We start from the raw sequence: 57,671 nt of genomic DNA on the forward strand, positions 1-57,671 counted from the left end.
CTGAAGAGCCGTGCTAGACCAGCACGTCAATAGGTGGCATGTGGAAGCGCGGCAACGCGTGAAGCTAAGCCATACTAATCGCTCGTCCGGCTTGAAACACCGCCTCCCCCGCGCAGCGGCAAACCCATTGCCCAGGCGCATCCAGCAATACAGACAGAAGCACGGGTTACACGAGAGCAGCAAAGCCCAACCGCACATGTGTGCGCCTGATCGATCTGGTGGTCATAGCGGGGGTCAATACACCCGATCCCATCCCGAACTCGGCCGTGAAAACCCCCAGCGCCAATGGTACTGCGTCTTAAGACGTGGGAGAGTAGGTCGCCGCCAGGTCCATCAGTCGCACATATCGCGCCCAAGCCCAGCCACAGCTCAACAGACCCTCATCGCAATGCCCGCCACTCCCAGAACGCATTCCCGCGGGGTGGAGCAGCCCGGTAGCTCGTCAGGCTCATAACCTGAAGGCCGCAGGTTCAAATCCTGCCCCCGCAACCAAACACAAACCCCCGCCCGCGTAAGCCGGCGGGGGGTTTGCTTTTGGGGCCGCGGTCCGGCCGGGAAGCCGGCCGGCGGCGCTCAGGCCGGTTCCAGCCGGGCCTTGTCGCCATCGCCGGCGCCCCCTTCGGCATCCATGGACCCTTCGGCATCCACGGACAGGGTGTGCAGCAGCCACGCGCGGGCTTTGATCCAGTCGCGGCGCACGGTGCGGTCGGTGATGCCCAGAGCCTGGGCGGTTTCCAGTTCGCTATAGCCGGCGAAGAAGCGGCATTCCACCACCCGTGCCAGGCGCAGGTTCAGGACGGCCAGACGGCCCAGGGCGTCGTTCACCTCCAGGATGCGGGCGTCACTCTCGGCAGACCCGTGCGCCAGCAGGTCATCGTCCAGGGGCAGGGCGGCGGCCCCGCCGCCCCGCTTGGCGGCCAGACGGTCACGGGCGCGGTTCACCAGGACATGGCGCATGGCCAGGGCCGAGGCGCGCAGGAAGTGGCTATGGTCGTTAAAGCCGGCGGTCCCGCGCAGCTTCAGATAGGCCTCATGGATCAAGGCTGTGGTCTGCAGGGTGTCGCTGGCCGGCAGGCGCCGCCGTTCCCGTCGCGCCAAGCGGTGCAGGTCCTCATAGAACAGCGGCAGCAGGGCGTCGGCTGTGCGGACGACTTCGGGATCATCGCTGGGGACGATCAAATCCTGGAGGGTGTCGGACATGGAGCGGCCAGGGGTGGCGGGGTATGGAATGCGGCGGATAGACACCGCAGAACTAGCATAGCCACACTCTACCGCGGTGCACCAACATCCGCGCCCCTTCCGATGGCAGACCCCCGTTTGGTCAAGCCGGCCCCATGATCCCCCTGTTCTACCGAAGACCCCGCCGCCACGCCCCCGGCGGCTTGCCGACATGCTGGGTGAAGACACGGGTGAGGTGGGACTGGTCGCTGAAGCCGCACACCATGGCGATCTCCACCAGGGGCATGGCGGATTCCGCCAGCAGGCGCTTGGCATGTTCCAACCGGCAGGCCGTCAACCAGCGATGCGGCGTTTCCCCCACCGACTGGCGGAAAGCCTGCAGGAAATAGCCGGGGGACAGGCCCAGCCCCATCGCGATTTCCCGCAAGGACCGCCCATCCTGAACGGAGGCCAGCAGCATCTCCTTGGCCAACCGTTCCTGGCGCGGACTGAGGCCGCCCCGCGCGCGGACCTGGTGCTCCAGTCCGCCATAACGCTGGGCGATGTGGGTGCAGAGCGCCAGGATGACGTGTTCCACGAAGAATGCCCCGCCGGCGCCCTTCTTGAGGGCGGGCAACAGACAGGCACCCAGGCGCAAGGCATCCTCGTCCACCTTGCCGCCCGGGCAGGCCAGGGTGGAGATCAGCCGGGCGTCATAACGCCGGGACAGCTCATTCAGCGCCGCGCGGGGCACGCAGATTGCCAGCATGTCGAAAGCGGTGGTCATCAGCCAGCGCGGCTGCTGTTCCAGGTGGACGATGGAAACGCCGCCGGTGGCATAGGCGCCGACGGACGCCTCCCGTCCCTCCCGCCAGGCGCGATGGTGGGGCAGGGGGGCCAGTTGCAGCAGGACGAGGAAGGTGTCCTCCGGATCGAAGGGCAGGGTGGGACGGTGATCGTCAGACGGCGAGTGCAGACGCGTGATGCTGAGGCTGGCGTCTGCATGACGGCAATCCACCGACAGACGGGGGCCCGCCGGCAGATGAAAGCGCCGTGCCAGCTGGGCGACCTGGCCGCTGGTCTTACGGCCCCCAAGGCCAGCGCTATCACTGACAGAGGGGACCACGGCATCGTTGGCGCCCCCATCGGCGCTATCGTTGGCGGGAAAAGCGCGAGGCAAGCTCAAGGCGGCCGCTGGATAGTCGGCCTGAAGGGCGGGATACGACATGTCCGGGACTTCCTTCCAGATGGCGCCGAGGTTTCTTTGCTGGGCACTCTGTTCGGCGGGTGAACACACCCGAAGGAAAACCCGGTGGCCGGATCAAACCGGACAGGGGGCATATAAATTTTTTAATGCGCCTGGTTTTTCTCCTCGGCAGCGGCCACCGCATCGCGGGCCTGGCGGATGAGCGGGCTCTCCGGCGCGTCGGTGCGTTGGGCGTCGGCCAGCGCCGTGGCCGCGTCGTGCACGGCGCCCTCCCGGTTGCCTGCAGCCAGGCGCACCGCGCTGCGGGTCAGCAACAAGGTGGTGTGGATGCGGACGTCGTGTGCGGCGCGCAGGCCGTCATAAGCAGCCTGGGCGTGTTCGATGGCAGCCTCCGCTTCCGCCACATTTCCTTGGCTCAGCATCAGTCGCGCCCGTCCGGTCCAGGCCAGGGTCGGCGTGATGGACGTGAGGCGCAGCCGCGCCTCATCACGGATCGCATCGTCGAACACCTGCGCCGCTTCCCCCATGTTCCCGTGGGAGAGCAGGTACCATCCCCACTGGCCGCGCAGGTCCTGCGTGTCCTGGCCATTGGGTTCCTTGGCCATGTTCTCCGCCAGCAGCTGGGACAGCAGGACGCGCGCATCGTCCCGGCCCAGCTGGGCGCTGGCCAACGCCAGCGCCAATCTCAACCGCCGCATGTCGCGCGGATCATCGGGCTGGCTTTCAAAGATGGGCCGTAGCCGTTCCAGGATGGGTAGCGCGTCGGCCGCGCGGCCTTCCGCCGTCAGGCTGTTGGCGTACACCAGCTGGACCTGGGCGGCGGTGGTGCGGATGTGGGGTGAACCCGGCGTGGGGTCGTCGCGGATCTGCGCCAGCAGGGTGTCGTACAGCGCCAATGCCTCAGCGCGCCGGCCCAGCTTGTGCAATAACTTCGCGCGCTGGGCCAAGGCAAACCAGTAAGAGGGACCGACGCCGCCCGCCGCCAAGGCCAGGGGGCCAGCCCGCTCATAATTTCCTAGCGCCTCCCCGGTGCGTCCCAGACGCTCGAAAACGACGGCTTGGTTGACCAGGATGGGGGCGATTCCGACGCCGTCGGCCTCATCGGTCGCCAGCCGATGATCAAGGGCCTTCTGATACAGCGCCGCCGCCATGGCATAATCACCCGTCTGCATGCGCAGGATCGCCGCGTTCTGCAGGGCCCGGATATAGTCCGGGTCGTCTGGGGCATGCCGTTCATAAAGCGCAATCGCCTGGTCCAGCGCCTGCCGCCGGGCCAACTGGCTGTCGGGCCCGCTTTTCAGCAAGGCTGCCTGCGCCATCCACCACTGGGCGCGATAGGCTGTCTCGTCGCGGCCGGAGGTGCGCAGCACGGCGTCCAGGGTCGCCATGACCTGCCGCGCCTTGCCCATGTCGTAAGCGGTGATGGCACCCCAGACCTCGTCAAACAGGGAGTCGATGACGATGGGATGATCGTTGCCGTAGAGCTTGCGGCCCAGGTCGGTTCGTTGGGCGGCAATCCGGGTGGCGCTTTCGGCGTCGTCCAGGGACTGATAAAGCTGACGGGTGATGCCGTACAGCTCCAGGGCCAAGCCGGGGTCTTGCCCGAATTCTTGCTCTATTCGGCGCGCGCCCAGATCCACCAGCTTTTCCGCCGGCACGTCGCGTCGGCGCCGGTCGGTGGGGAAACCCGCGTCGGTGGCGCCGAACAGGCTGACGACGAAGGCCTTGATGGTCTCCGCCCGGGCCACGGCCTTTTGCGCACGCAGATACTGCCAGGTGACGCCGCCCAAGCCGCCCAGCACGGCCAGGGTCAGCAGCCCCGCGGCCATGAGGGGCAGGCGATGGCGCTTCATGAAGCGCCCCAGGACGTAGCGTCGCGAACCCGACCGGGCGGAGACCGGCAGGCCGTCGCGCATGCGCTCCACATCGCGCGCCAGGGCGTCGACGGTCCCGTAGCGCTGGGCCGGCTCCTTGCGCAAGGCCTTGGCGACGATGGCGTCCAGGTCCCCCACCAGCTTCCTCATCGGCACCGGCGGAGGGCCATCGGCTCGCGCTGCGAATTGCGACAAGGGCGGCGGCACCTCCTGCAAGGCGGCGCGGACGGCCAGCGCCAGGGGCATGCCTTCCAGCGTCCAGGGCCGCGCGCCCGCCAGCAACTCATAGAGCAGCATGCCCAGGGCGTAGGCGTCGGTGGCCGTGCTGACCGGGCCGCCCAGAAGCTGCTCCGGCGCGGCATACCCGGGGGTGAGGGGCGCCAGCAGGGTCTCGGGGTCGGCCCCCTGGCCGCTGACGATACGCTTGGCGATACCGAAATCCAGCAGCTTCACCTGTCCCTGGGGCGTCACCAGGACGTTGCCCGGCTTCAGGTCGCGGTGGACGATCAGGTTGCGGTGGGCGTAGGCCACCGCGTTGCAGACAGCCAGGAACAGGGTGAGGCGGCCGTCCAGCCCGATCCCACGATCTCGGCACCAGGCGGTGATGGACTGGCCCTCCACCAGTTCCATGACCATGTAGGGCTGGCCGTCATGCAGCCCGCCATCCAGGATGCGGGTGATGGCCGGGTGCTCCAGGGTGGCGAGGATCTGCCGCTCTGCCTGGAAGCGGTCGACATGGTCGATGGCCTCCCGCCGGATAAGCTTCAGGGCCACCTGTTGCTCGAAGTGTCCGTCGGCGCGTTCCGCGCGATAGACCTCACCCATGCCGCCCCGGCCGATGACGCCGATGATGCGGTAGGCGCCGACCCGCTGGCCCGGCGCCAGGCTGGCGAAGGGGGCAGCCGGGGCATTCCCGGGTGGGTCGAGGGGCCCCGGATCCTGAAGCGCGGGCCGGTCCAGCCAGGTGTCCTCGCGGGCCATCTGGTCCAGCAGTCGCCGCAACTTGGCCAGCAGCCCAGCGTCGCCCCCGGCCAGATGCAGCAGGGCCATTGGTTGCTCGGTGGCGGGGAGGTCCAGCAGATGGTCCAGCGCCGCCTCCATGCGCCCCCAGTCCTGGGTCGCATTCGTTGTCATGGTCATAGGCATTCGCTTTCCCTCACGCCCCGGCCGCGGCCACGGCGTCGCGCGCCTGGCGGATGACGGGGCTGCCCACCGCGTCGGTCCGCTGGGCGTCTGCCAGCGCCAGGGCCGCGTCCTGCCCGGCTCCCGTCCTGTCGCCGGCGGCCAGACGCACCGCGCTGCGGGTCAGCAGCAGGGTGGTGTGGATACGCACGTCGTGCAGGGCGCGGAGTTGCTGGTATACGGCGAACGCCCGGTCTACCGCGACCTTCGCCGCCGCCACGTTTCCCGAGGCCAACGCCAGCCGGGCCTGGCCGGCCCAGGCCAGCGTTGGCGCGATGGAGACCGTGGCCATCGGGCCCGCTTCGGCCACGATCCCGTCGAAAACCCCAGCGGCGCCGGGATCACCCTGGTCCATCAGGAACCAGCCCCACCGGCCGCGCAAATCCTGCGCCTCCGGATTGGCGGGGGTGGCGGCGTAGGCCTCGAGGGCCTTCTGGAACTCGCCCCGTGCCTGGTCGGGCCGGCCTAGTTGATCGTAGGCCTGCCCCAGCAAGGCATGGACCCGCCGCGCCGTGGCGCCCAGGCCGCCGGCCGTCATCAGGCGCGCTTCGAACTCTTCCAGAAAGGGAAGGGCCTCGGCCGCCGCACCTTCGACGATGAAGCGTTCGGCATGGATGAGCCGGGCGATGTTGGAATAGTCCGCCGGCGACGGCGGGTTGCTGGGCAACACCTCCAGCATCTTGGCGAATTGCGCCATGGCCTCGGCCCGCGACCCCCGCAGCTCCAGCATCCGGGCCAGCTGCGCGAGACTCATCCAATAGGGCGCGGAGACGCCCTGGGATTCCAGGGCCAGGGCCGACACCCTTTCCAGGTTCTTGCGCGCGTCATCGAGACGCCCGGTGCGCTGCAACACACTGACTTGGTTATAGAGCAAGGTGATCAGGGTGTCGTTGTCTTGCTCGGCGGCCGGCAGGGCATTGAAATGGTCCAGGGCTTGCTGGAACAGGGCAGCGGACTTTTCGAAATTCCCGACCTGTGCCTGCGCCAGTCCCGCCGCCTGCAACGCCGTCACATGGAACAAATGGTCGGGCGCGTAGCGTTCGAAGGATTTCAGTGTCTCATCCAGGGCGGCCAGGTGCGCGGCGCTGCCGGCTTCCTGCTTGGACAACATCTGCGCCTTGTTCAGCCACCAGCGCGGGCGGATGCCCTCCGCACTCTTGCCTGCGGCGCGGAGCAGGACGTCCGTCTTGTCCAAAAGCCGTTGCGCTGCGGCCAGGTCGCCGGCTCGCCACGCATCCGCGCATTGGGCCAGCATGGCGTCGATGACGATGGGGGTCGCCTCCCCATATGCCTCGCGGGCCGCGGCGACCTTTTTCTCGATGATTTGCGCCGCCCGGTCGCGGTCGTCCAAGGCCTCGTAGAGCTGGGCCGTCAACGTGTACAATTCGATTTCCAGTTCCGGGTTTCCTGAGAACTCGCGACCGATGCGGTCGGCGCCCAGATCCAGCAGCTTTTCCGCCGTCACGTCGCGGCGGTTCTTGTCCTTGGGGAAGCCGGGATCGCGGCCGCTGTACAGGCTCAGCACGAAATTCTTGATGGTTTCGGCGCGATTGGCCTGCTGTTGCGCCCGCAAATATTGCCAAGTGACGCCGCCCAGGCCCCCCAGGATGGCCAGGGTGAGCAGGCCGGCCGCCGCGATGGGCAGCCGGTGGCGCTTGACGAAGCGGCCCATGACATACAACCGGGATCCCGCGCGCGCGGAGACCGGCCGCCCCTGGCGCATGCGCTGGACATCGCGGGTCAGGTCATCGACGGTCTGGTAACGCTGGCTGGGCTCCTTGCGCAGGGCCTTGGCGACGATGGCGTCCAGGTCGCCCGTCAGGTCCTTCACGGGGATCGGCGGGGCGCCATCGGACCGCGCGGCGAACTGGGACAGGGGCGGCGGCACCTCCTGCAAGGCGGCGCGGACGGCCAGCGCCAGGGGCATGCCTTCCAGCGTCCAGGGCCGCGCGCCCGCCAGCAATTCGTAAAGCAGCATGCCCAGGGCGTAGGCGTCGGTGGCCGTGCTGACCGGGCCGCCCAGAAGCTGCTCCGGCGCGGCATAGCCGGGGGTGAGGGGCGCCAGCAGGGTCTCGGGGTCGCCTTCCTCGCCGCTGACGATGCGCTTGGCGATACCGAAATCCAGCAGCTTCACCTGTCCCTGGGGCGTCACCAGGACGTTGCCCGGCTTCAGGTCGCGGTGGACGATCAGGTTGCGGTGGGCGTAGGCCACCGCGTTGCAGACAGCCAGGAACAGGGTGAGGCGGCCGTCCAGCCCGATCCCGCGATCGCGGCACCAGGCGGTGATGGGCTGGCCCTCCACCAATTCCATGACCATGTAGGGCTGGCCGTCATGCAGCCCGCCGTCCAGGATGCGGGTGATGGCCGGGTGGTCCAGGCGCGCGAGGATCTGCCGTTCCGCCTGGAAACGGTCGATGTGCTCAACCGCCTCGCGGCGGATGAGCTTCAGGGCAACCTGCTGCTCGAAGTGACCGTCGGCGCGTTCCGCGCGATAGACCTCACCCATGCCACCCCGGCCGATGGGCGCGATCACCCGATAGGCGCCGACACGCTGGCCCGGCGCCAGCCCGTTGAAGGAGGGCCCGTTGAAGGGGGACGGCGCAGTGCCGTCGACAGGGCCAAGGGCGGCCGGGCTAAGGGAGGCCGGCCGGTCCAGCCACGTTTCGTCCCGCCCCGCCTGCGCCAGCAGGGTGCGCAATTCAGCCAGGACGATGGCGTCATCGCCGGCCAGACGCAACAGGGCGGCCGAGCGGCTGCTTGTGGGCAAATCCAGCAGCTGGTCCAGCGCCGCCTCGATGTGGGGCCAATTGGTCTTGGCGGTCATCGACGTGGATATCCCTTCCCGGTGAACGGCGGCAACTTCCCACCATATCCGGGTAGGAATATTGGAATCCCTAGATTATTCCGGGAATGAGCGTTGCGCCCGGCGAAGCGATTTTTCTCACCCATCGCTTCCCTGGGCACTCATGTCGCGCCCAAGTGGGCTCAGCTGGGAAAGAGATAGCCGCAGTCGGTATCGGCCGGATCGTGGGCCATGATGCGGTCATACAGCGCGCCCTGGTCGGCCAGCAGGCTGTCCGCCTCTTCCGCCAGCACCCAGCCGGCGGCGACCTCGCGGGCGATCGCGGCCTTCGCCTTGTCCAGGAAATCCTGGCGGGTGGGATAGCGGGCGGCCAGCGACGGCCGGGGATCGTGGGCCGCCGCCCGCTCCGCCTCCGTGCGGGCGAAGGGCACGAAGGACCCGTCGAAGCGGCCCTGGTAGGCGCCGAAGCCGGTCTCCGGCGCCCGCAGGTTCCAGCCGGTGTGCGTGCCCAGCGGCACCTCCAACTCCACTTGCCGGATGCCGCCCCGATCGTTGCCGTCGGCGTCAGGCGCGGGCACGCGGGTGGGGAAGGGCTGGCCCCGCACCGGGGGCACGGTGTCGGCGATGCCCTGCGCATAGCGCGGACCGAAATCCAGGCGCGGCGGCATCAGCGGGCTGAGCGGTGGGGTGAGGCCGGGCACCTTGGCGAAGGCGGCCTTGTAGGCATCGGTGCTGATCAGGGTGCCGTCCGCCAGCCTGGGCACGGCGCTGTCCGGCGGCGGCGCCTTGCCCTGCACCCAGTTATCCAGCGCCACCACCAGCGCGCGCTCCACCGGATAATGGTTGGTGGTGTTGACGCAGGCGGTGTAGGGCCAGCGCTCGTGGCTGCGGCCGACATAGTGCTGCGATCCCGCCAGCATGTAGATGCGGGCGGAGGGGTCGATGGCGGCGTCCGCCGCGCCGTCCGGCGTGATGTGCAGCAGGGAGGCGGAGCGGTTCCAGTACTCCGCCGAGGTGTTGGCGAAGATCATCTTGGGCAGTGGCCCCGCCGCCCGCGCGCCATCCAGCAGGGACCCGGTCTGTTTCGTTACCGGGTCGGTGGAGGGTGTGGTGGTGAAGGGGAAGGCGTCGGAGAAGTAGATCTGCTCCACCAGCGGGCTGAAGTGGCGGGTGGCCATGCCGAAGCGCTGGTTGAAGGCGCCCTTGCCGGCGCCGGGCACCTGGGCATAGGCGCCGTCGAAGGCTGGGCGGCCTTCCTCATCCCGGTTCCAGCCATTGTAAAGCATGGTGTCGATGACGCGCCCGGACTGCGAAATGCCGAAGATCAGGGCGCGGTCCAGCGGCTGCTGCCCGGCGAAGGGCTGGGTCTTGAAGAAGGACAGCAGGTCGCGGATGCCGGCCAGGCCCACGCCCACCACGTAGGGATCACGGGAGGGGACGACCACCTCATAGATTTTGCCGGTCTGGAAGCCGCCCTTCATGCGCACCTCCACCGGCAGGCCGCCGTCGGGGTTTTCCACGAAGGTCCAGGCGTTGCGCGCGATGGGACGGCGGGGGGCGTCCGGGGCGTCCCGCTCGGTCAGCACGGCGTCGGGGGCGCCTTCGGTCGCGAAGGGGTAGGGGACGCCCTTCATGCCGACGTAAGCTGCGGTCTCGGCCGGCTTATCGACGATGAACTCATAGGCCGCCTTGCCCAGGATGGGCTTGCCGTCCCTTTCCCGGGCCACCGGCGGCTTCAGGATGAAGGGCTTGTCGCCTGGCCCGCCCCTTTGAACGTCCCAAGTCCAGGCGGACCACAGCAGGGTATAGCCGCGCTTGAAGAAAAAGCCGTTGCCGGTGTCGGCCAGGGTGGTGGGATCGTTGTGCGCCGGACCGTGACCATTGACCTGACCCAGGGCCGCGATGCCGCCCCGGTTGTTGACGTCATAGAACAGGGCGCCGTTGCGGCCGGCCGCGTTGGTGGGACGCAGCATCAGGAAGTCGGTGGCGAAGACGACATGGCCATGACCGTCCTTGGGCGCCAGGCCCAGGTCGGTGATGCGCGCGTTGGCCGGCAGGGCGGGGTCCAGCGCGATCCAGGCCGTGCCCCGGATCTTTTCATAGGGGCCCACGGTGCCGAAGGGGACGCCGTCGGCCAGCACCGTGTGCTCCGTGACCTCCACCCGCTCCACCGCCGCCAGGGCGGGCGTGGCCGTCAGCAGCCCCACCAGGACGATCAAATGCCGCATTGTCACTGCCCCTGTTTATTGCTTGTGCGGCGAGGCTAATGCGGCGCCAGGCCGGGATCAACCGGGATGGCCTGCCGTGCCCAGGGCCCGGTCCAGTTCCTGGATGGCGCAGACGATGTGGTAGAAGCTGCTGGCCGGGGCGGCCTCTTCGACGAAGAGGCCGTCCGGGTTCAGGCGGTCGCGCCACAGGCCCTTCACCGGCGTGTCGAAGTATTTCATCAGGCCGCGTCCGCCGTTGGCGGCCATGGTCCAGTAGGTGTCGCTGCGGTCGGCGTCGTCGCGGGTGGCAAGCGCCGCCAGCACGGCGCACTTGATGCGTTCCGTCTGCGGCCACAGGCGGGCGACGGGGTCGTGGGGGGTCAGGTCGTCCAGCAGGGCGTTCATGGCCACGCCGCGCGCCGGGTCCACGCCTGGTCCTTCGCCCACCGCGATCATGCGCCAGGCGGCGTCGGCGGCCGCCTTGCTGCCGGTCAGGGAGGCCCAGCGCAGCATCAACCATGACCATTCGAACTGGTGTCCCGGCTCGACGATGCGGCCGGGGGTGCCGGCCTGGGGCCGCCAGTCGCCGTCGAAGAATTCCTTCAGCCCGCCCATGTCGTCGTCGATGAAACGGGTGAGCGCCAGGCCCACGATCTCTTCCGCCAGGTCGCGCCAGCCGCCGTCGCCGCCCTGCTCCATCCAGGCCAGCGACGCCTCCAGCATGTGCATGTGCGGGTTGGACAGCAGAGGCAGGGTGCGGGGATGGCTCTCCTCGAACCCGCCCTGGGCGTGGTGCAGGGTGTCCAGCAGCCGCTGGCGCAAGGCCACGGCCATCTCCTCCGCCCTGCGGTTCTCCGGCGTGGCGCTCTGCGCGGCGGCCAGCGCGAACAGGGCGAAGGCCTGGTCGTACAGCACCACGGTGTCGTCCAGGGCGGTGCCGTCCGGCGCCACCTTGGTGCGGAACAGGCCGTCGGGCCGGCGGTAATGGTTCAGGAAGAAGGTCAGGCCGTGCTCCGCCGCCTCGCGGACCGGGCCGTTCCAGCCGGACTTGGCGGCGACGGAATAGGAATAGACCTGGCGGGCCTGCACCCGGGCGCGGCGGGCGTCGTTGGTCGGCTTGCCGTCCAGCCCCAGCTTCTCATGGAAGCCGCCGTTCACCCGGTCCGCCCCCGCCTCCCACCACAGGGGATAGGCTTGCTCCACCAGCCAGGCCTTAAGCTGGCCCCGCACGGCGGCGGCGTCGAGGAGAGCTGCTGATGGCATGCGAACACCCTTTGGTATGCGTCCCTTTTATGTTCTTCCGGCGTTGTCTCGCACGCGGCAATCGATACGGCCGGCCAGTGAGGGGGGACCATAAAACGAGGCGGGAAAAATTAAAATTGAAATATTAATCTTTAGATTGCCGAGAATTGCCCCTCGAGGGCCCATCAGGCGGCGGCCGTTTTCATCAGGGCGGTGCGCGACGGCAGCAGGCGGTCATTGAAGGGCAGGATGGCGGCCCCCACCGCCGGCGCGTCCATGGCGGTGGCGGCCCGGTGGACCGGGGCGATGACGGGAATGGTGCCGGCATGGGCCTGCAGCCGCTCGGTGATCAACTGGGCCAGGCGGTCCAGCTGGGTGGTCGGCAGGCGCCCACCCAGGAAGACGGCTTCCGGGTTCACCAGGCAGCTGACGGCGATGATGGGCACGGTCAGCAGTTCCGCCGCCAGGTCCAGCCACTGTGCGACCAGGGCCTGGCCGGTGGCGTCCAGGCCGGCCAACTCGTCCGGCTGGCACAGCGGGTAGCCGTTGGCCTTGAGGAAGCCGAACAAGGCCGACAGCGACACCGCTTCCTGCAAGGAGGTCGCCGGCGTGCGGGGGGACGAGACGGGTAGGAAGCCGATCTCACCGCTGCGGCCCTGGGCACCGCGGAAATACTGCCCATCGATGACCATGCCGCCACCCAGGCCCCGGCTGATCAGGATGTAGAAGAAGCTGGGATCGTGCAGGCCGTGACCGAACTGCAACTCACCCAGGGCCGCCGCCGCCGCGTCGTTCTCCAGAAACACCGGCAGGGGCAGGATGGCGGAGAACAGCCGTGCGACGTTGACGGTGTTCCAGGCCTCATAGCTGGCGGGGCGGTTGGGCAGGTTCACCCGCCCCAGGTCGTCGGGCATGGCGACCCCGATGCCGACGATGCGGTCCTGCGGGAAGGTGCCACCGGCCTGCAAGGCGTCCACCTGTTTCTTGAAAAAGGCGGCCACGGTGTCGGGCAGGGGAAAGTCCACGTCCAGGGTGGCGCGATGGCGCACCTGACCCAGAAGGTCCAGCACAAGCACGGTGACATGGTCGCGGTCGATATTGACGCCGATGGAGTAGCAGCCGTCCGGATTGATGGCCAGGCGCATGGCCGGCTGGCCGCGCGCGCCGTGCAGGCGCCCCACTTCCATGATCAGGCCGTCGTTCAGCAGGCGCTTGGTGATGTTGGCGATGGCTGGCGCCGTCAGGCCGGTGATGGTGGCCAGCTCCGCCCGGGTGATGGGGCCGCTGACGCGGATGGCCTGCAGCATGACCCGCTGGTTGTGGTCCCCCGCCCGCTCCAGGTTCGTGCCCGACAGGCTGGCGCCCAGCGATGGGTGCAAGTCGGCGGTGCGGGGGGGCACAGACGCGGGCATCCGGGCAATTCCTTATTTAAATTTACAAAGTTTATGGGGCGGGATGGTGGTGCATCGTCCTTCTGGACACAATGCGCATTTTCAAGGATCCCCAAAACCGGGGACGGTCGCCGCGACTCCGCCCAGGGTCCAGAGCCGTGGCGGGAGGGCGCTTCCGCCCACTTTGCCCGTCCAAACCCGCTTTTGGACCCCATGAGGCGGCTTACACGCGCCGAGGGTGGGGGCCTGTGACATGGCAAGCTGGCTGCGCGTCATAACCCTGATGGCGATGAACGCTATGATTGCCGATCCGCCTTGACGCCGCCACAAAGCCGCCGCAACGATCGAGCGGCGCGGCACTTCCGCCGTCCGCATCCTCCCTCATATCCCGGGGTCTCGCATGAGACGCTGTGCCGCGTTCGTCGCCCGCCTGGTCACCGCCGCCCTGGCCCTGGCCACCCCCCTCATGTGCGCGCCGGCACTGGCCGCCGGGCCCTTGGCGCCCTCGGGCAACTTGGCGCAAAGCGACACCGACGCCACCGGCGCCTGCGTCTGGTTCAATGGCGCGCTGGCCGAGAACCATGGCGACCTGTCCGGCTTCGTGGCGGTGGAGCCGGCGGGGGACGTGGCCGTCACCGCCAATGACCGCCAGCTGTGCGTCAGCGGGCTGGAGCCGGGCAAGGCCTACACTGTCACCGTCCGTGCCGGCCTGCCCGCCGCCGACGGCAACACCCTGCCCAGGAACCTCACCTTCCACCTGACGATGCATGACCTGCCGGGCAGCGTGCGTATCGCCGGCACGGGTTACGTCCTGCCGCGCGTGGGCAACGCCGGCGTTGCCGTGGAGACCGTCAACATCGCCCGGGTGACGCTGGGCCTCTATCGCGCGCCGGAGACGGCGCTGGCCAACCTGTCCCTGAACCAGGACCCGACGGGCTGGAGCGTGGAAAGCCTGGTGAACGACAAGGTGCGACCCGTCTGGACCGGCACCATGGAAACCAAGGGCGCGCAGAATAAGCGGACCATCACCAACTTCCCCCTGGACCAGGTGCTGAAGGACCGCCAGCCCGGCGCCTATCTGCTGGTGGTCGAGGATGAAAAGCTGGCGAAGGATCGCGACAGCGCGACCTATGACCAGCGTGAGGCCCGCACCGCCGCCCGCTGGCTGGTTGAGACGGACATGGCGCTGACGGCGTTGACCGGGGGTGACGGCCTGACGGTCGTCGCCCGTTCCCTGGCCAAGGCCACGCCGCTGGCTGGCGTCCGGGTGGTGTTGCTGGCGCACGATTCCGGTACCTTGGGCGAGGCCAAGACCGACGGCGACGGCATCGCCCGCTTCCCCATCGGGCTGCTGCGGGGCAAGGGCGGGGCGCGCCCGGCACTGGTGGAGGCCTTCGCCGGTGGCCCCTCGCTGATCCCCTTCGCCAGCACGCCGGCCGACTTCGCGGCCCTGTCGCTGGAGCGGGCCGCTTTCGACTTCAGCGCCCGGGGGGCCGACGGCCGTCCGGACCCCGGCCCGTTGGACGCCTATGTCTATACCGAGCGCGGCGTTTATCGGCCGGGCGAGACCGTGCACGCCGCCTTCGTGCTGCGCGACGCCCAGATCCGCACCGCCGCCGTGGACATGGTGGCCGCCGTGGTCCGCCGCAGTGACGGGGTGGAGGCCGCCCACCTGACGGCCAAGTTGAGCAGCGGCGCCGGCACGGTCGACATTCCCATCAGCGCCGCCGCCCCGCGCGGCGAATGGACCATCAACCTGTACGTCGCCGGCGGCGACGCGGTGGTGGGCAGCGGGACCTTCGACGTGCAGGATTTCGTGCCGGAGCGGCTGAAGGTCGCCATCGGCAAGCCCGCGACCCCGGCGCTGGCGGCGGGCCAGCCGGCCACGATGCCGGTGGAGGCGCGCTTCCTCTATGGCGCCGCCGCCGGCGATCTGCCGGTGGGGGGCGAGGTGCGGCTGGAACGCGACCCCAAGCCTTTCGCCAAATGGTCCGACTTCGCCTTCGGCCGCGACGATGACAAGTTCGAGCCGCAGACGGCCCCGGCGGTCGACACCCACACCGACGGCGCCGGCAAGGCGGCGGTGGAATTCCCGGTGCCGGAGGCCGGGACCGCCACGGCACCCCTGCACGCCGTCATCACCGCCGCGGTGGTGGAGCCGGGCGGGCGGGTGACGCGCGACCAGACGGCCCTGCCGGTCACCTATCGCGCCGGCTTCGTGGGCATCCGGCCCCTGTTCGCCAACCACCGGGTGCGGGAAGGGGGCAGCGCCGACTTCGAGATCCTGGCGGTGGACGCCGCCGGCGTGCCGCAGGCGGCCAAGGGCGTGCGCTATGTCCTGGCCCAGGCCGACCGCCACTACACCTGGTATCGCAGCGGCTTCCAGTGGTCGTACAAGACCAGCGTGCAGTACCGCACGGTGGCCAACGGCACGCTGGACCTGGACGGCGCCAAGCCCGCGCGCATCAGCCAGCGCCTGGAGTGGGGCGAATATCGCCTGCTGGTGGAGAATCCGGCCACCGGCGCCGTCACCACCCAATCCTTCTACAGCGGCTGGTACATGGCGGGGGCCAGCACCGACGCGCCGGACGTGGTGCCCTCGGCCCTGGACAAGGCGGCCTACGCGGCGGGGGAGACGGCCCACCTGCGCATCGAGCCGCCCTTCGCCGGCCAGATGCAGGTGGCCATCGCCGGACAGGAGGTCCGCATCCTGGCCACGCGCGCCACGGGCGCTGAGCCGGTGACGGTGGACATTCCCGTGAAGGCAGAGTGGGGGGCGGGCGCCTACGCCCTCATCTCCTTCATCCGGCCGGCGGACAAGGATGTGGGCCACCAGCCGGTGCGGGCTGTGGGCCTGGCTTGGATTCCGGTGGATTCCGGGGCCAAGGCGCTGGCGGTCAGCATCGACGCGCCCAAGACCCTGCGTCCCCGGCAGAAGGTCGATGTGCAGGTGACGGCGGCGGGGGCCAAGGCCGGTGCCTACGTAACCGTGGCGGCGGTGGATGAAGGCATCCTGCAACTGACCCGTTTCCGCAGCCCCGACCCGCTGGCCCATTTCTTCGCCAAGCGCAAGCTGGGGGCGGAGATGCGCGATGATTACGGCCGCCTTCTGGAAAGCCAGGCGGGGCAGACCGGCGTGCTGCGCCAGGGTGGTGACGGCGGTTCTCCCGGGGGAGTGGGCCTGCCGGTGGTGCCCACCCGCACCGTGGCCCTGTTCTCGGGCCTGGTGGCGCTGGATGACAAAGGCCACGCCAAGGTCACGCTGGATATCCCCGACTTCAACGGCAGCCTGCGCCTGATGGCGGTGGCCCTGGACAAGGACCGCATGGGCATGGCCGAGGGCGCCATGACGGTGCGCGACCCCGTGGTGGCGGAGGTCATCCTGCCGCGCTTCCTGGCGCCCAACGACACCGCCGCCGGCACGCTGCTGTTGCACAACCTGGAAGGGGCGGCGGGCGACTACCGCGTCACCCTGACGGCGGACGGCGCCCTGAAGCTGGCGGGGGATGCGAAGCGCACCGTCACGCTGGCCTCCGGCCAGCGGGTGGTGCAGCCGGTGGCCCTGGCGGGCGGCCCGGCCGGCATCGGCGGCCTGACCCTGTCGGTTGAGGGGCCGGGCGGGGTGAGGCTGGAACGGTCCTGGCCCATCACCATCCGCCCGGCGGAGGCGCCCATCGTCATGGCCGAGCAGCGCCAGCAGGCCCCGGGCGAGGCCTACACCCTGCCGCCCAACCTGCTGGACCTGTTCCTGCCCGGCACGGGCAGCGTCGCCCTGTCCTATTCCAACCTGCCCGGCATCGACGTGCCCGGCCTGATGAAGGATCTGGACCTCTACCCCTATGGCTGCACCGAGCAGACGACCAGCCGTGCCCTGCCGCTGGTGGCCTTCCGCGACCTGGCGCGTCAGTTGGGCTTGGAAGGCAACGTCAAGGATCCGGACAACCGGGTGAACACGGCCATCGACCGGCTGCTGCAACGCCAGGACAGCACCGGTGAGTTCGGGCTGTGGTCCGCGGGCGACGGCCTGGGCGGACCCTGGCTGCAGATGTATGTGTTCGACTTCCTCACCCGCGCGCGGGCCGCCGGCTATTTCGTGCCGGACGTGGCCATGCAGTCCCTGGCCGACTGGGTGACGCAAGCGACCGACCGGGGCGTGGACGCGCGTGGGGCGGACGGCGAGGCGATGGTCTACGGCCAGTACCTGCTGGCCCGGGGCGGCCACGCCACCCCGGCCAACCTGCGCTATATCCACGATGTGACGGCGGAGCAGCTGTCCAACGGACCGCTGGCCTACGCCCAGTTGGGCGCCGCCCTGCTGGCGGCAGGTGACAAGGCGCGGGCGGAGGTGGCGTTCGAGCGGGCGCGCAAGCGCCTGGGCCAGGGCTCGCACGACTATTACAGCAGCCCGCTGCGCGACGCCGCCGCCACCCTGGCGGTGGCGGCCGAGGCGGGCAACGCCCCCCTTCAGGAGGCGGCGCTGCACCTGGCGCTGACGGGCCTGAAGGAGCCCTGGTATTACAACACCAATCAGAAAAGCTGGCTGCTGCTGGCCTCGCAGGCCATCCTGGCCAAGGGGCAGCCCATTTCCCTGACCACCACCGGCTATGCCAAGGCCGCCACCGGCCGCGCGCTCAGCTACAGCCCCACCCCGGCACAGCTGGCCGCCGGCTTCGGCGTCGTCAACAGCGGCACGGCCGCCGTCTGGCGCACCGTACAGATGCGCGGGGTGCCCAAGGAGAGCCCGGGCCCGGTGTCGGAGGGCATCAGCCTGACCAAGGAGGTCTACACCATGGATGGCAAGCCCGCCGGTACGGACCACGTCGCCCGCAACACGCGGCTGGTGGTGGTGCTGACCGGTGTGCTGCAGCAGCATGTGAAGCGCACCCTGGTGACGGTCGATCCCTTGCCGGCGGGGTGGGAGATCGAAAGCGTGCTGCGCCCGGCCAAGAAGGGCAGGAAGGCGCTGGACTGGCTGAAGAACCTCAGCCGCGCCGCCGTGGCGGAGGCGCGCGACGACCGCTTCGTCGGCGTGTTGGACGCCGGCCAGCCCTCCTGGATCTACCGGGACGAGGATGAGGACGAGGATGACGGCGGCGAGGCGGATGAGGATACCGGGCCCAGCCAGAACTTCCGCTTCGCTTATGTGGTGCGGGCGGTAACCCCGGGGCAGTTCGCCCTGCCGCCGGCCTCCACCCAGGATATGTACGACCCGGCGGCCATCGCCCGCACCGCGGCCGGCCGGACGGTGGTGGACGCCGTGCCGTGACGCCGGAGTGGCGTGCCCGATTGGTCCGCTGGGGCTTGGTCCGTTGGGGAAGGCGCCTGGGCGCCGGGCTGCTGGTGCTTGCCCTGCTGGTCGTGGCGCTGGACCGGCTGTTTCCGCCCGACCTGCGGCGCTGGCAGGAACGGTCCACCCTGGTGACGGACGAGGGCGGGGAGGTGCTGCGCGCCTTCATCACCGCGGACGGCGCTTGGCGGCTGCCCATGAGTGCCGCCGAGGCCAACCCCACCTATTTGGCGATGCTGCTGGCCTATGAGGACCATCGCTTCTATCACCATCCCGGTGTCGATCCGCTGGCCCTGGCGCGGGCGGCGGGCCAGGCCCTGCGCCATGGCCGCATCGTCTCCGGCGGGTCCACCCTCACCATGCAGGTGGCGCGCCTGCTGGAACCGCGCCCCCGAACCGTGGCGTCCAAGCTGGTGGAGATGGCCCGGGCCCTGCAGTTGGAGGCGCGCTATTCCAAGAGCGACATCCTGGGCATGTACCTGACCCTGGCGCCCTTCGGCGGCAATCTGGAAGGCGCGCGGGCGGCATCATTGGCCTATTTCGGCCGACCGCCGGCGGCGCTGACCCCCGGGCAGGCGGCTTTGCTGGTGACCCTGCCGCAATCGCCCACCAAGCGCCGGCCGGATCTGGCGCCGGCGGCGGCCCGGGCCGGGCGCGATGCCCTGCTGCGCCGCATGGCGGCCAAGGGTGTGCTGAGCCGGCAGGCGGCGCGCGAAGGCATGTCGGAGCCGCTGCCGACGGACCGCCGCCCGCTGCCCTTCCTCGCGCCTCACCTGGCCGATCGCCTCCGCCGCGCCGCGCCGCCGGGCAGCGTCATCGCCAGCACGCTGGACGCCGGCCTGCAGCGGCGGGTGGAGGCCACGGTGCGGGGGACCCAGGATACGCTGGAGCCGGCGGCGGAGGTGGCGGTTCTGGTGATGGAGATCAGCAGCCGCAAGGTGCGCGCCTATGTCGGCGGCAGCTTCACCGGCCCCTTCGGCCAGGTGGACATGGCGGCGGCGCCGCGCTCCCCGGGGTCGGCGCTGAAGCCCTTCCTTTACGGCCTGGGGTTCGAGGCGCTGCCCCTGCATCCCGAGACGCGCATCAATGACGTGCCCACCGTGTTCGGCGACTACGCGCCGCGCAATTTCGATGGCGGGTTCCACGGCCTGGTCACGGTGCGCGAAGCCCTGCAGCAGTCGCTGAACGTGCCGGCGGTGAAGGTGCTGGATCGGCTGGGGCCCGCCCGCTTCCTGGGCCGCCTGCGGGAGGTGGGCGCGCAGGTGGTGTTGCCCCGGCCGGACGCGGCCCCCGGCCTGCCCCTGGCGCTGGGTGGCCTGGGGCTCAGCCTGGCCGATCTGACCAATCTCTACGCCGACCTGGGGGATGGCGGCCAGGCCCGGCCGCTGCTGCTGACGCCGTCGGAGGCGCCGGGGACCAAACGGCCGGCCAAGCGGCTGATGGGCGCGGTGGCCGCCTGGTACGTGGCGGACATCCTGTCGGGCACGCCCCGGCCGGACGGGCGGGCGGCGGTGGGCGAGCGCTGGGTCGCCTACAAGACGGGCACGTCCTACGGATTCCGCGATGCTTGGGCGGTCGGCTTCACCCCGACCCATGTGGTGGGGGTGTGGGTGGGGCGGCCGGACGGCACGCCCCGGCCCGGTGCGGCCGGCCGCGACATGGCGGCCCCCCTGCTGTTCCGCCTGGTGGACCTGCTGCCCGACCGGGGCATGCCGCCCGAGCCGCCACCCGGGGTGCTGGAGGCCGGGCCCGGCCACGCCCTGCCGCCGGCCCTGGCCCTGTTCGACCGGGGGACGGCCGGGGGCAGCCTGGCCGCGGCCACCGCCCCGCTGCGCATCGCCTTCCCGCCGGATGGGGCGGAGGTCGAGCGCACGCCCGGCCGCGATGGCGCGCCCGTGCCGGTGCCGCTGGAGGCTCTGGGCGGTCGGCCACCGCTGCGCTGGCTGGTCAATGGCCTGCCGCTTCCGGACAGCGCGAGCGGGGAGGGGGCGGATTGGATTCCCGACGGCATCGGTTTCGCCGACATCGCCGTCATCGACGCCGCCGGCCAACGGGCCAAGGCGACGGTCCGGGTTCGCTGAGCGGCGCGGATGTGCGAGGCTGGTCCCCTTGGCGATGAAGGCCCGTTGATGATGCAGAAGGACCACCGACCCATGACGCGCCCTTCCATCCGCTGGCACCGCCCCTGGCGCGCCATCGGCCTGTTGGCGATGATCTGCCTGCCGGCCCCGGCCCTTGCCCAGGGTGTGTCCCCCACCGCCGCCACGCTGACCCCGGCGCAGATGGACGCCGCCTGGCGCCAGGGCTCCGCCAAGGCGGCGCATAAGCGCGAGGTTCTGCTGCGGAAGGTGGCGGCGGGCGATGCCGCCGGGCCCTTCCGCCCGGACTGGGAATCCCTGCGGACCTGGCGGGTGCCGGAATGGTATGCGGATGCCAAGTTCGGCATCTTCATCCACTGGGGCGTCTATTCCGTGCCCGCCTTCGGCAGCGAATGGTATTCGCGCCGCATGTACATCCAGGGCAGCAAGGAATACCAGCATCACCTGGCCGTTTACGGTACCCCGGACAAGTTCGGCTACAAGGATTTCATCCCTCTGTTCAAGGCGGAGAAGTACGACCCCCGCGCCTGGGCCGCCCTGTTCCGGGCGTCCGGCGCCCGCTACGTGGTGCCGGTGGCGGAGCATCATGACGGCTTCGCCATGTACGCCACGCGCTTGTCCGACTGGTCGGCGCTGCGCATGGGGCCCAAGCGCGACCTGATCGGCGATCTGGTGCGGGCGGTGCGGGCGCAGGGCCTGCACCTGGGCCTGTCGTCACACCGGGCGGAGCATGACTGGTTCTTCGGCGAGGGGCGCAAGATCCCTTCCGACGTGAACGACCCGCGCTACGCCGACCTCTATGGCCCGGCGGAGGCGCGCCTGACGGCGGAAGACACGGGCGACACCCAGCTGACGGGTGACTTCACCTATGTCTCGCAGGCGTGGTTGGACGACTGGACGGCGCGCACGGCGGAGCTGGTGGAGCACTACCACCCCGACCTCATCTATTTCGACTGGTGGATCAGCCACCCGGCCTTCCGCGCCACCCTGCCCAAGTTCCTGGCTTATTATTACAATACCCAAGCGCGTCGCGGCGCCTCGGCGGTGGTGAATTACAAGGAGGGGGCACTGGCGGCGGGCAGCGGCGTCGCCGACGTGGAACGGGGCCTGATGCCGGACATTCAGCCCCGCGTCTGGCAGACCTGCACCTCGCTGGGCGACTACAGCTGGGGCTATATCGAGGGCGAGCAATACAAGTCGCCGGAGCGGATCATCCACCTGCTGGCCGACATCGTGTCCAAAAACGGCAACCTGCTGCTGAACATCGGTCCCCGCGCCGATGGCACCATCCCGCAGGAGGCGCAGGACAGGCTGTTGGCCATAGGTGCCTGGCTGAAGACCAATGGCGAGGCGATCTACGGCACGCGGCCCTGGCGCCAGTTCGGCGAGGGGCCCGCCCGGATGGCCAGCGGCTCGTTCAAGGAAGGGCAGACCGACAGGCCTTTCGGACCCGAGGATTTCCGCTTCACCACCAAGGGCGACACCCTCTACGCCATTGAGCTGGGCTGGCCCGAAGGCGGGGAGGCCACCATCCACGCCCTGCCGGCGGGGGTGGCGGTGAAGGCCGTCACCCTGCTGGATGGCGGGGCCGGGCAGGCCCTCTCCTTCCATCAGGATGAGGATGGCCTGCACTTGGTGGTGCCGAAGCGGGCACCAGGTGATTACGCCTTCGTCTACCGCATCGAGCGTTAAGTCGGGGCCTGGCCAAAGGGCGGCTCGTCGCAATTTTGTCATTATTATGCAATGTGGGCTAGGGCGAAGGGGCGGTGGCCACACCATTCGGGGGCGACCTATAAAATACCTGGAATAATCCAGGCGCGGCGCGGCCGCTTTACGAACAATATGCAAACAATAAAATTTGCTGATGATTGGCAGTGGCGTGGGCAGGCGGCTGGGATAAGACAAGGGGCGGATGCGAACCCGCCTCGCGTTACCATCTGCGCCATCGTCAAGAACGAAGGCGCCTTCCTGTTGGAATGGGTGGCGTACTATCGCCTGATGGGCATCGAGCGTTTCGTCATCTACAACAATGGCAGCACCGACGACACGCGTGCCGTGCTGGACCGCATCGCCGGCAGGGCGGGCATCACCGTGATTGACTGGCCGTCCGCGCCCAGCAGCAGCGCGCTGGCCTTCTTCGAGGCACGGGACCTGGTCCTGTCGCTTCCCGATCTGCGGGACTTCAACTGGTGGGGCGACATGATGGTGGGACCGCAGTTGCGGGCCTACAACCATTTCGTGACCTACTACGCGGCGGATACGGACTGGGCCCTGTTCATCGACGCCGATGAATTCGTCGTCAGCCGGGCGGGGCTACCCTTGCCCACGCTGGCGGCGTCATACGGCCGGGATTCGGCCGTGGGGGCGGTGGCGCTCAACTGGCGGTATTTCGGATCCAGCGGCCATCAGGAACCCGATGGGCGCCTGGTGATCGAGCGCTTCACCCGCTGCGCTCCGGCGACGTACCACGGCCATGTCCATATGAAGAGCCTGGTGCGGACCGCGGCGCTGGATCGCATGATCATCCATTCCGGCCGCCTGCGGGATGGTTTCCATTATGTCGATGATGGAGGGCAGCCGATCACATTGCGCGACGACGGGTTCACCCCCGCCATTTCCCATGATTGGCTGTATATCCACCACTACTCCGTCAAGTCGCGGGCCGAGTTCGAGCGCAAGCGGGCGCGGGGACGCGCGCCGGTGGCCGATGGCCATCCGCACAAGCGGGAACAGTTGGATGACGAGTATTTCCGCCGCCAGGATCTGAACGACGAAGAGGACCGGACGCTGTTGCACCAGGCGCCGGCCGTGAAGGTGGAGATGGCGCGCCTCCTGGCCTGACCCCGCAGGTCCAACATGGCGCCCCTTTCAGACAAAATATCCCTGAGGCGTGCAAGAACGCCCCCCGCCACCTGGGGTAGCTTTCCCTTGCGGCGACGGGATGTCCCCCCACTCCCCATCACCCGTCGCTTTCCTCCCCATGGGCGGTACCTGCGGCCCCCCGCCCGCACCGCCATACTGGATGCCCGCGCCCCGTTCGAGGCGCGGGCATCTCTTTGTTCGCTCACTTCGGCGTGCTGGCGTCGGAGGAGCGCTGCCAGATGTTCAGGCCGGTGTCGACGGCGTGGGCGTCGATTTCCGCCAGTTCCGCGTCCGTGAACGCCAGGTTGTTCAGGGCGTCCAGGCTGTCGTCCAATTGGGCCACGGTCCGGGCACCGATGAGGGCGGAGGTGACGCGGGCGTCGCGCAACACCCAGGCGATCGCCATCTGGGCCAGGGTCTGGCCCCGCCGCTCGGCGATGGCGTTCAGGGCGCGTACATGGTCCAGCGCCTCGGGCGTCAGCAAGTCTTCCTTGAACGACCCGCCCTTGGCGGCGCGGGCGTCGGCCGGCACGCCGTTCAGGTACTTTTTGGACAGGAGACCCTGCGCCAGCGGGGAGAAGGCGATGCAGCCGATGCCGCTGCCCTTCAGCGTCTCCAACAGACCGCCCTCGATCCAGCGGTTCAGCATGGAGTAGCTGGGCTGATGGATCAGGCAGGGCACCCCCATTTCCTTCAGCAGGGCGGCGGCCTTGGCCGTCATGTCGGCTGAGTAGGAGGAGATGCCGACGTACAGCGCCTTGCCCTGGCGCACCACCTGGGCCAGCGCGCCCATGGTCTCTTCCAGCGGCGTGGTCGGATCCACCCGGTGGGAATAGAAGATGTCGACATAGTCCAGGCCCATGCGGCGCAGGCTTTGGTCCAGGCTGGCGACCAGGTACTTGCGCGATCCACCGATGCCGTAGGGGCCGGGCCACATGTCGTAGCCGGCCTTGGTGGAGATGATCATCTCATCCCGGTAGGGCTTGAAGTCGCCGGCCATGACGCGGCCGAAGTTCTCCTCGGCCGAGCCATAGGGCGGGCCGTAGTTGTTGGCCAGGTCGAAATGGGTGACGCCGCGGTCAAAGGCGCGGCGCAGGATGGCGCGGCCAGTCTCGAAAACGTCGGCGCCGCCGAAATTATGCCACAGGCCCAGCGAGACGGCGGGCAGATCCAGGCCGCTGCGCCCGCAGCGGCGATAGGGCATGGTCTCGTAACGGTCGTCGGCGGCGCGGTAAAGGGACTGCATTCCTACGGGCTCCTGCAAAGGGGCGGTAACCGGTGGCACCATACGGGTATCGCCGGCGCCCTCCAAGGTGGGAGTTGGTTAAGGCCATTCGGTCGCGGTGCCGCGTCGCCAACCGCGGCAAACCAACCAGCACTTTCAGCCGAAATCCATAATTGCCACCGGTGTCAATTATGCTCTAGCCTCCGCATCTACAAAAAGAGCCGATCGCCGCCATCCAATCCTGCGGCGCCCGGAACCCAGGGGAGGGAATATGTCCGGGATGACCAAGGCCGGCCGGGCGCTGGCCGTTTGTCTCTTGTCCACCACCACCGTGTCGGCCCCGGCATTGGCGGCGCCCGATGCCTCCGGCCTGCTGTTCCGCATGTCGGCCGACAGCGGCTTTGTCGCTGACGTGGCTGGCGGGCAGGCGGTGCCCAACTTCCAGGACAAGGTGCGGATCGTGCCGACGGGCATGTCCGGCGGCGCCATCGAATGGCAGGACGACGGCGTGCTGGCCTGGGACGCGCCAGGCAATATCTATGCCCAGCGCGGCACGCTCTCCCTCTTCTGGCGGTCACGCTATCCCGTGGGCGTCGCGCCTTTCGTCATCTTCCGCGTGGGGTTTTCCGACCATACCAGCTGGGACATGGCGTGGCTGCGCATCGACTGGAACGGCCACGGCTTCGACGCCTTCGTCACCGATGCCAACCTGGCGCGCACCCGCGTGTCCTTCAAGTTGGACACGCCGCCGGCACCCGACGCCTGGACCCACATCGCTTTCGCCTGGGATGAGACGGCGGGCGTGCGCCTGTATCTGAATGGCAGGGAGGTGGCGCGCCAGGATGCCAAGGGCGATTACGACGTGGGCCTGGACCAGTTCGGCCTGGCCGGCCGCACCATCTCCCCCCACCAGGTGCAGAGCCGCTACAGCTTCATGCGCGGTGGCGACCTCGATGAGATCCGCGTCTACGACCACATGCTGGCACCGGCCGACATGGCGGCCCTGGCACGCAACGAGATGCCGGGCGCGGCACCTGGCCCGGGGCCCGGCGCGGCCATGCGCCAAGCCTGGCTGCACCGTTATGGCTGGGAGGACAAGGCGCCGCCCCTGCTGACGGCGCCGGTGACCACCATCCGCAAGGTCGAGTTCGCCGACGCCAAGGACAAGAAGGAATGGATGTGGAAGGCCACCGACGGCATCAGTGAGACGACCTGGCCGGGCGTCTACAACCGGTCCCGCCTGCCCGGCCGCAATGACTATTTCACCCTGCCGGACTGGAACACCTATGTGGAGGGTGGGCAGGCGCTGGACCTGGTGCTTCCTGATGAGTCTTTCAACCGTGTGGAGATAAGGGGGGCCGCGTACGGCAGCCTGGACTATGCCGGCGCCGACGGCGTGTTCAAGCCGCTGGCCAAACGCCGCCAGGGGCCGGTGCGCACGGTGGACCAGTTCGACAGCCGGCGGGGCGGGCGCCTGCGCTTCACAAACGTGGCCCAGGAAACCCCCATCCAGGAGATCTGGGCCTACAACGTGACCGAGGGGGTGGAACCGCAGGGCACGGTGAAGCTGAGCTACACCATTCGCAGCGACGCCGCCCCCGATTACGACAACCTGGCGGCCTTGCGCGGCTACATCGTCGGGCGCTATCCGGCCAATGAACGCAGCACGGTCGTGGCCCTGCCCAACGAGGCGCCGATGCGCAAGCGAACCACCGATACGGCGCCAACCCTGCCCATCGTGCATGTCCTCATCCCTTCCGGCTTCGGTGATCCGCCGGTGGCACAGCCGTTGATGCGCGCTTGGGCCTATGGCTGGGAGAATATGCACGACGGCCTGGACGGCATCGCCATCGACCTGCCGGCGCTGAGCGTCACCCCGGGCAAGGACGGGCTGATACCCCTGAACATCCAGATCAAGGACCCCATCTGGCTGGACCGCGACCTGATCGACGTCTCGGTTTCGGTGAAGCCGGGGCAGACGCGCACCCTGTGGCTGGACACGCGCGACCGCATCCTGACCAACGACAGCCTTTACCTGACCGTCGCCTCCGCCGCCCCCGACTTCACCGCCCGCAGCCTGGATGGCGCCCGCATCCGCCTGGTGTTCAAGGACCGGGAGCAGGCGAAGGTGGAGCACGTCGCCGACCGTCTGAACCAGGTGAAGGACAACTGGGGCTTCCTGGTGGAGGAGCACACCACCTCCAAGCGCCAGCGCCTGTACCGCCGCCTCTTCGGTGACGTCAGCGACCTGCTGCGCGTGGATCCGGACAACCTGCTGGGCCGCTATTACTGGGCGGACATGAGCTATGGCGCGCAGGGCTGGCCCGCCTTCACCCAGCCGCAGGCGCCAGCCGGTGTGCCCCTGTGGGCCTTCCGCCAGGTGGAGGACATGAAGTTGATCCGTCGCTTCGTCGACTGGTGGATCGACGAGCGGCAGGTGCCCTACGGCGATTTCGGCGGCGGCATCTCCGACGACACCGACCTGACGGAGCAGTGGCCCGGCCTGGCCCTGATGGGGGTGGAGCCGGACAAGATCAACACCTCCCTGCGCGCCCTGATCGACGCGCAGTACCGCAACGGCATGATCACCAATGGCCTGGGAACCATCGCCACCGATGAGCTGCATTCCTATGAGGAAGGCATCAACAGCAACAGCGAAGCGCTGTACCTGAACTGGGGCGAGCCGCGCACGGTGGAGCGGCTGATGGCCACCACCAAGGCGCTGGCGGAGCGCATCATCCTGCCCAATCCCAATGGCCACATGCACTTCGCCACCAACTGGTTCAGCGGCACCCTGGCTTACCGTGAGGGGCCGTGGGAGTGGCAGAAGCCCCATTCCTTCATGATCACCCACCCCGCCATCCTCATGGGCGTCTACAACGCCAACCCCGAGGCCCGCGCGTTGATCCAGGGGCTGGCCGACGGCTATCTCGCCCACGGCAAGCCGGGTGGCAAGGACGGCACCCTGTCCTTCCCGGCCGAGATCAACTGGCGCACCGACGCGGAGCGGGATGGCGATCTTGCCAAGGCGGTGGGGGAGGTCGGCGCCATGCAGACCTTCTGGGCCAGTTACCGCTGGACCGGTGACGCCAAGTACCTGGGGCCCATCCTGTCGCGCGTGGCACAGGCGGGTCCCCGCGCCATTGACGAGCTGAACGAGAACGCGTTGGATGTGCTGGGCCGCCGGGACGATTGGGGGAAAGCCATGACCGCCCAGGCCGACAAGGCCGGGCCCGCGACCCTGCGGAGCGACAGCGGGTTCGCGCCCTACATTGCCTGGCAGATGACGGGTGACAAGCGCTGGCTGGAGGAGTTGCACGCCGCCGCCATTCAGTCCAAGTCGCAGACGATGTACATGAACACCGAAGGGCACTGGTGGTCCGACCGGGTGGACCTGCCCAACGACGTCCTGCAGCGGGAGCGCCTGGGCGGTGTGGCGCTGCGCCGCAACTATCTCTACCCCGGCCACACCGTCAGCTGGCGCTTCGCCGAACCGGATGGGGCGGAGCAGGTGGCGATCCTATTGCCCGGCGCCACGCGCGATCATTTCAAGGTGGTGGCCCATAACCTGTCCGACCGGCCGCAGGCGGCGCGCATGACCACCTGGAACGTCACGGCCGGCCATTGGCGCATGGTCAGTGGTGCGGCGACCGGTGAGGGTGACGCCATCACCGGTGAGGCCACGACCAAGGCGGTGGATCTGGAACGCAGCGCCGGCGTGGACCTGGTGTTCCAGCCGCACCAGACCACGGTGCTGGAGTTCACGTTGGACCAGGCGACCACGCCGGTTGAAAGCCGGCCCGACCTGGGCATCGGCCGGGACGACGTGCGGGTGGAGAGGGGCGTGCTGCATGCCACCGTGCACAGCCTGGGCGGTGCCGCCACGCCAGCCGGCACCCTATGGCTGGTTGACGCCGGCGGTAGGATCGCGGCGTCGGTGCCCGTACCGGCCCTGGCCGCACCCCTGGACCTGATGCCGCGCACGGCTGAGGTGACGCTGCCTTTGCCTCGGGGCTTCAAGGCGCAGGGTGCCACCGTGCGGGTGGGGCTGGAGCAGCCGGAACTGACATTGACCAATAACGTGGTGCCGCTGCCCTGACAGGGTGAGCCCGGCGGGGTGATCGCCCCCGCCGGGCTCCGTTATCAAGCCGCCTTGATGGCCGTCAGGAAGCGGCTGACGTGGTCCTGCAGCACGCCGGATTGTTCCGACAGGTCATGGGCGGCGCCCAGCACCTGGGTGGCGGCGACACCGGCCTGGCCGGCCGCCTGCGTCACAGCGCCAAGGGCGTCGGCGACATCCTGGGTGCCGGAGGCGGCCTGGCCCACGTTGCGGCTGATCTCCGTGGTCGAGGCGCCCTGCTGTTCCATGGCGGCGGCGATGGAGGTGGAGATGCTGTTCACCTCCTCGATCACCGCGCCGATGGCCTGGATGGCGGTGGAGGTGCGGGATGACACCTGCTGCACGGCCAGGATCTGGGCGGCGATGTCCCCCGTCGCCTTGGCCGTCTGGTTGGCCAGGCCCTTCACCTCCGCCGCCACGACGGCGAAGCCCTTGCCGGCCTCCCCGGCGCGCGCGGCTTCGATGGTGGCGTTCAGGGCCAGCAGATTGGTCTGTTCGGCGATGGTCTGGATCAGGGTCACCACTTCGCCGATGCGCTGGGTGGCGTCGGTCAGCCCGGCGACGGTGGCCATGGTTTCGCGCGCGTCCGCACTGGCGCGGCCGGCGATGGCCTGGGCGTGCACCACCTGGCGGTTGATCTCCGCAATGCTGGCCGCCATCTCCTCGGCCGCCGCGGCCACGGTCTGGACGTTGGCGGTGGTCTGGTCCGCGGCGGCGGCGGCACTGGCCGACTGGCGGTTGGTTTCCTCCGCCACGCCGGACATGCTCTGCGCGGCGGTGTCCAGCTCGGCGGCCGCGCCGCTGAACTGGCGCAGGATGTGGGAGGATTGGCGGTCGAAATCGCTGACCAGGCTATCGATGGCGGCCACGCGGCGGGCCTTGGCCGCCTCCGTCTCCCGCTGCGCGGCGGCCAGGCGCTCGGCCTCCACCAGGCCGTCGCGGAACACCTGGACGGCGCGCGCCATGGCGCCGATCTCATCCTGGCGGTCGGCGCCGGGAATTGCGGTGTCCAGCTGCCGCTGGCTCAGACGTGTCATGACCGCCGTCAGCTGACGGGTGGGCCTACCGGTGGTCAGCACCATGACGGCGCCGGCGGCAAAGGCCACGGCCAGTGCCACGGCCAGCGCCAGCAGCGTGCCCAGGCGCGAGATGCCGGTGGTGCGGCTCAGCAGGGCGTAGGCGTCCTGGCCGGCGCGGTAGTTTAGATCCGCCGCCTCGGTCAGGACCTTGACCAGGGCGCGCGTCTGGTCCCGATTCTCCCCGGCGTACAGCTTCAGCGCCGTTTCCCGGTCACCCTTGTGCAGGGCGTCGATGACCTGGGTGGAGGAGGCAAGGAACCGCGGCCACAGTTTGTCGAACTGGTCCATCTGCGGGCGTTCGATGGTGATCAGCGGTTCATAGGCCTGGCGGCCCTTGGCCACACGGTCCAGTTCCTGGGTCACCGTCTTTTCCTGCTCGGCCCGCGCCGCATCGTCGACGGCCAGCAGCATGCCTTGCTGAAAGCGGCGGGCCTCAAGCACGCCCTGCAGCAATTCATTGCTGGCGACGATGGAGGGCAGGGCGTCGGTTCCCAGGTCGGCGGCGGCCGCCTCGATGCGGGAAAGGCGCTCCAGCGCGAACAGTCCCAGGCCCAGGGTCACCAGCAACACTAAAGCGAAGGCTGAGAATATACGGGTGCGCAAGGAAAGATCGACAAGACGCGGCATGGCGGCTCCTGGAGCGGATTGCGCTGGGGCCCCTATCTCTTCCCACAAGAGATACCCCATTATAGGAATAGGACATGGGGCTCACCTGTCCAATTGCCACCCCCGTTAACCTTGTATCCTGTCGCGTGCCGGTGGGCTGCGGCGTTCTGCCGCTATCTTGCAGCAATTACACAGCATTTTATTTAATCAGAACTGGTCAGGACTGTTGGCTTTACTGGGCGGATTCCGACAGTTCCGCCGTTTCCACCTGGCGCAACACGGTGCGCAGGGTCAGGGCGTTGCCGCTGCCGAAGGCGTGCTCGAACCGCGCTTGCGCCTCCGCCCACAGTGGCTGGGCCTGGGCGATCAGGTCCCGCCCCTCCGCCGTCAGCACCAGCACCCGGCGGCGCTTATCCGCCGGCGTGATTGTCAGGCGCACCAGGTTGCGCTTCTCCAGCGGGCGCAGCAGGTGCCCCAGGGTGGACCGGTCCATGGCCAGCAGGGCTGCCAAATCCTGGATGCTTCTGGGGCCATGGCGGTTCAGGCGGGACAGGATGGAGTACTGGTTGATGCCCAGCCCTGTGGGCGCCAGGGCCGCGTCATAGAACTTGGTCAGGCGGCGGGAGGCCTGGCGCAAGGCGGCGCAGTTGCACTGTGTGGGTTCGGACGGGTCGGCGGCGAGGGGGGCGGTGTCAGGCATGGATGGTCCTGGTGAAAACGGGCGCCAGCGTATCAGGCGCGCCCGCGGCGGCGCTGTCAACGATCATATGGGCAATTACCCGTAAATGCGGCATGCTCGTGTTTGGGTGTCCCGTTCGAGGCCACCCACAACCGGAGGAACACCCATGCCGCTCGCCCGTATCGACTTGGTCAAAGGCAAGTCCGCCGAATACCGCCACACCATCGGCGAGGTGATCTATGGGGCCATGCTCAGCACCCTGAACGTGCCTAAGGACGATCGTTTCCAGATCATCACCGAACATGGTGACAGCGACTTCGTGGCCGACCCGACCTATCTGGGCATCCACCGCACCCGCGACACGGTGATCATCCAAGTCACCCTGAACCTTGGCCGCACGCTGGAGGTGAAGAAGGCCTTCTACAAGGCGGTGGCCGATGGCCTGCACGCCCGCCTTGGCCTGCGGCGCGAGGACGTGTTCATCAACCTGGTCGAGGTGCCCAAGGAGAACTGGTCCTTCGGCAACGGCGAAGCGCAGTACGCGTGATCCAAGGAAAGTGGGGCGCCAGCCGCCCCGATGGCGCCCCTGGCCAGCGACCGCTGGCCCCGGAGTTCTCTGGGGAGCGTAAGCGGACTGGAGAACGAGGATAGCCGAGCGGCCGGATGGCCGCGCCGGCGCCTGAGGAGAAACTAAAATGACTCAAAAATCGGCGCTGATCGTTGGCGCGGGCAAGGGCATCAGCGCTTCGCTGGCCCGCCTGCTTGCCAGGGAAGGGTTCCGGGTGGCGCTGGCCGCGCGCAACACGGACAAGCTGGCCGACCTGGTGGCGGAGACGGGCGCGCAAGCCTACGCCGTCGACGCCGCTGAACCCGAGGCGGTGGCCCGCCTTTTCGAACAGGTCGACACCGACCTGGGCGTGCCTGAACTGGTGGTGTTCAACGCCAGCGCCCGCGCCCGTGGGCCGGTGCAGGACCTGGACCCCGCCCAGGTGCTGGAGTCCTTGCGCGTCTCCGCCTACGCCGGTTTCCTGGTGGCCCAGGCGGCGGCGATGCGGATGCGCGTGCTGGGCCGGGGCAGCATCCTGCTGACCGGCGCCACCGCCAGCGTGAAGGGCCTGGCGGGTTCTACCCCATTCGCCATGGGAAAGTTCGCTTTACGCGGCATGGCGCAAAGCCTGGCGCGCGAGCTGGCGCCGCAGAACATCCACGTTGCCCACTTCGTCATCGATGGTGGTGTCGCCAGCAGCTGGTCCAAACCCGGCGAAGACGGGCCGGCGGACAAATGGCTGGACCCCGACGCCATCGCCCGGGAATACCTGCACATCCACACCCAGCACCGCAGCGCCTGGACCTGGGAGGTGGAATTGCGCCCGTGGGTGGAGAAGTTCTGACCTCAGCGTCCCTGGGCCTAGGCCCAGGGACGCTGTAGGCCGCGACGGCGGCCGCCGGAGCATTCTGGGGAGCGTAGCGGACCGGAATGTGAGGAAAAGCCAAGGCCACGGATGTGGCCGCCCGGCATTTGAGGGAACACGACAGGTTCCGGCGCCACTCAACGGTCTCATTGAGAAGACTCGTTTGTGTGGCGCCGGTCCCGCCCGGATGCTGACCGCCTCGATTTCAGCGGAGGCGATCATGAGTGCGGGCAAGCAGTTGAAACTGGGCTTCATCCTTCACGGCGTTGGCCGCACCTGGGGGGATTGGCGCCACCCGGACGCCCAGCCCGACGCTAGCACCAACTTCGCCTTCTACAAGCGCCAGGCGCAGGTGGCGGAGAAGGGCAAGTTCGACTTCCTGTTCGTGGCCGACAGCGTCTACATCACCGAAAAGTCCAGCCCCCATTACCTGAACCGGTTCGAGCCGCTGACCATCCTGTCGGCGTTGGCCGGCGCCACCAGCCATATCGGCCTGGTCGGCACCCTGACCGTCAGCTACAGCGAGCCCTATAACGTGGCGCGCCAATTCGCCTCGCTGGACCATATCAGCGGCGGCCGGGCGGGTTGGAACGTGGTCACCAGCTGGCTGGAGGGCAGCGCCGCCAACTACAGCAAGGCCCAGCACCTGGCCCATGACCAGCGCTATCGCCTGGCGGCCGAATACCTGGATGTGGTCCAGGGCCTGTGGGACAGCTGGGAGGATGACGCCCTGGTCCATGACAAGGAAAGCGGCGTCTTCTTCGACCCGACGAAGCTGAACACCCTGGACCATAAGGGGGAGTTCTTCCAGGTGAAGGGCCCCCTGAACATCGCCCGATCGCCGCAGGGGCAGCCGGTGATCTTCCAGGCCGGCGCGTCGGAGGACGGCAAGAACTTCGCCGCAAAGCACGCCGACGCCATCTTCGTCGGCCAGGATGATCTGGCGGAGGCGCAGGCCTACTACGCCGACGTGAAGGCGCGCGCCGCCGGCTTCGGTCGTGATCCGGAGAAGGTGTTCATCCTGCCGGGCGTAGCACCGGTGGTGGGCGCCACGGAGGCGGAGGCCGAGGCGAAGTACCAGGAACTGGCCAACCTGGTGTCCATCGAGAACGCCCTGTCCATGCTGGGCCGGCCGTTCAACGACCACGATTTCAGCCAGTACGACCTGGATGCGCCCTTCCCGGACGTGACCGCCGTCGGCCTCAACAGCAACCAGAGCAGCGTGTTGAAGATCGTGGCGGCCGCCAAGGCGGACAACCTGACCCTGCGCCAGGTGGCCCAGCGCTTCGCCACCCCGCGCGGTAACTTCGTCGGCACGCCGGAACAGATCGCCGACAAGTTCCAGCAGTGGCTGGACGCCAAGGCCGCCGACGGCTTCGTCTTCTTCGAGGCGCTGCCCAAGCAGTTGGACGTGTTCGTGGAGACGGTGGTGCCCTTGCTGCAGGCCCGCGGCCTGCTGCGCCGGAAGTATGAGGGCGAGACCTTCCGCGACAATCTGGGGCTGGAGGTCCCGGTCAACCGCTTCACTGCCGCCAAATCCGCCAAAGAGGTGGCGTGAACGAGGGGGCGGGCGGCGTCGGTGCCGCCCGCCTTCATGGCTGTGTCACCCCACTCCGTTGGCGGCGCTGAGCACGGCGCGGACGGAGGCGGTAGCGACGTCGGTGTCGATGCCCACGCCGAAGACCTTGCGGCCATCGCCGGTGCGGCACTCGACATAGGCCGCGGCGCGGGCGTCGCCGCCGTGGCCGATGGCGTGTTCCTGGTAGTCGACGATGTCCAGGTCCACGCCGCAGTCGGCTTTCAGGGCGGCCAGCACGCTGGACAGCAGGCCGTTGCCCCGGCCGCTGATGCTGCGTTCCTCGCGGCCGACGCTGACCCGGCCGGCGAACATGCGCTCCTTGCTGCCGGCGGTGCCCGTTTCCTGGTAGTCGATCAGCTCGAAACGCTGCAGGCCGGTCAGGCAGTAGGTGTCCTGGAAGATGGACCAGATGTCGGCGGCGGTCATCTCGCGGCTGGTCTCGTCGGCATAGCCCTGGACCACCCGGCTGAAGTCGATCTGCAGGGCGCGGGGCAGTTTCAGGCCCTTGTCCTGTTCCATGACCCAGGCGATGCCGCCCTTGCCCGACTGGCTGTTGACGCGGATCACCGCCTCATAGCCGCAGCCCAGGTCGGTGGGGTCGATGGGCAGGTAAGGCACGTCCCAGACTTGGTCGTTGCGGCCGGCCTGCGCCGCGAAGCCCTTCTTGATGGCGTCCTGGTGCGATCCGGAAAAGGCGGTGAACACCAGCTCACCGGCATAGGGGTGGCGGGGGTGCACCGGGATCTGGTTGCAGTACTGGACCGTCTGGACGACCGACTGGATGTCGGAGAAGTCCAGGCCCGGGTCCACGCCCTGGGTGTACAGGTTCAGGCCCAGGGTCACCAAATCGACATTGCCCGTGCGCTCGCCATTGCCGAACAGGCAGCCTTCGACACGGTCGGCACCGGCCTGCACCGCCAGTTCCGCCGCGGCCACGCCGGTGCCCCGGTCGTTGTGGGGGTGAACGCTGATGATGACGCTGTCGCGGCGGCTGATCTGGCGGCAGAAGCGCTCGATCTGGTCGGCGTAGATATGGGGGCCGGCGGCTTCCACCGTGGCCGGCAGGTTCAGAATGACGGGCTTGTCCGGCGTGGGTTGCAGTACGTCCAGCACCGCCTCGCACACCTCCAGGGCGAAGTCGGGTTCCGCCGTGCTGAAGGTCTCGGGCGAATATTCGAAGATCCAGTTGGTCTCGGGATACTTCTCCGCCTGCTCGCGCATGATGGTCACGCCCTTGACGGCGATGTCCTTGATGCCGGCCCGGTCCATGCCGAAGACGATGCGGCGCCAGGCGGGGGAGATGGCGTTGTACATATGGACGATGGCGCGGGGGGCGCCCCGCAGGCTCTCGAACGTGCGCTCGATCAGGTCGCGCCGCGCCTGGGTCAGCACCTGGATGGTGACGTCGTCGGGGACCTTGCCGCCTTCCACCAGGCTGCGGACGAAATCGAATTCCGTCTGCGAGGCGGAGGGGAAGCCGACCTCGATCTCCTTGAAGCCGATCTTCACCAGCATGTCGAAGAAGCGCTGTTTCTTCTCCGCGTCCATGGGATCGATCAAGGCCTGGTTGCCGTCGCGCAGGTCGGTGGACAACCAGCGCGGCGCCTGGGTGATGGCGCGGGACGGCCAGGTGCGGTCGGGCAGGTCGGCGTGGGCGAAGGGGCGGTACTTGGTGGACGGATCGCGCAACATGGTCAGGGCGTCTCTGCTTTAAGTATTCAGTCGGGGGAGGTGAATACGGCCAAGGGTACAGCCGCCGGATGGCCGTCAGGCCCGGCGACCGCCGGTAAGGAGCAGGCGCGCGGCGAGGGGCAGCGGCTGGGCGCTGGCGGCGATGCTGGTCTTGGCAGAAGAGCCCCGGGGGGCGAAATGACACGACATTTGGAAACTCAGCGAACCTTGCGCAAACTTATGACGAAATCCCCGGTCCTCTCAGGAGGCCGGGTTCATAAGAAGCAGCAGGGTGGTCGCGGTGTCGGTCATGATGGGCAGGATAAAAGCGGCATCCGGCGGGCGTGTCAAGCGAACACGCTCACGAAATTTCAAGGACGGCCATGCGCCGGCATCAAAGGGTCGACGCCAGGGCGTCCGCGACAATCTTTGGTCGCTTCGACGGTGGCGAAGCGAAGCGATCAGGCCCCGACTGGGGCCGCCGGAAGTTTCCGGGGAACGCAGTGGACTGGAAACTGAGGAAGCCAAGGCGGCGGCGCCGCCGCCCGGCAATTGAGGCAACTTCAAAGATCAAGCGTGGCTGAGAAGCGCACGGTGGCCGGCATGCCCGAGTAGAGCGTGGGGCCGCCGGTGGCCCAGTACCGCTCATTGGTCACGTTGTCGGCGTTGACGCGCAGGGTCAGGCCATTGCCCTGCACCTGGGTCTTGTAGCTGGCCCCCAGGCTCAGCGTCGTGTAGGCGGGCAGGGTGGCGCGGTTCTGCGCATCCGCCGCACGATCGCCGGTGTAGTAGACGCCGGCGTTCAGGCCCACGCCGTCCAGGAAGTCCGGATGGTATTCCGCGAAGATGGAACCGGACCAGCGCGGCGTGTTCTCCACCCGCCTGCCATCCTGGTAGATGCTGCCGGTGTTCTCCTGAAGGGCGTTCAGGTACTGGCCGCTGACCATGATCGACAGGTCGGGCAGCACCTCCCCCTGGACGGAGGCTTCGACGCCCTGGTGGATGGCCTGGCCGTTCAGGACGTAGGTGTTGTGGATGTCGGTGTAGGCCAGGCCCCGGTCGATATGGAACCAGGCCAGCGACATCATGGCGCCGGCCACTTCCATGCGGCCGCCCACCTCCACCTGCTTGCTGACGATGGGGTTTAGGATGCTGCCGGCGTTGGTGGTACCGTCCGGCGCCGTGCCGGCACTCTCCAGCCCTTCGATGTAGGTCGCGTACAGGCTGGACTTGGGCGTCAGCTTGTAGACCAGGCCGGCCGTGGGGGTGACCGTCTGGACGGCATAATTGCTGGCGGCCGAGCTGGTGTCATAGTCGACATAACGGGCGCCGGCGATCAGCAGCCAGCTTTCGCCCAGGTGCGCCATGTCCATGATGTAGCCGCCGGTGTCGATGTTCACGCTGCCGGCCAGCAGGCGGGTGGTGGTGAACTTCAGCGTGTCGTAGGCGACATCCACGGGATCGTACAGGTTCTGCTTGATCGCGGTGTAGGACTGCTGGTGCTGGTCCTCCTGCGTCTGGCGGTTGCGGCTGAAGCCGATCAGCAGCTCATGGCTGATGGGGCCGGTGTCAAGCTTGCCGGACACTTCCAGGCGCAGGTTCTGGTTGCGATATTCCTGGTCGGGCGTGTAGGTGCCGGTCACCGTGCCGGCGCCGGTGGCCAGGTTGACGCCGCCCAGGTTGGCGATGGTGCGCTGCCGCCGGGTGGAAGCGACGCCGAATTCCGCGCGGGCCGACCAGTCGTCGGTGATGGCGTAATCGGCGCGGCCCACCACGTTGGTGGCCCAGGTGTTGTAGGGTGCGTTCAGCGGGGCGAAGCGCAGGCTGGGGTCCGGGATGGACGGCAGGATGATGGTGCCGCCGTTGCCGCCCTTGGCACCCACGGCGGTGGGCAGGGTGATGCCACCCGGCTCATCCATTTCGCGGCGGTAGTATTCGGCGTCCAGCTTGAAGGTCAGGCGCTCGCTGGCGCGCCAGTCGAAGGCGCCGCTCATCAGCCAGCGCCGGCCGTCCACGTCGTTGACCGGCGTGCCGATGCGCGAGGCGTAGCCGTTGACGCGCGCGCCGTATTCGTTGTGGTCGCCGAACTCCCGCCCGATGTCGAAGCCACTGCCGAAACTGCCGTTGTTGTCACCGTTCAGGGTGAAGGAGGTGACGGGGTCGGACCCCGCCCGCTTGGTCACCACGTTGACGATGCCTGACGGTGTGCTGATACCGTAGTACAGCGCCGACACACCTTTCAGCAGCTCAACCCGCTGCTTGTTCTCGATGGGGATGGGCCCCAGGTTGATGATGGGCAAGGACCCGTTCAGGCGATAATTGGTGCGCGCGTTCATCAGCACGCCGCGCGAGACGAAGTTGTTGCTGGTCAGGGGGCTGGTGGATTGCTGCGTCACGCCGGGCGTGTTGCGCAGCGCGTCGTCCAGCCCCTGCGCCCCCTGCGCGTCCAGCAGGGCGCGCGGCAGGATGGCGACGGTCAAGGGCGTGTCCAGCAGCGACTGGTTCCGGAAGGCGCCGACCTGCACCACCTCCGCCTTGAAGGAGGGGGCCTGCGTGCCGCTCACGATGATGTCGTCCAGGGCCTTTTCCTGGCCGGCATCGGTGGAGGCTGCCGTCGTGTCGACGGCCGCCTCCATCGCTTCCGTGGCCTGGGCCCGCAAGGGGGCCTGCATCGCCGCCAACAGGGCAAGCATCGACACGGCGCACTTTTTCATCGTGTTTCCATTATTCAGTCAGGATCGGTTGGCACCCTGATACTGATAATGAGAAACGATCGCAATATCGATTTTAACAGGATCGTTAGGCGCTTTTGACAGGGGCGGGGATGAACCGGCGCTCGGGACCGATCAGGTCAGGAAGGGATTGGCGCCTCAAAGTTCGTGCGGATTGGGAGTGGGTTGCTCCCTCCCCAGCTCCGCAACAGCTTCCCGGGCGGCCAGTTCCGCCCGCCTGCGCATGTCCTGCTCCGACGGAGCCGGCAGCCCAAGTAGCACACGATAGTCATCGAGACCGACCAACCGCTCAAAGAAATCATGGCCGATCTGGCGCCGTCGCTCCGCTGGCATACCGGACGTCTCGGCCCGAGTTGACAGAAAAGAGTCCAGCCTTTCGACGTGCGCGTTGATCAGGCCATCGTACGCCAATGCACCAAGGTGCGGAAATCGCCGTATCTCGGTCATGACGACCCGGAGCAGGTTGGTCGTCTTCGCGCCGCGAATGCGCTCCTGGAACATCACGCCGATAAAGAGAAGAATGTCCACGAGCGGCTTCTTCAAAGCCTCCTCGATCTTGACCGACTCTTCCATATCGACCGGATGGCACGCGCTTTCCATTATCGCGGCGAAGAGATCGTCTTTGGTTCGAGCATGGCGGTACAGCGTCATGATTGAAACGCCAGCCTCCCGGGCGATGCTCTCCATTCCGCTGCCGGCGTAGCCGTCCCGCACGAACGCCTGCTCGGCGGCCGCCACGATCGCAGCGCGCTTACGCGCCATCACTTTCGCTCTCGGATGATCGGGGGACCAATCCCTCATGCGTGTTGACTCCTAACGATAGTCGTCATTACCGTTATGGCGATAATGTGCGTTATTGTTACACGAAAGGCAGATCAATGGCCCAGGCTATCGAAGGCGGGAACGCGCTCTTGGCGCGGATGCGTCGCCGCCCGATCAACAGCACGCTGATCGGGCTCGCGATACCGCTCTTGGGGGCGCTGCTTTGGTTCGCCTGGACTTTCGCTCCGATCCGGCTCGACGTGCCGCAAGTCGATGTCGGGGCGCTGCCGCCAGCCACACCTCCGGCGGCCATGTCGATCAGCGCGATGCCGACAGGAACATACGAAACCCCCGCGGCGTTGGCATTTCGGGGCGGTTCGTGGAGTGAGAAGCGCGCATTCGCCGCGAGCGGCGTCCTCGTGCGGCATCCCAAGGGAAACCTGCTGATCGACACGGGGTTCGGGCGGAATGTCGAGCAGCAACTCAAACTGCTGCCATCGCTCCAACAGTCGCCTCACCACCTTGGCACGCCCATCATCGATCAGTTGGCCGGGGTGCAGGCCGACACGATTACCGCGATCATTCCAACCCATGCACACTGGGACCACATCAGCGGCGTGGATGATTTCCACGGCATACCCGTACTGGTGGACGATGCCGGCCAGCGCTTTATCGGCTCGCATGGTGAGGGCACCGAGGTGCTCAACAGCTTCCACGGGGTCACCTATCAGGCCTATCGCTTCGACGGCGGTGCCTATCTCGGTTTCCCAAGCAGCCATGACGTCTACGGCGACGGCTCGGTCGTGATCGTACCGGCGCCCGGCCATACGCCGGACTCGGTCGTCGTCTTCGTCAACCTGCCCTCGGGCAAGCGCTATGCCTTTGTCGGTGATCTCGTTTGGCAGATGGAAGGGCTGACGCGGCCAGCGGAAAAGCCTTGGATGATGCGGTTCCTGATTGGCGAAAATCGCGCCGAAATACAGACGGCCATCGCGCGCATCCGCGCCGCAACCACGCTCTATCCCCAGATCACGGCCGTTCCCGCGCATGACCGTCGCGCGTTCAGCTCTATCGCCGTCTATCCAGCATCAACCCGCTGACGCGGTAAAAGTCGTTTGACTCAAAGACGCGCCGGATGCGGGGGTGAATCGGCGTGGATTATTTCGCCGCCGGTGTCCCGCCGTCCGGGGCGAGGACGCTGGTCTTGAGGCTGTCCAGCATGTGGGTGGCGATGGTGGCGCGCTGCAGGCTGCCGACCGCGTCCGGGGCGACGGAATAGAGCCTTTCCAGGCGGTGGCGGCGGCCGTCGTGTCCATGGCGGCCTCCATCGCTTCCGTAGCCTGGGCCGGCAAGGGGGCTGGCATCGCCGCCAATAGGGCAAGCAATTTTAACAAAATCGTTAGGCGCTTTTGGCGGGGACGGCGGTGCGGTCATGCCGGTTGGTTGAGTGCAGCCATATACGCTGAGGACGTCGCGGGTCTTATCTGGTCGCGCCGATTTCCGGCCCGGTCGGCTTCGCCCGGGTCAATGGCCATTGGGAGGCCGCGGTCCGGTAGAGAAACGCTGTTCATGCGAACCTGGAGGCTCGCCGTGAGTTTCCTTTGTGTAAGTAAAGCGCAGATGAGCGATTGCGATTCTAATGCGTGACACTTGCCGTAATAACAAGCGGTTGAGGTTGCACCATGAAGCAGCAGGCGACGAAAACAGTCGATACAGAGTTTTTGCGGATAGCATATCTGGAGGACGGCCCGTCAGACGGCTGGCCAGTTATACTGGTCCACGGCTATCCATATGACGTCCATGCTTTCGAGGCCGACGCTGGAATTCTCGCGGCTGAGGGGGCGAGAGTACTCCGACCTTATGTACGTGGGTACGGTCCAACACGCTTTCTATCCGACGAGACGAGGCGAAATGGGCAGCAAGCTGCCCGCGCGCTCGACGTGATTCAGTTTTCGAGCGCCCTTGGACTTGCGCGGCCGATTTTAGGAGGCTTCGATTGGGGCGGTAACGCGTGCTGCGTGGCCGCTGCCCTCTGGCCGGATCAGGTGGGAGGGCTCGTCTCTTATGCGGGTTACGACGTGATCGACGTTGAGAAGCAGAGGTCTCCCGTCGAGGTGTCGCTAGAACGCGTGTGCTGGTATCAGCACCTCTTCCAGACGGAACGTGGACGGATGTGCCTGCAGAAGAGCCGGGCTGACATCGGCCGCACCTTATGGCGTGAATGGTCCCCCAATTGGGCGTTCGATGAGGAGACCTTCGAGCGGACGGCCGCGGCCTTCGACAATCCGGACTTCGTGGACATCGTAATAAGCGCATATCGCATCATGCATGGCAATGAACGCGGCGATCCGCTGCTGCAACCGCTGGAGGACCGACTAGCGCAACATCCTCCTATAATCGTTCCGTCGATCACCATCGATGGGACTGCCGATCCGCTGAAGCCCGGCGGAACGGCTGATCATGCCTATTTGTTCACGGGCCCACACGAACATCGAAGTCTGTCTGTCGGGCACAATGTCCCGCAGGAGGCGCCGGGCGAGTTCGCGAAAGCCGTTTTGAAGATCCGAAGAGGCATGGTGGATTAGCCGATGACGCACGATGAACTGTTGAGCGCTTACTGACAGAAGAGCAGGGTCCCGGTTGGCAGCGGCCGGAACCCTGCGCTCAATACAATTCCTGCCGATTGTCAGGCTGTTAAGCGCGATCAAGCTCAGGGCGCCCTTTGGGTTCTGACGCAACGTGGTGATCGGCAGATCATCCGGCGCCGATGGCGCGGGCCTGGAGCAGGTCGAGTTTCCCGCATCCATTTTGAGTCGGAGCCTTATTTCGCCGCGGGTGTCCCGCCATCCGCGGCGAGGATGCTGGTCTTGAGGCTGTCCAGCATGTGGGTGGCGATGGTGGCGCGCTGCAGGTTGCCGACCGCGTCCGGGGCGACGGAATAGAGCCCCTCCAGATAGGCCTTGTCCGCCGGGCTCAGCGACCGGACCCGCTGTGCCGACGGGCAGGCGTCGGAGAACAGGCTCAGGATGCTGGGCAGGGGATTGCATTGGCCCACGGCGCTGGCGGGCTGGGCCAGGACCAGCATGGCCAGGTAATCGGCCAGGCTGCCGAACGTCTCCCCCTCGATCTTGGTGGTGTCCACGATGACGACGATATTGTCGAAGACGCTGGCCATGTCGTGGGACAGCCGGCTGCCGCCGTTGCCGTGGAACTGGTCCTTCAAGGGATCGTCGGAATGCATGCCCGAGGCGTAATACGGGTCGTCCACCACGGTGACCGCGCCGTCGCGCACGGCGGTCACATACCATGCCTGGATGGCCTGGGTGACCTTGCTCAACGCCTTGGTCTGGTTGACGAAGTGATAGCCCAGCAAGAATGAGCGTTTGTCCGCGACGGCATCCATCACGGCCTGGGGCGTGTCGGAGAAGATGATCTCGATATCACGCTTGCAGCCATCCCGGGTCGGCGCTCCCACTTGGGCCGCCACCGTCCTGATGCGGGTGGTGAGGAAGGCGGCCACGTCGGCCGGCACGTTGATCGCCTCCGGACAGACGGGACGTTCCCACCGGGTCAGCTGGTTCAACCGGGGGGAGGGGTGGCCGTGATCCAGGACGAAACCTTCCGTCGCCCGGGTCAGCGTCTCGACGGTGAAGCGGTTGCCGGTGATGGTGACGGTCGGCGGGCTGTCGGCTGTGGCGGGCGTGTCGGTGGCGGTTTGCGCCGCCGCCGGCAAGGATAGGGCCGGCAGGGATAGCAAAAGAAGCAGGGCCGCCGCCATGCCCACCCGATGCGCCCGCGCCCACCCCCCCGCCATACCCATCACCCCCCCCCTTGCCCCATTACTTGTCCCGTTACACGCTTACTTGGCCGCCAGCGCCGCCTGCAGTCCCGGCGTGAACTGCGCCCCGTCGGGCACGGTGATGCTGGAGCCCTTGAAGGCGGCGCCGAAGGGCTCCGCCCGGCCGCCCAGGCAGGCGCCCAGGAACTGTTCGGCGGCGGCGTTGAAGGCGATGCTGTTTTCGGGCCGGGCGAAGCCGTGGCCCTCGTCGGGGAACAGGATGTAGGTGACGGGGATGTTCTTTTCCTTCATCGCCTTCACGATCTGGTCCGACTCCGCCTGGTTGACGCGGGGATCGTTGGCGCCCTGGCCGATCAGCAGCGGCTTCTTGATATCCGCCGCCTTGAAGAGGGGGGAGGCGTCGTGCAGCAACTGGCGGCCGTCCTCCGTCGTGGGGTCGCCCATGCGCTTGTAGAACTGCTGCTTGCCCGCTTCCCAATAGGGCGGGATGGTCTTCAGCAGGGTGGCCAGGTTGCTGGGGCCCACGATGTCCACGCCGCAGGCGAAGGCGTCGGGGGTGAAGGTCAGGCCGGCCAGGGTGGCATAGCCGCCGTAGGACCCGCCCATGATGGCCACCTTGTCCCTGGTGGTGATGCCCTGCTTGACCGCCCAGTCGACGGCGTCGATCAGGTCGTCATGCATCTTGCGGCCCCATTGCAGGTTGCCGGCGGTGATGAAGTTCTTCCCGAAGCCGGTGGAGCCACGATAGTTGACCGACAGCACGGCATAGCCCCGGTTGGCCAGCCACTGGTGATAGCCGTTGTAGCCGTAACCGTCGCGCGCCCAAGGACCGCCATGCACGAACAGCACCATGGGCAGGGGCTGGTCGGGATGCCCATCGCCCTTGCCGTCGCTGCCCGCCGGCAGGGTGAGGTATGACACCAGCGTCAGGCCGTCGCGCGCCTTGATCTCCACCGGGTGCATGGCGGCGAGGTCGGCGCCTTCCAGCTCCGGCCGGTTCACGAACAGCTTGGTCAGGGTGTGGGCCTTGCGGTCGAAGCGATACGTTGCCGCCGGCGCTGTGACCGGGTCCACCACCACGATCCAGGCGGCGTCGTCGTCGGTGCGGCTGGTGACATGGATATCGCCCTTCAATTGGGTCTTCAGGAAGTCCAGTTCCGCGCCGATCTTGGAATCCAGCGCCGTCCATTCCGTGCGCAGGTAGTCGACGGCATAGGCCTGGACCACCCCCGTCTTGGGATCGGCCAGGATGTCGCCCACATCGGCCTTGGCGCTCTGGCCCACCACCCGGGTGGCGCCGGTGGCGGCGTCCTGGGCGATCAGGGCGGCGGTGTCGCGGCCGCGGCTGTCGATCCAATACAGGGTTTTGCCGTCCTCGGTATAGCCCAGGGGGTTGGTGGTCAGGCTGTCGTCCAGCCCGACCGCACCCAGCGGCTGGGCTTCAACCTTATTGTCGGTCACGCGGAAGAAGTCGGTTCCGCCATCGGAACGGGATTTGCCGACCAGCCGAATCTTGAGGTTCTCGTCTGCCGTGACGCCGGCATACCCCTCGTTCTTGAACACCAGGCTCAGGGTGCCCTTAGCCAAGTCCAGGCTGTAGACGTCGAACCATTTGGGATCGCGGTTGTTCAGGCCAACCAGGATGCGGTCCTTGATGTGGTGGCTGGTGCCGATGATGTCGACGCGCGTCTTTTCCTGCGGCGTCAGGGTGCGCTGTGCGCCGGTGGCGACGGTGACGCCGTAAAGGACGAAATTCTCATCCCCGCCCTTGTCGTTGACGAACAGGATCATCTTGGCGTCGGGGGACCAGAAATGCTGGCGGATGGGGCGGGTCTTCTCCGCCGTCAGGGCCTTGGCCTTGGTGGGGTCGCTGGCGGGGGCCACCCAGATGTTCAGCACGCCGTCGCGCGGCGCGATCCAGGACAGCCACTTGCCGTCGGGGCTCAGCTTGCCTTGGGTGCGGCTGGGGTTGCCGAAGAATTTGGCGCGCTCGATCAGGGGGGCGGCCGGGCTGGTGGCCGGCGGGGGCGGGGCCGCCGCCGTGAGGGAGGTTGTGCCCAGGATCACGGTCAATGCCAGAACGGCAGCGCGCATCGCTTACCCCAATCGTTGTTGGCCGCCGGCATCCCGGGGACGCCGGCGGCGGAATGGACCGAAGATGGGGCCAAGCCCATCACCGGGCAAGTACCTGTTGGGCCAGGATAAAGCGGACCGCCCTTATGCGCCGCCCGAGGTAGCCTTATCGTAGAAGGCGTCCAGGTCGGCGACCAGCTGCTTCAGCGCATCCGGGTTCAGGTAGATCATGTGCCCGGACGGATAGTACTTGAACGTCACGTTCTTCCGCTGCGCCGGTTCCAGCGCCATGTGGTTGATGTCGTACTCCGTGTTGAAGAACGGTGTCGCCATGTCGTAGTAGCCGTTCAGCGACAGCAACTGCAGGTGCGGGTTCTGGCGCATGGCCAGGCTGAGGTCCAGGGCCACGTCCGGCACTTCCAGCTTGCCGACGTTCGGCACCTTGTGGTGCCAGTCCCACTGGTCGTTGGCCTCGTCGGACCCGGCGCGGTATTCCAGGTCCGTCTTATAGCCCAGGTCGCCGGCCAGGTAGGCGCGCAGGCTGGAGATGAAGGCGCTGTTGATGGCGCTGTCGGACGGGTCGTACTCCGGCCCCTCGCCGGCGGCGTCCGTGTCCACGCCCAGGAAGCGGCTGTCGAAGCGGCCCACGGTCTGCCGCTTGTCGCGCAGCAGCTCCTTCTGGAAGCGGAACAGGTCGATGCGCAGCTTGGCGCGCTTCAGGTAGTCCGGGGACAGGCCGGTGAAGGTGGCCAGCTGCTTGGCCACCGCGTCCTCTTCCTCCGCCGATATGGTCTGGCCCTTGGCCAGGGCGGCGGCATAGGGGCCGCGCGCGAAGACGCGGGCCTGCTGCACGAAGGCGGCCAGGTCGGCCGGCTTGTTCGGGATGCGGTTGTGGTACCAGGCGGTGGCGGCGTAGCTGGGCAGGAAGGCGATGTAGCCCTCGTCATAGCCCGGCTGCAGGATGCCGTAGTTCAGGATGGACGACAGCAGGATGACGCCGTTCAGGTCCATGCCGTCCTGCTGCAGCCGATTGGACAGGGCCGCCGACCGCGTGGTGCCGTAGGACTCCCCGAACAGGAATTTGGGCGAGTTCCAGCGGTTGTTGAGGCTGACATAGCGGCTGATGGCGCGGGCGAAGCCGTCCACGTCCTGGTCCACGCCCCAGAAATCCTTGCCCTTGGCCTCACCCAGGGGACGGGAATAGCCGGTGCCGATGGCGTCGATGAACACCAGGTCGGTCTTGTCCAGCAGGCTGTCGTCGTTGGCGGTGAAATTGTAGGGCGCCGGGGCGTTGTTATCCGGGCTGGCCGTGCGCACGCGGATGGGCCCGAATGACCCCATGTGCAGCCACAGGCTGGCTGAGCCGGGGCCGCCGTTATAGAGGAAGGTCACCGGCCGCTTGGCCGCCGGCGCGCCCTCGGCCGTGTAGGCGACGTAAAAGACGCTGGCCGTGGGCTTGCCGTCATTGTCGCGGATGGTCAGGGTGCCGGCCGTCGCCTGATAGCGGATGCTCTTGCCCTTGATGGTGACGGTGTGCGACGTGGTCTTGGCCGTCTCGGTCACGGGTGCGCGGGCGGTGGCCGCCTCGATCTGTTCCGCCACCTTGCCCTTGGGCGCGTCATCGTCGCCGCCCTTGTCCTTCTTGTCGTCCGGCCCATTTGCAGCCCATCCGGCCACGGCGACGGAGGTTAGCAGCATCGCCGTCAACGCCACGATCGTCTTACGCATCCCCAGCTCCCTATTGCGGGTTGTCATCAAATTGTTTGATGTTTGATGACAAGCCCGCTGTCCAGCCCGTTGCTTGGGGGGCGACATCGTGACCTTATTTTAGTGTTCCCTCATGCGCCGGGCGCCAGCATCCGCTGGCTTGGCTTCCTCGCTGCGCCCTGCGGTGCTCGCTCCGGCGCCCGCAGTCGCGGGCTACCAGCGGCATGGCTCCCATGCCGCTGGCTGGTCCCGGCGCTTGGGAAGCCTTACGGGGCGGCTGGCGCTGCCTTGTCGTAGAAGGCGTCCAGGTCGGCCACCATCTGCTTCAAGGCGTCGGGGTTCAGGTACACCATGTGGCCCGAGGGGTAATACTTGAACGTCACGTTCTTCCGCTGCGCCGGTTCCAGCTGCATGTGGCCGATGTCGTATTCCGTGCCGAAGAACGGGGTGGCCATGTCGTACCAGCCGTTCAGCGACAGCAGCTGCAGGTGTGGGTTCTGGCGCATGGCCTGGGCCAGGTCCAGGGCCACGTCCGGCATCTCCATCCGCCGGTTCTCAATCTTGTGGTGCCAGTCCCACTGGCCGATGGCGCCGTCGGCGCTGCGGCGGTAGTCCAGGTCGGTCTTGTAGCCCAGGTCGCCGTTGATGTAGGCGCGCTGGCTGGAGATAAAGGCGCTGGTGACCGCGTTGGAGGAGGCGTCGTACTCCGGCCCCTCGCCGGCGGAATCGATGTCCACGCCCAGGAAGCGGCTGTCCAGGCGGCCCACCGTCTTGGCCTCGTCACGCAGCAGTTCCTTGCGGAAGCGCTGCAGGCTGACGCGCAGCTTGGCCTGCTTCAGGAAGGGAACCGGCAGGCCGGTGTAGGCCGACAGCTGCTTGGCGACAGCGTCCTCTTCCTCCGGGGTGATGTCCTGGCCCTTGGCCAGGGCCACGGTGTAGGGGCCGCGCGCGTAGTCCCGTACCTTCTGCAGGAAGGCCGCCAGGTCGGCGGGCTTGTTGGCGATGCGGTTGTGGTACCAGGCGGTGGCGGCGTAGCTGGGCAGGTACGAGATGAAGATGTTGTCGAAGCCCGGCTGGCGGATGCCGTAGTTCAGGATGGACGACAGCAGCACGACGCCGTTCAGATCCATGCCGTCCTGCTGCAGCCGGTTGGCCAGGGCGGAGGAGCGGGTGGTGCCGTAGGACTCGCCGAACAGGAATTTGGGCGAGTTCCAACGGTTGTTGATGGTGACGTAGCGGTTGATGGCGCGGGCGAAGGCATCCACGTCCTGGTCCACGCCCCAGAAATCCTTGTCCTTGGCGTCGCCCAGCGGGCGGGAATAGCCGGTGCCGACGGCATCGATGAAGACCAGGTCGGTCTTGTCCAGGATGCTGTCCTCATTGGCGGAATAGACGTAGGGCGCCGGCGGCGTGTTGTCCGGCGCGCTGGTGCGCACGCGCACCGGCCCCAGCCCCATGTGCATCCACAGGCTGGCCGAGCCTGGGCCGCCATTGTAGAGGAAGGTCACGGGCCGCTTGGTCGCCGGCGCGCCGTCGGCGGTGTAGGCGACGTAGAACACGCTGGCGGTCGGCTTGCCGTTGTCGTCCCGGATGGTCAGGGTGCCGGCGGTCGCCTGGTAGCGGATGCTCTTGCCCCGGATGGTGACGCTGTGGGCGCTGCTCTTGGCCGTCTCCGCGATGGGCGCGCGGGCGGTGGCCGCCTCGATCTGCTCGGCGATCTTGCCCGGCTTGGGCGCGTCTTCGCCGCCCTTGTCCTTCTTGTCCTCGGCCCAGCCTTGGGCCGCCACGCCCGTCATCAGCACCGCGGCCAACGCCGCCGCCCATTTCGCTCCTGCCATCTTTTTCATTCCCTGCTCCTGCCCATGGATTTTGTATCCAATAAAAATTTGATGGTGGAAGCAGGTACGTTTGTCCAGCCCGGACCCTGCGTCACGTCGGCACGCAGCCCGCGGCCGTCAGGGCGGCGGCCACCGCCACGTCCAGCGGCGTATGGGGTTCGGCCCCCAGGAAAGCCTGGAGCTTGGCGTTCTCCAGCCGCACCGGCCGCTGCCACAAGTAACGCATCTCCCGCATTTCGCGGAACACGGTGACGAAAGGGGAGGCCAGGGTCACCAGCCACCAGGGGAAGGCCGTGATGGCCGGCCGCGCGCCGCCCCGCGCCACCACCACCCGCTGGATGGATGCCGCCATCTCCACCCCGGCCTCCAGCCAGTGGCCACCGAAGTGGAAGGTCTCGAACGCCGCCAGGTCGCCTTCCCGCGCCAGCAGGCGGGCCACCGTTTCCGCCACGTCGGGCAGATAGGCCCAGGCGTGGCCGACGGCGTGCGGGCCGGGGTAGGGAATGGACGTCACCGCCTTGCCCGGTTTCACCAGCCCCTGGCCGAACCAGTTGTTGCCGGCATGGGGCCCGAAGAAGTCGCCACAGCGCAGGATCAGGACGCGGGCACCCTCGGTCGAGGCCTGGCGCAGGCGCCGCTCCATGGCCACGCGGATGCCGCCTTTCACCGTGACGGGGTTCTGCGGCGACTCCTCGGTCAGGTCGGGCTGGGCGTCGGGGCCGTAGTTGTACACCGTGCCCGGCAGGACGATACGGGCGCCCACGGCCTTGGCGGCGGCGATGGTGTTGTCCATCATGGGCAGCACCAGCTTGTCCCAGTCCTTGTAGCCCGGTGGGTTCACGGCATGGACGATGACATCGGCGCCGGCGGCGGCCCGGGCCACGTCGGCGGCGTTCATGGCGTCGCCCTGGATCCATTGGGCGGCGGCCAGATCGGGCCGCGTGGCCTGGCCCCGCGCCAGGGCCTTCACCGTCCAGCCATCGGCCAGCAGGCGGGCCGCCACCGCGCCCCCCACGCCGCCCTTGGCCCCGATCACCAGAACCGTCTTGCCGTTCGTCCGCGCCATCTCATCCTCCGTCCGCAGCGGTTGCGATGCCAGGAAGGTGAGGGCGCGGACAGCTAAACGGAATTGCGCAATATCTTTGGATTGATATACATAAATTTATGACCAGATCCGAACCCGGCTGGGAACTCTACCGCTCCTTCCTGGCGGTGCTGCGCGAGGGCAGCCTGTCGGCGGCGGGGCGCGCGCTGGGGCTGACCCAGCCCAGCGTCGGCCGCCATGTGGAGGAGCTGGAGCGCGCGCTGGGCGCCACCCTGTTCACCCGCTCCCCCCAGGGCCTGACGCCGACCGAAACGGCACTGGAGCTTCGCGCCCATGCCGAGGTGATGGCCGCCGCCGCGGCCGCCCTGCTGCGCGCGGCGTCGGGCCCGGCCGATGAGGTGGCGGGCAGCGTGCGTGTCACGGCCAGCGTGGTGGTGGGGGTGGAGGTGCTGCCCCCCATCCTGGCCGCCTTCCGCCGCGACCATCCCAAGGTGGCGATTGAGCTGTCCCTGTCCAATGAGACGGAGGACCTGCTGCGACGCGACGCCGACATCGCCGTCCGCATGGTGCGCCCCACGCAGGGCGCGCTGGTGGCCCGGCACCTGGGCGTCATCGCGCTGGGGCTTCATGCCCACCGCGATTATCTGGAAACGCACGGCACCCCGGCCTGCTGGGACGATCTGGCCAACCACAGCCTGATCGGTTTCGATACCGAAACGGCTATCATCCGCAGCCTGCGCGCCCGGGGGCGGTATTTCGGACGGGAGCATTTCGCCTTCCGCGCCGACAGCGACGTGGCCCAGCTGGCCGCCATCCGCGCCGGTTTCGGCATCGGCATCTGCCAGGTGGGGCTGGGGCGGCGCGACCCTGACCTGGTGCACCTGCTGCCCGGCACCCTGGGCTTCGACCTCGACACCTGGCTGGTCATGCATCCGGATCTGAAGTCCAGCCGGCGCGTGCGTCTGCTGTACGATCATCTGGCGCTGGGTTTGGCGGATTATATCCGCAACGGGCAGTAACGCGGGGGGCGCCATGAAAGGATCGGCGTTGCCAGCGGTGTCAGATTGGAAGAAAACTGCGACCGCTAACAGAGCGCCTTTCTAATCAGGGACAGGACTTCCCATGAAGCTGCTGCGTTACGGCCCGGTGGGCCAGGAGAAACCCGGCCTGCTGGACGCCGCCGGCCAGATCCGCGACCTCTCGGGCCATGTGGCCGACATCGGCCCCGCCCAGCTGTCGGCCGAGGGCTTGGCCGCCCTGGCGGCGCTGGACATCGCCAGCCTGCCCGTCGTGTCCGGCAGCCCGCGCCTGGGCGTGCCCTACACCGGGACGCCCAAGTTCCTGGCCGTGGGCCTGAACTACGCCGACCATGCCGCTGAATCCAACCTGCCCCTGCCGAAGGAGCCGGTGCTGTTCACCAAGGCCATCAGCTGCCTGAACGGCCCCAATGACGACGTCATGCTGCCCCAGGACAGCGTGAAGAGCGACTGGGAGGTGGAGCTGGGCATCGTCATCGGCAAGACCGCCCGCTATGTCGACGAGGCCGACGCGCTCAGCCACGTCGCCGGCTATGTCCTGGTCAACGACGTGTCGGAGCGTGAGTACCAGATCGAGCGCGGCGGCACCTGGGACAAGGGCAAGGGCTGCGACACCTTCGGCCCCGTCGGTCCCTGGCTGGTGACGGCCGATGAGATCGCCGATCCGCAGAACATCGACCTGTGGCTGGACGTGAACGGCGCCCGCCGCCAGACCGGCAACACCGGCACCATGATCTTCGGCGTGGCGACGCTGGTCAGCTACATCAGCCGCTTCGTCACCCTGCAGCCGGGCGACCTGATCACCACCGGCACCCCGCCGGGCGTGGGCATGGGCGTGAAGCCGGAGCCGGTGTTCCTGAAGGCTGGCGACGTCATGCGCCTGGGTTCCGACCTGCTGGGCACGCAGCAACAGACGGTCATCGCCTGGCGGCGCTGAGCGCGTCCGGCACAATTGGTGTAAAAGCGGGGGACGGGGAAACCTGTCCCCCGCTTTGCTGTGAGGGGCCCATGCGCATCCTGGTCACAGGTTCCTCCGGCCCGCTGGGCGCCGCCGTCGTGCGCCAGGGGCAGGCGCACGGTTGGGCGGTGACGGGGCTGGACATCCGGGCGGGCGCCACCACACACATCCAGGCCGACGTGGCGGATGCCGACGTGCTGGCACGGGCGGTGGAGGGCCAGGACGCCGTCATCCACGTCGCGGCGCTGCACGCGCCCCAGGTGGGGCGGCTGCCGGACGCCGACTTCCACCGGGTGAACGTCCAGGCGACGGCGACGCTGCTGCGCCTGGCGGCCGAGGCCGGGGTGGGGCGCGTCGTCTACACCTCCACCACCTCCCTCTACGGTCATAGCTTGGTGCCGCCGCCGGGCGGCCTGGTCTGGGTGGATGAGCAGGCGCCCGTTCGGCCGCGCGACATCTATGACGAGACCAAGCGGGCGGCTGAGGATCTGTGCGCGCAGGCCAGTCCCCGCTTCGCCCGGGGCCTGGCGATCCTGCGCATCGCCCGCTGTTTCCGCGAGGCCGCGCCGGTGCGTGCCGCCCATCGCCTGCACCGGGGGCTCAGCATGGCCGACGCGGCGGCGGCCCATGTGCACGCGGCGGCGGGCACCGTCCCCGGCACCTTCCTCATCTCCGCCCTGACGCCTTTCCGGCGGGAGGATGCCGGGGCGCTGGCGACGGATGCGGCGGGCCTGATCCGCGCCCGCCTGCCCCGGGTGGCGGCCCTGTTCGACCGCCGGGGCTGGCCGCTGCCGGCGCGGCTGGACCGGGTGTACGACGCCGGCCGCGCCGCCACCGTGCTGGGCTTCCGCCCGCGCTTCGATTTCTCGCGGCTGTGAGCGCCTACCAGATCCGCACCCTGTCTTCCGGCCGCAGATACAAGGGGGCGCCCGGCCCCACGCCAAAGGCCTGGTACCAGCCGTCGAGGTTGCGCACGGCCTGGTTCACGCGGCAGGCGTCCGGGGTGTGGGGATCGTTGGCGACGTCGTTGCGCAGGGCTTCCGGCCGGCGCTTGCCCCGGCGCAGCTGCGCGAACCCCAGGAAGAAGCGCTGGTCACCCGTCAGGCCGTTGACCACGGGTGCCTCCCCCTCCGCCAGGGCGGCGTGGTAGGCCTCAAAGGCCAGCTGCAGGCCGCCCACGTCCGCCAGGTTTTCCCCCAGGGTCAGGCGGCCATTGACTGTCAGTCCGGGCGCCACCTGGCAGGCACCGTAAAGGCTGACCAGGCGGTCGGCCAGCGCCGTGAAGCGGGCGGTATCCGCCTTGGTCCACCAATCCCGGGCATGACCGGCCGCGTCGAACAGGCGGCCCTGGTCGTCGAAGGCATGGGTCAGCTCATGCCCGATGATGGCCCCGATGCCACCGTAAATGACCGCGAGGTCGGCCTTGGCGTCAAAGGCGGGCGGCTGCAGCAGGGCGGCGGTGAACACCACCGTCATGGCCGCGCCGTCGTTGTAGGCGTTCACCGTCTGCGGTGTGATGGCCCATGCCTGCGGGTCCACCGGCTGTGCCAACCGGCGCTGGTCCTGCTCCCAGGTGAAGGCCGTGGCCCGCACCACATCGCCGTACAGGTCGTCCCTGCGCATGACCAGACCGTCGTACCGGTCGCCCGTGGCCGGCGCGCCGATCAGGACGCGGTAGGCGTCCACCTTGCGCGTCGCCTCGGCCTTGGCTTGCCCCGACATCCAGGCGGAGGCGGCGATGCGCTCCTTCACCGTGGCCTTGATCCGGTTGACCAGCGCGGCCAGCGTCGCCTGCGCCGCGTGATCGAACCAGCGGGCGGTATAAAGCCGCCCCACCGCGTCGCCCAGGGCGCCCCGGCTGTGGGCCATGTCCTTCCAGCCGCCGCCCGACACCTGGGCCAGGGCCTGGCGCCAGCGGGGCGGCGGTGCCTTCTTGCCCTCCACCGTACGGCCATGCAGGTCGAACCAGGCGTCGGCATACTCCTTGGCCAGGAACGGCGCCGCGTTGTCCACCAGATGGAAGGCGGCCCAGGCGCGCAGCACCGGCAGGGGCGTGACGGCGAACAGGTGTGCCAGGACCGGCACGGCGGTCCGCTCGACCACCACGATGCGATCCACGCCGGCCAGGCCGGCAGCCGCGAGATACGCCGTCCAGGGGAAGCCGGGCGCCATGCGTGCCAGCTGCGCCGGCGCCATGGGGTTGTAGATGGCACGTTCGTCCCGCTGTTGCGCCGGGGTCCAGCTGGCGGCGGCGATCTTCGTTTCCAGCGCCAGGACGTCCTCGGCCCGCGAATCCGCCTGCGGCCACCCCGCCAGGGTCAGCAGCCGGGCGATGTAGGCGCGATAGGCCGCGCGCCGGGGCGCGTTGCCAGCCTCCATGTAAAAGGCCCGGTCCAGGCCACCCAGCCCACCCTGGCCCAGGTACAGGGCATGGCGCGTGGCGTCGCGGCTGTCCCGATCCACCGACAGCTGGAACCACGAACCGTGCAAGCTGGCGTTGGCCTGGCCCATCACCTCCGCCAGCGCCGTGCGGGTGGCGGCCAGGCGCAGCCGCATCAGGTCTGGGCGCAGGGGGCGCCCGCCCAGCGATTGCACCCGCGCCTCATCCATGAAGGCGGCATAGTAGGCGCCCACCTGCGCTGTCTCGCCGTCCGCCGACGCCCCCGCCTGGGCGGCGCCCTCCAGCAGCTCGTGCACCCGGGCTTCGGCGGTTTCGGTGAGCTGGGTGGCGGTGGAATAGCCGGGGCGATCCGGCGGTATGGCCACCTCGTCCAGCCAGCCGCCATTGGCGTGGCGGAAGAAGTCCTGTCCGGGGTCGACCTCGGGCGCGCCGCCCGGCCAGGGCGACGGCCGGGCGATTGTCGCCGCGGGCATCGCCAAGACCAGGCAGAGGATCAGAACGGGAAGGCGCATCGGCTGCCACCACCGGCGGGAAGAGGATACCATTCTAGCGAAGGGTCCACCCCTCCGCCGCCATCTCGATCACATCGGCGGCGTCATCCAGGCCCCGGCGGCGGGCGGCCTCGGCCGGGGTTTGGCCCAGGGGGTTGCGATAGGTGGGGTCGGCGCCGAAGGACAGCAGCAATTCCGCCAATTCCACCGACGTCTCCTGGTTATCCGGCAGGCAGAACAGGGCGGGCTCGCCCGGCCGGTCCTGCCGGTTGGCGCGGTCAGGCTCCTCGGTCAGCAGCGTGCGCAGCCGATCAACCTTGCCGGCGAAGCATAGCCCCCGGAAATTGCGGCTGTGCCCGGCCAGGAAGTCCACCATCTCCCATTGCCCATGATAGACGGCGTGGGTGAGGGGGCTGCCGCCATAGCGCCCGTCGAAGGGATCGACCTCCGCGCCCCGGGCGATCAGCAGCCGCGCCACCGCCACCGCACCGGCATGGGCGGCGAAATGCAGGGCGCGGCAGTTGTGGTCGTCGGCCACGTCGGGCGACATGCCCAGGTCCAGCAGGACCTCCACCATATCGGTGCGGCCGGTGTCGAGGGCGACCTTCACCGGGGCGATGGCCCGCAGGAACTCCGGATGCGCCGTGGCCAGCCGGCGCAGGGTGGCGGCATCGCCGGTGGCGACGGCGGCCACGAACACCTCGTCCTCGGTCAAATTAGGACGCGGCGCGCCATGCCGCACCAACAGGTCCACCATGGCGGCATGGCCACCCATGACGGCATGCTTCATGATCGGCTGGCGGGAGTAGAAGTTGATGTCGTCCGCCCTGGCGCCATGCTCCAGCAGCCATTCCGCGCGGCGCAGGTGGTTGCTGGCCACCGCGTTGCCCAGCAGATAGGCGACGGCGCTACGGGATTTTTCTCCGCCCAGGGCTTGGGGCGCGGGGCCGGTCCACCTTTCCGTCTCCCCCCGCTTGGCCGATTCCGCCCACAGGAATTCCAGCCAGGCCGTGGAATCCTCCCGCAGCGAGGTGTTGTACAGCGCCTGCGCGGCCAGCGGGTCGGCGCCACGATCGATCAGCAGGCGGGCGAACGCCTCGGCCTGCGGGTGGGGCGCCTGGCCGCCCTCACCGTCGCCGATGACCCCGACCAGGGGCGTGAACTCGGGGCTGTCCGACCAGCCGGCGTCCGGATCGGCGCCGGCGTCCAGCAGCAGGGTGGCGAGGACCAGCGCGTTGGGCTCCACGGTTTCCAGCGGCAGGCGCGCATAGGCCAAATGGGCCAGGGGCGTCCAGCCGTCGAAGTCGCTGCGGTCGTGCGCCAGGCCGGGGTCCTTGTCCAGGAAACCACGCACCGCGTCCAGGTCATGCGCCACCACGGCGGTATGTATGCTGGCCCGCGCGATCTCCGGATGCCGCGCCAGCAGGCGGGCGGCGACAGCACCCCGGCTGCCGCCATCGCGCTCATAGTCACCCCATTTCCGGGTGGCGGGATCGGTGCCGTAGCGGTTGACCGCCTTTTCCAGGAACAGGCGCACGCGCTGTTCCATGGTGCGGGCGCGGTCCGCCAGTTCCTGCGTCAGGGCGGCCCAGGTGGGGAAGCCATGCTCACGCGCCAGCGCGTGCTGCACCTCGCGCAGCCTGGGCGCCGCGGCATGCCCCGGGAAGACGGTGAGGAAACGCACGGCGGCGGCGTCGCCGGCGGCGATGGCCTTCAGCCAGCGCTTGGCCTCGCGGCGCAGGCCATCGATGGTGGTGCGATCAGATAGGGTGCGGGAAGACATGGGACCTTCCTTCCGAAAAACGCCCGATGTCCGCTTCATGGGGCCGGAAGAAGGGAAATGTGAGGTACGGTCGAAACCGACTGGGTGGAGGCCAAGCCCCCTTGCCGCGGACAGGTGGCGCCCCAATGCGCACTGGCATTGAGAAAACGTCGAACGCCGCCGGATGTCAACGGGGAGGAAGGACGCTGGAGCCGTTTGGCTGGGGGACTTGGATTCGAACCAAGGTTGACGGAGTCAGAGTCCGTAGTCCTACCGCTAGACGATCCCCCAGCAGGACGGGCCGCGATGGCGCCTGGATCGGCGCCGGTGCTCAGGCAAGCGGAGCTGTCGCGGAAGAAATTGGCTGGGGGACTTGGATTCGAACCAAGGTTGACGGAGTCAGAGTCCGTAGTCCTACCGCTAGACGATCCCCCAGCAGAACGAACGCGGCGGCGCTCGCCACCATGTCCGTCGGACGGCGCGGCTTATAACACCCCTCTTTGGGGATGTGTAGCCCTTTCTTGGAAATTTTTTGACGGTTCGGTCAGGGGCGGGGCCAAGGGGGCGGGGCCAAGGGGGCGGGGCCAAGGGGGCGGGGCCAAGGGGGCGGGGCCAAGGGGGCGGGGCCAAGGGGGCGGGGCCAAGGGGGCTGGGCCAAGGGGGCGGGGCCAAGGGGGCGGGGCAAGCGGCGGAACATGCGGCAGCGGCGCGCGCGCCGGGGAACGGTGAGGCGAGGTGGGGATGCAAGGCCCATCCATGGTCGAATTGCGGGGCGCAGACGCGTGCGCGAGGGTGGTGGTGCGGCGGCGCTCTCATAGTCTAGAGTGATACCCGTGTGCCGCAGCGGCGCCGGGGCGCCCCCGAAGACCATCCGGTCCAGGGCGGCTGACCGGGTGCCGGCCTGGCGGCGGTGATGCCCCCGAGGGGCGTACCCAATGGCCGTGCCTGATGGGCATGTCCGCTGGGTGTGAAGGAAAAGGCTGGTTCGGCGATGAGTGAGACGGGCGTTCAGCCCCTACCGGAAACCCGCGCCCCCCGGGGCGCTGGCCCGGGTGAGCCTGTGCGGCGGCCGGTTCTGGCCGCCTTGGACCTTGGCACCAACAACTGCCGCCTGTTGATCGCCCGCCCGGGGCGGGAGGGCTTTCGCATCATCGACGCCTTCTCCCGCATCGTGCGGCTGGGGGAGGGGCTCAGCCGCACCAACGCCCTGTCGGATGAGGCCATGGCCCGCACCGTGGCGGCGCTGAAGATCTGCGGCAACAAGATGCGCCGGCGCGGCGTCACCGACGTGCGCGCCGTGGCGACGGAGGCCTGCCGCCGCGCCGCCAACTGCGGCACATTCATCGACCGCGTGGCGGAAGAGACCGGCATCCGCATCGAGAT

General features: G+C 68.2%; 34 protein-coding genes, 3 tRNA genes and 2 rRNA genes (1 of these 39 running past the window's edge). 17 read left to right on the forward strand and 22 right to left on the reverse strand.

The window, feature by feature from the left end:
- The 3 genes from FBZ88_RS02635 to FBZ88_RS02645 form a co-directional block, all read left to right on the forward strand.
- Window positions 1-99: ribosomal RNA gene (locus FBZ88_RS02635) — 23S ribosomal RNA — on the forward strand; the annotation flags it as partial.
- A 115-nt stretch (window positions 100-214) separates the two neighbouring features.
- Window positions 215-330, forward strand: a 5S ribosomal RNA gene (gene rrf, locus FBZ88_RS02640).
- 85 nt (window positions 331-415) lie between these two features.
- A tRNA-Met gene (locus tag FBZ88_RS02645) sits at window positions 416-492 on the forward strand.
- Between the two features lie 81 nt (window positions 493-573).
- Here FBZ88_RS02645 and FBZ88_RS02650 read toward each other — a convergent pair.
- The 7 genes from FBZ88_RS02650 to FBZ88_RS02680 all read right to left on the reverse strand — a co-directional run bounded on the left by FBZ88_RS02650 (window position 574) and on the right by FBZ88_RS02680 (window position 13,085).
- Complete coding sequence (locus FBZ88_RS02650; RefSeq protein WP_145615318.1) at window positions 574-1,200, reverse strand: ECF-type sigma factor; 627 nt, start codon at window positions 1,198-1,200, stop codon at window positions 574-576.
- Between the two features lie 148 nt (window positions 1,201-1,348).
- On the reverse strand, window positions 1,349-2,386 hold the full coding sequence (locus FBZ88_RS02655; RefSeq protein WP_145615319.1) for a helix-turn-helix transcriptional regulator: 1,038 nt from the start codon (window positions 2,384-2,386) through the stop codon (window positions 1,349-1,351).
- Window positions 2,387-2,508: 122 nt separating this feature from the next.
- Window positions 2,509-5,379, reverse strand: a complete 2,871-nt coding sequence (locus FBZ88_RS02660; RefSeq protein ID WP_186464169.1) for a serine/threonine-protein kinase — start codon at window positions 5,377-5,379, stop codon at window positions 2,509-2,511.
- A gap of 16 nt (window positions 5,380-5,395) precedes the next feature.
- Window positions 5,396-8,245 (reverse strand): serine/threonine-protein kinase, encoded by a 2,850-nt coding sequence (locus FBZ88_RS02665; RefSeq protein WP_145615321.1) that lies wholly within the window; start codon window positions 8,243-8,245, stop codon window positions 5,396-5,398.
- Window positions 8,246-8,406: 161 nt separating this feature from the next.
- The gene (locus tag FBZ88_RS02670) at window positions 8,407-10,452 is read right to left on the reverse strand and encodes an alpha/beta hydrolase domain-containing protein (protein ID WP_145615322.1); all 2,046 of its coding nucleotides are present in this window, start codon (window positions 10,450-10,452) and stop codon (window positions 8,407-8,409) included.
- Window positions 10,453-10,509: 57 nt separating this feature from the next.
- Window positions 10,510-11,694 carry an AGE family epimerase/isomerase gene (locus FBZ88_RS02675; protein ID WP_145615323.1) on the reverse strand — a complete coding sequence of 395 codons (1,185 nt, stop codon included), beginning with the start codon at window positions 11,692-11,694 and terminating at the stop codon, window positions 10,510-10,512.
- Between the two features lie 164 nt (window positions 11,695-11,858).
- On the reverse strand, window positions 11,859-13,085 hold the full coding sequence (locus FBZ88_RS02680; RefSeq protein WP_145615324.1) for an ROK family transcriptional regulator: 1,227 nt from the start codon (window positions 13,083-13,085) through the stop codon (window positions 11,859-11,861).
- 379 nt (window positions 13,086-13,464) lie between these two features.
- On the opposite strand from FBZ88_RS02680, the gene FBZ88_RS02685 reads away from it, so the two are divergent.
- From FBZ88_RS02685 to FBZ88_RS02700, 4 genes are all read left to right on the forward strand, one after another.
- On the forward strand, window positions 13,465-18,330 hold the full coding sequence (locus tag FBZ88_RS02685; RefSeq protein ID WP_145615325.1) for an alpha-2-macroglobulin family protein: 4,866 nt from the start codon (window positions 13,465-13,467) through the stop codon (window positions 18,328-18,330).
- Window positions 18,327-20,432: a penicillin-binding protein 1C gene (gene pbpC, locus FBZ88_RS02690; protein ID WP_246138471.1), complete on the forward strand. Its 2,106-nt coding sequence runs from the start codon at window positions 18,327-18,329 to the stop codon at window positions 20,430-20,432. Before FBZ88_RS02685 ends, pbpC begins: the two co-directional genes overlap by 4 nt.
- A gap of 72 nt (window positions 20,433-20,504) precedes the next feature.
- Entirely contained in the window at window positions 20,505-22,142 is a 1,638-nt protein-coding gene (locus tag FBZ88_RS02695; RefSeq protein WP_246138472.1) for an alpha-L-fucosidase, read from the forward strand.
- Between the two features lie 150 nt (window positions 22,143-22,292).
- A complete protein-coding gene (locus FBZ88_RS02700) occupies window positions 22,293-23,291 on the forward strand; it encodes a glycosyltransferase family 2 protein (RefSeq protein WP_281290098.1) in 999 nt (332 codons plus the stop codon).
- 223 nt (window positions 23,292-23,514) lie between these two features.
- Here the strand turns inward: FBZ88_RS02700 and mgrA are convergent, their stop codons facing one another.
- Window positions 23,515-24,558, reverse strand: coding sequence for an L-glyceraldehyde 3-phosphate reductase (mgrA, locus tag FBZ88_RS02705; protein ID WP_145615328.1), 1,044 nt, complete (start codon window positions 24,556-24,558; stop codon window positions 23,515-23,517).
- 250 nt (window positions 24,559-24,808) lie between these two features.
- Between mgrA and FBZ88_RS02710 the strand changes: the two genes are divergently transcribed.
- Complete coding sequence (locus FBZ88_RS02710; RefSeq protein WP_246138473.1) at window positions 24,809-28,636, forward strand: LamG domain-containing protein; 3,828 nt, start codon at window positions 24,809-24,811, stop codon at window positions 28,634-28,636.
- 44 nt (window positions 28,637-28,680) lie between these two features.
- Here FBZ88_RS02710 and FBZ88_RS02715 read toward each other — a convergent pair whose 3' ends face one another.
- Window positions 28,681-30,363 (reverse strand): methyl-accepting chemotaxis protein, encoded by a 1,683-nt coding sequence (locus FBZ88_RS02715; RefSeq protein ID WP_145615329.1) that lies wholly within the window; start codon window positions 30,361-30,363, stop codon window positions 28,681-28,683.
- A gap of 211 nt (window positions 30,364-30,574) precedes the next feature.
- Window positions 30,575-31,042: a MarR family winged helix-turn-helix transcriptional regulator gene (locus FBZ88_RS02720; RefSeq protein ID WP_145615330.1), complete on the reverse strand. Its 468-nt coding sequence runs from the start codon at window positions 31,040-31,042 to the stop codon at window positions 30,575-30,577.
- A 145-nt stretch (window positions 31,043-31,187) separates the two neighbouring features.
- Between FBZ88_RS02720 and FBZ88_RS02725 the strand changes: the two genes are divergently transcribed.
- From FBZ88_RS02725 to FBZ88_RS02735, 3 genes are all read left to right on the forward strand, one after another.
- Window positions 31,188-31,568 (forward strand): tautomerase family protein, encoded by a 381-nt coding sequence (locus FBZ88_RS02725; protein WP_145615331.1) that lies wholly within the window; start codon window positions 31,188-31,190, stop codon window positions 31,566-31,568.
- Window positions 31,569-31,716: 148 nt separating this feature from the next.
- A complete protein-coding gene (locus FBZ88_RS02730) occupies window positions 31,717-32,412 on the forward strand; it encodes an SDR family NAD(P)-dependent oxidoreductase (protein ID WP_145615332.1) in 696 nt (231 codons plus the stop codon).
- Between the two features lie 241 nt (window positions 32,413-32,653).
- Window positions 32,654-33,991 (forward strand): LLM class flavin-dependent oxidoreductase, encoded by a 1,338-nt coding sequence (locus FBZ88_RS02735; protein WP_145615333.1) that lies wholly within the window; start codon window positions 32,654-32,656, stop codon window positions 33,989-33,991.
- A 45-nt stretch (window positions 33,992-34,036) separates the two neighbouring features.
- Here FBZ88_RS02735 and leuA read toward each other — a convergent pair whose 3' ends face one another.
- The 3 genes from leuA to FBZ88_RS02750 form a co-directional block, all read right to left on the reverse strand.
- Entirely contained in the window at window positions 34,037-35,704 is a 1,668-nt protein-coding gene (leuA, locus tag FBZ88_RS02740; protein WP_145615334.1) for a 2-isopropylmalate synthase, read from the reverse strand.
- A gap of 542 nt (window positions 35,705-36,246) precedes the next feature.
- Window positions 36,247-38,376, reverse strand: a complete 2,130-nt coding sequence (locus FBZ88_RS02745) for a TonB-dependent siderophore receptor (RefSeq protein WP_246138505.1) — start codon at window positions 38,374-38,376, stop codon at window positions 36,247-36,249.
- A gap of 177 nt (window positions 38,377-38,553) precedes the next feature.
- Window positions 38,554-39,177, reverse strand: a complete 624-nt coding sequence (locus FBZ88_RS02750) for a TetR/AcrR family transcriptional regulator (RefSeq protein ID WP_186464171.1) — start codon at window positions 39,175-39,177, stop codon at window positions 38,554-38,556.
- A 116-nt stretch (window positions 39,178-39,293) separates the two neighbouring features.
- Here FBZ88_RS02750 and FBZ88_RS02755 point away from each other — a divergent pair, with 116 nt between their 5' ends.
- Window positions 39,294-40,277 (forward strand): MBL fold metallo-hydrolase, encoded by a 984-nt coding sequence (locus FBZ88_RS02755; RefSeq protein ID WP_145615337.1) that lies wholly within the window; start codon window positions 39,294-39,296, stop codon window positions 40,275-40,277.
- Between the two features lie 582 nt (window positions 40,278-40,859).
- Window positions 40,860-41,762, forward strand: a complete 903-nt coding sequence (locus FBZ88_RS02760; RefSeq protein ID WP_145615338.1) for an alpha/beta fold hydrolase — start codon at window positions 40,860-40,862, stop codon at window positions 41,760-41,762.
- Window positions 41,763-41,998: 236 nt separating this feature from the next.
- Here FBZ88_RS02760 and FBZ88_RS02765 read toward each other — a convergent pair whose 3' ends face one another.
- From FBZ88_RS02765 to FBZ88_RS02785, 5 genes are all read right to left on the reverse strand, one after another.
- Window positions 41,999-42,997: a hypothetical protein gene (locus FBZ88_RS02765; protein ID WP_145615339.1), complete on the reverse strand. Its 999-nt coding sequence runs from the start codon at window positions 42,995-42,997 to the stop codon at window positions 41,999-42,001.
- Between the two features lie 39 nt (window positions 42,998-43,036).
- Window positions 43,037-45,070: a S9 family peptidase gene (locus FBZ88_RS02770; RefSeq protein ID WP_145615340.1), complete on the reverse strand. Its 2,034-nt coding sequence runs from the start codon at window positions 45,068-45,070 to the stop codon at window positions 43,037-43,039.
- 123 nt (window positions 45,071-45,193) lie between these two features.
- Window positions 45,194-46,777, reverse strand: coding sequence for a S10 family peptidase (locus FBZ88_RS02775; RefSeq protein ID WP_145615341.1), 1,584 nt, complete (start codon window positions 46,775-46,777; stop codon window positions 45,194-45,196).
- Between the two features lie 245 nt (window positions 46,778-47,022).
- Entirely contained in the window at window positions 47,023-48,603 is a 1,581-nt protein-coding gene (locus FBZ88_RS02780; protein ID WP_145615342.1) for a S10 family peptidase, read from the reverse strand.
- 82 nt (window positions 48,604-48,685) lie between these two features.
- The gene (locus tag FBZ88_RS02785; RefSeq protein ID WP_145615343.1) at window positions 48,686-49,660 is read right to left on the reverse strand and encodes an NAD-dependent epimerase/dehydratase family protein; all 975 of its coding nucleotides are present in this window, start codon (window positions 49,658-49,660) and stop codon (window positions 48,686-48,688) included.
- A gap of 98 nt (window positions 49,661-49,758) precedes the next feature.
- On the opposite strand from FBZ88_RS02785, the gene FBZ88_RS02790 reads away from it, so the two are divergent.
- The 3 genes from FBZ88_RS02790 to FBZ88_RS02800 all read left to right on the forward strand — a co-directional run bounded on the left by FBZ88_RS02790 (window position 49,759) and on the right by FBZ88_RS02800 (window position 52,512).
- A complete protein-coding gene (locus FBZ88_RS02790; RefSeq protein ID WP_145615344.1) occupies window positions 49,759-50,658 on the forward strand; it encodes a LysR family transcriptional regulator in 900 nt (299 codons plus the stop codon).
- Between the two features lie 103 nt (window positions 50,659-50,761).
- The gene (locus tag FBZ88_RS02795) at window positions 50,762-51,613 is read left to right on the forward strand and encodes a 2,4-didehydro-3-deoxy-L-rhamnonate hydrolase (protein WP_088871068.1); all 852 of its coding nucleotides are present in this window, start codon (window positions 50,762-50,764) and stop codon (window positions 51,611-51,613) included.
- 71 nt (window positions 51,614-51,684) lie between these two features.
- Window positions 51,685-52,512 (forward strand): NAD-dependent epimerase/dehydratase family protein, encoded by an 828-nt coding sequence (locus FBZ88_RS02800; RefSeq protein ID WP_088871069.1) that lies wholly within the window; start codon window positions 51,685-51,687, stop codon window positions 52,510-52,512.
- 4 nt (window positions 52,513-52,516) lie between these two features.
- Here the strand turns inward: FBZ88_RS02800 and FBZ88_RS02805 are convergent, their stop codons facing one another.
- The 4 genes from FBZ88_RS02805 to FBZ88_RS02820 all read right to left on the reverse strand — a co-directional run bounded on the left by FBZ88_RS02805 (window position 52,517) and on the right by FBZ88_RS02820 (window position 56,723).
- The gene (locus tag FBZ88_RS02805) at window positions 52,517-54,547 is read right to left on the reverse strand and encodes a M13 family metallopeptidase (protein ID WP_186464172.1); all 2,031 of its coding nucleotides are present in this window, start codon (window positions 54,545-54,547) and stop codon (window positions 52,517-52,519) included.
- A 34-nt stretch (window positions 54,548-54,581) separates the two neighbouring features.
- Window positions 54,582-56,309, reverse strand: a complete 1,728-nt coding sequence (locus FBZ88_RS02810) for an ankyrin repeat domain-containing protein (RefSeq protein WP_186464173.1) — start codon at window positions 56,307-56,309, stop codon at window positions 54,582-54,584.
- Window positions 56,310-56,505: 196 nt separating this feature from the next.
- Window positions 56,506-56,579, reverse strand: a tRNA-Gln gene (locus tag FBZ88_RS02815).
- Between the two features lie 70 nt (window positions 56,580-56,649).
- Window positions 56,650-56,723: transfer RNA gene (locus FBZ88_RS02820), tRNA-Gln, on the reverse strand.
- Between the two features lie 556 nt (window positions 56,724-57,279).
- Between FBZ88_RS02820 and FBZ88_RS02825 the strand changes: the two genes are divergently transcribed.
- Window positions 57,280-57,671: the 5' portion of a Ppx/GppA phosphatase family protein gene (locus tag FBZ88_RS02825; protein WP_145615347.1), read on the forward strand. The gene runs 643 nt beyond the window's last position; only the first 392 of its 1,035 coding nucleotides appear in the window; the start codon lies at window positions 57,280-57,282; its stop codon lies beyond the right edge, outside the window.

Origin of the sequence: Nitrospirillum bahiense, assembly GCF_007828025.1 — a bacterium.
GTDB lineage: Bacteria > Pseudomonadota > Alphaproteobacteria > Azospirillales > Azospirillaceae > Nitrospirillum > Nitrospirillum amazonense.

Coding starts and splice junctions, on each gene's coding strand:
- FBZ88_RS02650 (WP_145615318.1), bottom strand. CDS start 1,200: ATGTCCGACACCCTCCAGGATTTGATCGTCCCCAGCGATGATCCCGAA.
- FBZ88_RS02655 (WP_145615319.1), bottom strand. CDS start 2,386: ATGTCGTATCCCGCCCTTCAGGCCGACTATCCAGCGGCCGCCTTGAGC.
- FBZ88_RS02660 (WP_186464169.1), bottom strand. CDS start 5,379: ATGACCATGACAACGAATGCGACCCAGGACTGGGGGCGCATGGAGGCG.
- FBZ88_RS02665 (WP_145615321.1), bottom strand. CDS start 8,245: ATGACCGCCAAGACCAATTGGCCCCACATCGAGGCGGCGCTGGACCAG.
- FBZ88_RS02670 (WP_145615322.1), bottom strand. CDS start 10,452: ATGCGGCATTTGATCGTCCTGGTGGGGCTGCTGACGGCCACGCCCGCC.
- FBZ88_RS02675 (WP_145615323.1), bottom strand. CDS start 11,694: ATGCCATCAGCAGCTCTCCTCGACGCCGCCGCCGTGCGGGGCCAGCTT.
- FBZ88_RS02680 (WP_145615324.1), bottom strand. CDS start 13,085: ATGCCCGCGTCTGTGCCCCCCCGCACCGCCGACTTGCACCCATCGCTG.
- FBZ88_RS02685 (WP_145615325.1), top strand. CDS start 13,465: ATGAGACGCTGTGCCGCGTTCGTCGCCCGCCTGGTCACCGCCGCCCTG.
- FBZ88_RS02695 (WP_246138472.1), top strand. CDS start 20,505: ATGACGCGCCCTTCCATCCGCTGGCACCGCCCCTGGCGCGCCATCGGC.
- FBZ88_RS02700 (WP_281290098.1), top strand. CDS start 22,293: ATGCAAACAATAAAATTTGCTGATGATTGGCAGTGGCGTGGGCAGGCG.
- mgrA (WP_145615328.1), bottom strand. CDS start 24,558: ATGCAGTCCCTTTACCGCGCCGCCGACGACCGTTACGAGACCATGCCC.
- FBZ88_RS02710 (WP_246138473.1), top strand. CDS start 24,809: ATGTCCGGGATGACCAAGGCCGGCCGGGCGCTGGCCGTTTGTCTCTTG.
- FBZ88_RS02715 (WP_145615329.1), bottom strand. CDS start 30,363: ATGCCGCGTCTTGTCGATCTTTCCTTGCGCACCCGTATATTCTCAGCC.
- FBZ88_RS02720 (WP_145615330.1), bottom strand. CDS start 31,042: ATGCCTGACACCGCCCCCCTCGCCGCCGACCCGTCCGAACCCACACAG.
- FBZ88_RS02725 (WP_145615331.1), top strand. CDS start 31,188: ATGCCGCTCGCCCGTATCGACTTGGTCAAAGGCAAGTCCGCCGAATAC.
- FBZ88_RS02730 (WP_145615332.1), top strand. CDS start 31,717: ATGACTCAAAAATCGGCGCTGATCGTTGGCGCGGGCAAGGGCATCAGC.
- FBZ88_RS02735 (WP_145615333.1), top strand. CDS start 32,654: ATGAGTGCGGGCAAGCAGTTGAAACTGGGCTTCATCCTTCACGGCGTT.
- leuA (WP_145615334.1), bottom strand. CDS start 35,704: ATGTTGCGCGATCCGTCCACCAAGTACCGCCCCTTCGCCCACGCCGAC.
- FBZ88_RS02745 (WP_246138505.1), bottom strand. CDS start 38,376: ATGCTTGCCCTGTTGGCGGCGATGCAGGCCCCCTTGCGGGCCCAGGCC.
- FBZ88_RS02750 (WP_186464171.1), bottom strand. CDS start 39,177: ATGGCGCGTAAGCGCGCTGCGATCGTGGCGGCCGCCGAGCAGGCGTTC.
- FBZ88_RS02755 (WP_145615337.1), top strand. CDS start 39,294: ATGGCCCAGGCTATCGAAGGCGGGAACGCGCTCTTGGCGCGGATGCGT.
- FBZ88_RS02760 (WP_145615338.1), top strand. CDS start 40,860: ATGAAGCAGCAGGCGACGAAAACAGTCGATACAGAGTTTTTGCGGATA.
- FBZ88_RS02765 (WP_145615339.1), bottom strand. CDS start 42,997: ATGGGTATGGCGGGGGGGTGGGCGCGGGCGCATCGGGTGGGCATGGCG.
- FBZ88_RS02770 (WP_145615340.1), bottom strand. CDS start 45,070: ATGCGCGCTGCCGTTCTGGCATTGACCGTGATCCTGGGCACAACCTCC.
- FBZ88_RS02775 (WP_145615341.1), bottom strand. CDS start 46,777: ATGCGTAAGACGATCGTGGCGTTGACGGCGATGCTGCTAACCTCCGTC.
- FBZ88_RS02780 (WP_145615342.1), bottom strand. CDS start 48,603: ATGAAAAAGATGGCAGGAGCGAAATGGGCGGCGGCGTTGGCCGCGGTG.
- FBZ88_RS02785 (WP_145615343.1), bottom strand. CDS start 49,660: ATGGCGCGGACGAACGGCAAGACGGTTCTGGTGATCGGGGCCAAGGGC.
- FBZ88_RS02790 (WP_145615344.1), top strand. CDS start 49,759: ATGACCAGATCCGAACCCGGCTGGGAACTCTACCGCTCCTTCCTGGCG.
- FBZ88_RS02795 (WP_088871068.1), top strand. CDS start 50,762: ATGAAGCTGCTGCGTTACGGCCCGGTGGGCCAGGAGAAACCCGGCCTG.
- FBZ88_RS02800 (WP_088871069.1), top strand. CDS start 51,685: ATGCGCATCCTGGTCACAGGTTCCTCCGGCCCGCTGGGCGCCGCCGTC.
- FBZ88_RS02805 (WP_186464172.1), bottom strand. CDS start 54,547: ATGCGCCTTCCCGTTCTGATCCTCTGCCTGGTCTTGGCGATGCCCGCG.
- FBZ88_RS02810 (WP_186464173.1), bottom strand. CDS start 56,309: ATGTCTTCCCGCACCCTATCTGATCGCACCACCATCGATGGCCTGCGC.